At 71.6% G+C, this 55489-nt stretch carries 59 protein-coding genes and 1 pseudogene (2 of these 60 only partly in view); 31 read left to right on the forward strand and 29 right to left on the reverse strand.

Annotation, left to right across the window (positions count from 1 at the left end):
• Positions 1 to 1009, reverse strand: the 5' portion of a protein-coding gene (locus N555_RS0100290) for a thioredoxin family protein (RefSeq protein WP_051683500.1). It extends 23 nt beyond the left edge of the window; the window shows 1009 of its 1032 coding nt (coding positions 1-1009); it begins with the start codon at positions 1007 to 1009; its stop codon lies beyond the left edge, outside the window.
• A gap of 212 nt (positions 1010 to 1221) precedes the next feature.
• Here N555_RS0100290 and N555_RS28110 point away from each other — a divergent pair, with 212 nt between their 5' ends.
• A complete protein-coding gene (locus tag N555_RS28110) occupies positions 1222 to 1419 on the forward strand; it encodes a hypothetical protein (RefSeq protein ID WP_034508074.1) in 198 nt (65 codons plus the stop codon).
• On the forward strand, positions 1416 to 2720 hold the full coding sequence (locus N555_RS0100295; protein WP_034508076.1) for an NAD(P)/FAD-dependent oxidoreductase: 1305 nt from the start codon (positions 1416 to 1418) through the stop codon (positions 2718 to 2720). The genes N555_RS28110 and N555_RS0100295 overlap by 4 nt, the downstream gene beginning before the upstream one ends.
• Positions 2721 to 2745: 25 nt before the next feature.
• Here the strand turns inward: N555_RS0100295 and N555_RS0100300 are convergent, their stop codons facing one another.
• Positions 2746 to 3477, reverse strand: a complete 732-nt coding sequence (locus N555_RS0100300; RefSeq protein ID WP_051683501.1) for a DUF4386 domain-containing protein — start codon at positions 3475 to 3477, stop codon at positions 2746 to 2748.
• A 118-nt stretch (positions 3478 to 3595) separates the two neighbouring features.
• Complete coding sequence (locus N555_RS0100305; RefSeq protein WP_029429508.1) at positions 3596 to 4639, reverse strand: ABC transporter substrate-binding protein; 1044 nt, start codon at positions 4637 to 4639, stop codon at positions 3596 to 3598.
• Between the two features lie 98 nt (positions 4640 to 4737).
• Here N555_RS0100305 and N555_RS0100310 point away from each other — a divergent pair, with 98 nt between their 5' ends.
• Positions 4738 to 5238, forward strand: coding sequence for a nuclear transport factor 2 family protein (locus N555_RS0100310; protein WP_197028855.1), 501 nt, complete (start codon positions 4738 to 4740; stop codon positions 5236 to 5238).
• A gap of 43 nt (positions 5239 to 5281) precedes the next feature.
• Here N555_RS0100310 and N555_RS0100315 read toward each other — a convergent pair whose 3' ends face one another.
• On the reverse strand, positions 5282 to 6037 hold the full coding sequence (locus tag N555_RS0100315) for an SDR family NAD(P)-dependent oxidoreductase (RefSeq protein ID WP_029429510.1): 756 nt from the start codon (positions 6035 to 6037) through the stop codon (positions 5282 to 5284).
• A 108-nt stretch (positions 6038 to 6145) separates the two neighbouring features.
• On the opposite strand from N555_RS0100315, the gene N555_RS0100320 reads away from it, so the two are divergent.
• The 4 genes from N555_RS0100320 to N555_RS0100335 all read left to right on the forward strand — a co-directional run bounded on the left by N555_RS0100320 (position 6146) and on the right by N555_RS0100335 (position 8690).
• Positions 6146 to 7027 carry a VOC family protein gene (locus N555_RS0100320; protein WP_029429511.1) on the forward strand — a complete coding sequence of 294 codons (882 nt, stop codon included), beginning with the start codon at positions 6146 to 6148 and terminating at the stop codon, positions 7025 to 7027.
• Positions 7024 to 7524: a nuclear transport factor 2 family protein gene (locus tag N555_RS0100325; protein WP_029429512.1), complete on the forward strand. Its 501-nt coding sequence runs from the start codon at positions 7024 to 7026 to the stop codon at positions 7522 to 7524. The genes N555_RS0100320 and N555_RS0100325 overlap by 4 nt, the downstream gene beginning before the upstream one ends.
• Positions 7517 to 7993, forward strand: a complete 477-nt coding sequence (locus tag N555_RS0100330; RefSeq protein ID WP_029429513.1) for an SRPBCC family protein — start codon at positions 7517 to 7519, stop codon at positions 7991 to 7993. The genes N555_RS0100325 and N555_RS0100330 overlap by 8 nt, the downstream gene beginning before the upstream one ends.
• Positions 7994 to 8075: 82 nt before the next feature.
• A complete protein-coding gene (locus tag N555_RS0100335; protein WP_029429514.1) occupies positions 8076 to 8690 on the forward strand; it encodes a maleylpyruvate isomerase family mycothiol-dependent enzyme in 615 nt (204 codons plus the stop codon).
• Between the two features lie 5 nt (positions 8691 to 8695).
• Here the strand turns inward: N555_RS0100335 and N555_RS0100340 are convergent, their stop codons facing one another.
• Positions 8696 to 8992 (reverse strand): hypothetical protein, encoded by a 297-nt coding sequence (locus N555_RS0100340; protein WP_029429515.1) that lies wholly within the window; start codon positions 8990 to 8992, stop codon positions 8696 to 8698.
• Between the two features lie 41 nt (positions 8993 to 9033).
• Entirely contained in the window at positions 9034 to 9627 is a 594-nt protein-coding gene (locus N555_RS0100345; protein ID WP_029429516.1) for a TetR/AcrR family transcriptional regulator, read from the reverse strand.
• 94 nt (positions 9628 to 9721) lie between these two features.
• Between N555_RS0100345 and N555_RS0100350 the strand changes: the two genes are divergently transcribed.
• The 5 genes from N555_RS0100350 to N555_RS0100370 all read left to right on the forward strand — a co-directional run bounded on the left by N555_RS0100350 (position 9722) and on the right by N555_RS0100370 (position 14390).
• Positions 9722 to 10081 carry a cupin domain-containing protein gene (locus N555_RS0100350; RefSeq protein ID WP_029429517.1) on the forward strand — a complete coding sequence of 120 codons (360 nt, stop codon included), beginning with the start codon at positions 9722 to 9724 and terminating at the stop codon, positions 10079 to 10081.
• A gap of 109 nt (positions 10082 to 10190) precedes the next feature.
• Entirely contained in the window at positions 10191 to 10385 is a 195-nt protein-coding gene (locus tag N555_RS0100355; RefSeq protein WP_029429518.1) for a DUF1059 domain-containing protein, read from the forward strand.
• A 154-nt stretch (positions 10386 to 10539) separates the two neighbouring features.
• Positions 10540 to 12738, forward strand: coding sequence for an RNA polymerase recycling motor ATPase HelR (gene helR, locus N555_RS0100360; protein ID WP_029429519.1), 2199 nt, complete (start codon positions 10540 to 10542; stop codon positions 12736 to 12738).
• Positions 12739 to 12828: 90 nt separating this feature from the next.
• Positions 12829 to 13236, forward strand: a complete 408-nt coding sequence (locus N555_RS0100365; RefSeq protein WP_029429520.1) for a YciI family protein — start codon at positions 12829 to 12831, stop codon at positions 13234 to 13236.
• Entirely contained in the window at positions 13233 to 14390 is a 1158-nt protein-coding gene (locus N555_RS0100370; RefSeq protein ID WP_029429521.1) for an RNA polymerase sigma factor, read from the forward strand. The genes N555_RS0100365 and N555_RS0100370 overlap by 4 nt, the downstream gene beginning before the upstream one ends.
• On the opposite strand, the gene N555_RS0100375 is transcribed toward N555_RS0100370, so the two are convergent.
• From N555_RS0100375 to N555_RS0100395, 5 genes are read right to left on the reverse strand one after another with little or no spacing between them, the layout of a single operon-like run.
• The gene (locus tag N555_RS0100375; protein WP_029429522.1) at positions 14387 to 14908 is read right to left on the reverse strand and encodes a hemerythrin domain-containing protein; all 522 of its coding nucleotides are present in this window, start codon (positions 14906 to 14908) and stop codon (positions 14387 to 14389) included. The genes N555_RS0100370 and N555_RS0100375 overlap by 4 nt on opposite strands.
• 29 nt (positions 14909 to 14937) lie before the next feature.
• On the reverse strand, positions 14938 to 15498 hold the full coding sequence (locus N555_RS0100380; protein WP_029429523.1) for a hypothetical protein: 561 nt from the start codon (positions 15496 to 15498) through the stop codon (positions 14938 to 14940).
• Positions 15495 to 16178: an NRDE family protein gene (locus N555_RS0100385; protein ID WP_029429524.1), complete on the reverse strand. Its 684-nt coding sequence runs from the start codon at positions 16176 to 16178 to the stop codon at positions 15495 to 15497. The genes N555_RS0100380 and N555_RS0100385 overlap by 4 nt, the downstream gene beginning before the upstream one ends.
• A 29-nt stretch (positions 16179 to 16207) precedes the next feature.
• Positions 16208 to 17491 (reverse strand): cytochrome P450, encoded by a 1284-nt coding sequence (locus N555_RS0100390; protein WP_231502546.1) that lies wholly within the window; start codon positions 17489 to 17491, stop codon positions 16208 to 16210.
• Positions 17488 to 18318: a DMT family transporter gene (locus N555_RS0100395; RefSeq protein WP_156036002.1), complete on the reverse strand. Its 831-nt coding sequence runs from the start codon at positions 18316 to 18318 to the stop codon at positions 17488 to 17490. Before N555_RS0100395 ends, N555_RS0100390 begins: the two co-directional genes overlap by 4 nt.
• Positions 18319 to 18482: 164 nt before the next feature.
• Between N555_RS0100395 and N555_RS0100400 the strand changes: the two genes are divergently transcribed.
• Both N555_RS0100400 and N555_RS0100405 read left to right on the forward strand, forming a co-directional pair.
• Positions 18483 to 19046, forward strand: coding sequence for a gluconokinase (locus N555_RS0100400; protein ID WP_029429527.1), 564 nt, complete (start codon positions 18483 to 18485; stop codon positions 19044 to 19046).
• Complete coding sequence (locus N555_RS0100405; RefSeq protein WP_034508084.1) at positions 19043 to 20512, forward strand: GntP family permease; 1470 nt, start codon at positions 19043 to 19045, stop codon at positions 20510 to 20512. The genes N555_RS0100400 and N555_RS0100405 overlap by 4 nt, the downstream gene beginning before the upstream one ends.
• Here the strand turns inward: N555_RS0100405 and N555_RS0100410 are convergent.
• Positions 20509 to 20925: a hypothetical protein gene (locus N555_RS0100410; protein WP_029429529.1), complete on the reverse strand. Its 417-nt coding sequence runs from the start codon at positions 20923 to 20925 to the stop codon at positions 20509 to 20511. The genes N555_RS0100405 and N555_RS0100410 overlap by 4 nt on opposite strands.
• Positions 20926 to 20954: 29 nt before the next feature.
• On the reverse strand, positions 20955 to 21842 hold the full coding sequence (locus N555_RS0100415; RefSeq protein ID WP_029429530.1) for a LysR family transcriptional regulator ArgP: 888 nt from the start codon (positions 21840 to 21842) through the stop codon (positions 20955 to 20957).
• Between the two features lie 71 nt (positions 21843 to 21913).
• On the opposite strand from N555_RS0100415, the gene N555_RS0100420 reads away from it, so the two are divergent.
• Positions 21914 to 22546 carry a LysE/ArgO family amino acid transporter gene (locus N555_RS0100420; RefSeq protein WP_029429531.1) on the forward strand — a complete coding sequence of 211 codons (633 nt, stop codon included), beginning with the start codon at positions 21914 to 21916 and terminating at the stop codon, positions 22544 to 22546.
• An 8-nt stretch (positions 22547 to 22554) separates the two neighbouring features.
• Here the strand turns inward: N555_RS0100420 and N555_RS26455 are convergent, their stop codons facing one another.
• Positions 22555 to 23562 (reverse strand): hypothetical protein, encoded by a 1008-nt coding sequence (locus N555_RS26455; protein WP_051683502.1) that lies wholly within the window; start codon positions 23560 to 23562, stop codon positions 22555 to 22557.
• A gap of 5 nt (positions 23563 to 23567) precedes the next feature.
• Positions 23568 to 24656, reverse strand: a complete 1089-nt coding sequence (locus tag N555_RS0100430; protein ID WP_197028856.1) for a hypothetical protein — start codon at positions 24654 to 24656, stop codon at positions 23568 to 23570.
• Between the two features lie 154 nt (positions 24657 to 24810).
• Between N555_RS0100430 and N555_RS0100435 the strand changes: the two genes are divergently transcribed.
• Positions 24811 to 25083, forward strand: a complete 273-nt coding sequence (locus N555_RS0100435; RefSeq protein WP_029429534.1) for a GlsB/YeaQ/YmgE family stress response membrane protein — start codon at positions 24811 to 24813, stop codon at positions 25081 to 25083.
• A 70-nt stretch (positions 25084 to 25153) separates the two neighbouring features.
• Here N555_RS0100435 and N555_RS0100440 read toward each other — a convergent pair whose 3' ends face one another.
• Both N555_RS0100440 and N555_RS0100445 read right to left on the reverse strand, forming a co-directional pair.
• Positions 25154 to 25990, reverse strand: a complete 837-nt coding sequence (locus N555_RS0100440; RefSeq protein ID WP_029429535.1) for an undecaprenyl-diphosphate phosphatase — start codon at positions 25988 to 25990, stop codon at positions 25154 to 25156.
• Positions 25987 to 26781 carry a COG4705 family protein gene (locus N555_RS0100445; RefSeq protein WP_051683530.1) on the reverse strand — a complete coding sequence of 265 codons (795 nt, stop codon included), beginning with the start codon at positions 26779 to 26781 and terminating at the stop codon, positions 25987 to 25989. The genes N555_RS0100440 and N555_RS0100445 overlap by 4 nt, the downstream gene beginning before the upstream one ends.
• 387 nt (positions 26782 to 27168) lie before the next feature.
• Between N555_RS0100445 and N555_RS28520 the strand changes: the two genes are divergently transcribed.
• Entirely contained in the window at positions 27169 to 28329 is a 1161-nt protein-coding gene (locus N555_RS28520) for a phosphodiester glycosidase family protein (RefSeq protein WP_051683503.1), read from the forward strand.
• A 102-nt stretch (positions 28330 to 28431) separates the two neighbouring features.
• Here the strand turns inward: N555_RS28520 and N555_RS29200 are convergent.
• A pseudogene (locus N555_RS29200) lies at positions 28432 to 29031 on the reverse strand (phosphatase PAP2 family protein); the annotation flags it as partial.
• Between the two features lie 123 nt (positions 29032 to 29154).
• Between N555_RS29200 and N555_RS0100460 the strand changes: the two are divergent.
• The 3 genes from N555_RS0100460 to N555_RS0100470 all read left to right on the forward strand — a co-directional run bounded on the left by N555_RS0100460 (position 29155) and on the right by N555_RS0100470 (position 31877).
• Positions 29155 to 29826 (forward strand): response regulator transcription factor, encoded by a 672-nt coding sequence (locus N555_RS0100460; protein ID WP_029429538.1) that lies wholly within the window; start codon positions 29155 to 29157, stop codon positions 29824 to 29826.
• A gap of 13 nt (positions 29827 to 29839) precedes the next feature.
• Positions 29840 to 31177, forward strand: coding sequence for an ATP-binding protein (locus N555_RS0100465; RefSeq protein ID WP_029429539.1), 1338 nt, complete (start codon positions 29840 to 29842; stop codon positions 31175 to 31177).
• An 88-nt stretch (positions 31178 to 31265) separates the two neighbouring features.
• Positions 31266 to 31877, forward strand: a complete 612-nt coding sequence (locus tag N555_RS0100470) for a VTT domain-containing protein (protein ID WP_231502547.1) — start codon at positions 31266 to 31268, stop codon at positions 31875 to 31877.
• Positions 31878 to 31898: 21 nt separating this feature from the next.
• Here N555_RS0100470 and N555_RS0100475 read toward each other — a convergent pair whose 3' ends face one another.
• From N555_RS0100475 to N555_RS0100485, 3 genes are all read right to left on the reverse strand, one after another.
• Positions 31899 to 32222: a hypothetical protein gene (locus N555_RS0100475; RefSeq protein WP_029429541.1), complete on the reverse strand. Its 324-nt coding sequence runs from the start codon at positions 32220 to 32222 to the stop codon at positions 31899 to 31901.
• A 134-nt stretch (positions 32223 to 32356) separates the two neighbouring features.
• A complete protein-coding gene (locus N555_RS0100480) occupies positions 32357 to 33556 on the reverse strand; it encodes an RNA polymerase sigma factor (protein ID WP_029429542.1) in 1200 nt (399 codons plus the stop codon).
• A complete protein-coding gene (locus N555_RS0100485) occupies positions 33553 to 33918 on the reverse strand; it encodes a YciI family protein (RefSeq protein WP_029429543.1) in 366 nt (121 codons plus the stop codon). The genes N555_RS0100480 and N555_RS0100485 overlap by 4 nt, the downstream gene beginning before the upstream one ends.
• A 107-nt stretch (positions 33919 to 34025) precedes the next feature.
• Between N555_RS0100485 and N555_RS0100490 the strand changes: the two genes are divergently transcribed.
• From N555_RS0100490 to N555_RS0100500, 3 genes are read left to right on the forward strand one after another with little or no spacing between them, the layout of a single operon-like run.
• Positions 34026 to 34565 carry a DUF1697 domain-containing protein gene (locus tag N555_RS0100490; protein ID WP_029429544.1) on the forward strand — a complete coding sequence of 180 codons (540 nt, stop codon included), beginning with the start codon at positions 34026 to 34028 and terminating at the stop codon, positions 34563 to 34565.
• A complete protein-coding gene (locus N555_RS0100495; RefSeq protein ID WP_029429545.1) occupies positions 34562 to 34999 on the forward strand; it encodes an MmcQ/YjbR family DNA-binding protein in 438 nt (145 codons plus the stop codon). Before N555_RS0100490 ends, N555_RS0100495 begins: the two co-directional genes overlap by 4 nt.
• Positions 34996 to 35403 carry a VOC family protein gene (locus N555_RS0100500; RefSeq protein ID WP_029429546.1) on the forward strand — a complete coding sequence of 136 codons (408 nt, stop codon included), beginning with the start codon at positions 34996 to 34998 and terminating at the stop codon, positions 35401 to 35403. Before N555_RS0100495 ends, N555_RS0100500 begins: the two co-directional genes overlap by 4 nt.
• A gap of 5 nt (positions 35404 to 35408) precedes the next feature.
• On the opposite strand, the gene N555_RS26465 is transcribed toward N555_RS0100500, so the two are convergent.
• On the reverse strand, positions 35409 to 35816 hold the full coding sequence (locus N555_RS26465; RefSeq protein WP_051683504.1) for an ester cyclase: 408 nt from the start codon (positions 35814 to 35816) through the stop codon (positions 35409 to 35411).
• 503 nt (positions 35817 to 36319) lie between these two features.
• Here N555_RS26465 and N555_RS0100515 point away from each other — a divergent pair.
• Positions 36320 to 37717 carry an ATP-dependent 6-phosphofructokinase gene (locus N555_RS0100515; RefSeq protein WP_231502548.1) on the forward strand — a complete coding sequence of 466 codons (1398 nt, stop codon included), beginning with the start codon at positions 36320 to 36322 and terminating at the stop codon, positions 37715 to 37717.
• 86 nt (positions 37718 to 37803) lie between these two features.
• Positions 37804 to 38628 (forward strand): VOC family protein, encoded by an 825-nt coding sequence (locus tag N555_RS0100520; protein WP_029429550.1) that lies wholly within the window; start codon positions 37804 to 37806, stop codon positions 38626 to 38628.
• A 12-nt stretch (positions 38629 to 38640) separates the two neighbouring features.
• On the opposite strand, the gene N555_RS0100525 is transcribed toward N555_RS0100520, so the two are convergent.
• The 4 genes from N555_RS0100525 to N555_RS0100540 form a co-directional block, all read right to left on the reverse strand.
• A complete protein-coding gene (locus tag N555_RS0100525) occupies positions 38641 to 39423 on the reverse strand; it encodes an acyl-CoA thioesterase (protein ID WP_029429551.1) in 783 nt (260 codons plus the stop codon).
• 76 nt (positions 39424 to 39499) lie between these two features.
• A complete protein-coding gene (locus N555_RS27645) occupies positions 39500 to 39832 on the reverse strand; it encodes a hypothetical protein (RefSeq protein ID WP_029429552.1) in 333 nt (110 codons plus the stop codon).
• Positions 39833 to 39893: 61 nt separating this feature from the next.
• Complete coding sequence (locus N555_RS0100535; protein ID WP_029429553.1) at positions 39894 to 40115, reverse strand: hypothetical protein; 222 nt, start codon at positions 40113 to 40115, stop codon at positions 39894 to 39896.
• A gap of 33 nt (positions 40116 to 40148) precedes the next feature.
• Positions 40149 to 41849, reverse strand: a complete 1701-nt coding sequence (locus N555_RS0100540; RefSeq protein WP_081865874.1) for a S8 family serine peptidase — start codon at positions 41847 to 41849, stop codon at positions 40149 to 40151.
• A 1364-nt stretch (positions 41850 to 43213) separates the two neighbouring features.
• Between N555_RS0100540 and N555_RS27650 the strand changes: the two genes are divergently transcribed.
• Complete coding sequence (locus N555_RS27650; protein WP_156036008.1) at positions 43214 to 43924, forward strand: hypothetical protein; 711 nt, start codon at positions 43214 to 43216, stop codon at positions 43922 to 43924.
• Between the two features lie 638 nt (positions 43925 to 44562).
• On the forward strand, positions 44563 to 44787 hold the full coding sequence (locus tag N555_RS27655; RefSeq protein ID WP_156036012.1) for a hypothetical protein: 225 nt from the start codon (positions 44563 to 44565) through the stop codon (positions 44785 to 44787).
• 245 nt (positions 44788 to 45032) lie between these two features.
• Here N555_RS27655 and xerC read toward each other — a convergent pair whose 3' ends face one another.
• Positions 45033 to 46160 carry a site-specific integrase gene (xerC, locus tag N555_RS0100550; protein ID WP_029429556.1) on the reverse strand — a complete coding sequence of 376 codons (1128 nt, stop codon included), beginning with the start codon at positions 46158 to 46160 and terminating at the stop codon, positions 45033 to 45035.
• 39 nt (positions 46161 to 46199) lie between these two features.
• Entirely contained in the window at positions 46200 to 46418 is a 219-nt protein-coding gene (locus tag N555_RS25410; RefSeq protein ID WP_029429557.1) for an excisionase family DNA-binding protein, read from the reverse strand.
• A 211-nt stretch (positions 46419 to 46629) separates the two neighbouring features.
• Between N555_RS25410 and N555_RS0100560 the strand changes: the two genes are divergently transcribed.
• The 4 genes from N555_RS0100560 to N555_RS27195 all read left to right on the forward strand — a co-directional run bounded on the left by N555_RS0100560 (position 46630) and on the right by N555_RS27195 (position 52443).
• Positions 46630 to 47175, forward strand: a complete 546-nt coding sequence (locus N555_RS0100560) for a hypothetical protein (protein WP_029429558.1) — start codon at positions 46630 to 46632, stop codon at positions 47173 to 47175.
• Positions 47176 to 47696: 521 nt separating this feature from the next.
• On the forward strand, positions 47697 to 48689 hold the full coding sequence (locus N555_RS0100565) for a hypothetical protein (RefSeq protein ID WP_029429559.1): 993 nt from the start codon (positions 47697 to 47699) through the stop codon (positions 48687 to 48689).
• Positions 48690 to 49089: 400 nt separating this feature from the next.
• The gene (locus N555_RS0100570) at positions 49090 to 50214 is read left to right on the forward strand and encodes a DUF3644 domain-containing protein (RefSeq protein ID WP_156036015.1); all 1125 of its coding nucleotides are present in this window, start codon (positions 49090 to 49092) and stop codon (positions 50212 to 50214) included.
• Between the two features lie 132 nt (positions 50215 to 50346).
• Positions 50347 to 52443 (forward strand): KAP family NTPase, encoded by a 2097-nt coding sequence (locus N555_RS27195; protein ID WP_197028857.1) that lies wholly within the window; start codon positions 50347 to 50349, stop codon positions 52441 to 52443.
• A gap of 428 nt (positions 52444 to 52871) precedes the next feature.
• Here the strand turns inward: N555_RS27195 and N555_RS0100585 are convergent, their stop codons facing one another.
• A protein-coding gene (locus N555_RS0100585) for an NACHT domain-containing protein (protein WP_029429563.1) crosses the window boundary here: on the reverse strand, positions 52872 to 55489 show its 3' end. 3085 nt of this gene lie beyond the right edge of the window; the window shows 2618 of its 5703 coding nt (coding positions 3086-5703); the start codon falls outside the window, past its right edge; it ends in the stop codon at positions 52872 to 52874.

A 55489-nucleotide genomic window follows, 5' to 3' on the forward strand; every position in this document is an offset into this window, starting at 1 on the left:
CCTGCACGCCGGGTGCGGCGAAGGCGATCTCGAACGTCCGGTCCTCCACCGGGCCGCCCTGCCGGACGAGCTGGTGCAGCCGCGGCTCGGCGACCGTGCCGGTGCCGTCGTCGGCGACGTCGTCGCCGGCGTCGGTGCCGGGGGGCTGCCCGTCCAGCCGGACGGTGAAGGGCACGGGCGCGCCGGAGGACGGCGGGGTCAGGACCAGGTGCAGGTCGCGGGCGGCGAACCGGTAGGTGAGGTGGCCCCCGGCCTCGTCCAGTCGCACCGCGTCCGGCAGCACCGTCCACCGCCCGTCCAGCGCCCAGGTGTTCCGGCCCAGCCGCGCCGGCGTGGTGAAGCTCCCGGACCGCATGCCCTCGGGGGAGACGAAGCCGTCGGTGCGCCCGGCGCCGAGGTAGTTCTCGCCCGACCGCAGGTCGGCCCAGTCGGCGGCGGCCTCGATGCCGCTCGCGTCGACGGTGACCGGGTCGGGCAGCCGGTCGCCGGCGCCGGCCTCCCCGAGCAGGGCCCGGATCACCTGCTCGGACTCCTCGTAGCCGCCCTCGCCGAACTGGGTGTGCCGGATGGAGCCGGCGGCGTCGACCAGGTAGAGCGCCGGCCAGTACATGTTGGCGAAGGCGGTCCAGATCGCGTAGTCGCTGTCGACGGCGACCGGGTGGGTGATCCGCCGCTCGGCGACCGCCCGGCGCACGGTGGCCACGTCGTGCTCGAACCCGAACTCCGGGGTGTGGACGCCGAGCACCACCAGCCCGGCGTCCCGGTAGGCGTCGGCCCAGGCCCGGCGGTACGGCGCGGTGCGCAGCCAGTTGATGCAGGTGAGCGTCCAGAAGTCGACGGCGACCACGTGGCCGCGCAGCTCGGCGGTGGTCAGCGGCGGCGAGTTCAGCCACGCGGTGGCGCCGTCCAGGGGCGGCATGTGCCCGCCCCCCGGACGCCGGCCGGGCGCCCACCCGGGACCGCGGACGGCCTCGCGGAGGGCCTCGAGCACGGAACGCTGGGTCTCCATGGCGCGCCTCTTCCGTCCGGGTGCGGGCCTGCCGCCGGGCCGCTGCCGCCGGCGCACGATCGGCCGGCGGGGGACCTCGGCGCGATCCACGCTAGGGACGGCGCCGGGGCTCGCCTTGCGTCATTCGACTGTTTCGCCGGCCGGGGTCTGCCCCTAGCGTCGGGGCCGGCGACGTCGCCTGGTGCGGCGGACGAGGGGGAGCGGAGGCTCCGATGTTCGACATGGACGGTCGGATGGTGACGCGCGAGCACGTGCGGGACCTGCTCGCGATCCTGCAGCTGAGTCCGGCCGCGGAACGCCGGCTCCTGGACCTGCCGTACCCGGTCGAGTACCGCGTCGTGGCCGACGCGTTCGAGCGGGCGGGCCTGAGCCGCGAGCTGCTGAGCGACCGGATGGGTGGGAGCCCGTGACCAGGCCGCGGGTCGTCGTCGTCGGGAGCGGGTTCGCGGGGACGTTCGCCGCCCGGACCCTGGAGCGTGCCCTCGGACCCGAGGACGCCGACCTGCTCCTGATCAGCGCCACCGACCACCTCTGCTACAGCCCGCTGCTGCCGGAGGTGGCGGCCGGGCGCCTGGACCCCCGCCGGATCGCGGTGCCCCTCCACGCCGTCCTGCACCGCACCCGGACGATGCAGGCGGTCGTCGACGGGGTCGACCTCGAGGCCCGGACGCTGACCGTCCGGCACGGCGACGCCGGGTCGGAGCACCTGGCCTGGGACCGCCTGGTGCTCACCGTCGGCAGCGTGACCCGGACCTTCCCCACGCCCGGGGTCGCCGAGCACGCGCTGGGCCTGAAGACCCTCGCGGAGGCGCAGTACCTGCACGACCACGTGCTGCGGCAGCTGGAGCTCGCGGACGCCGCCACGGACGAGGACGAGCGCCGGGCCCGGATGACCTTCGTCGTCGTGGGTGCCGGGTACGCCGGGACGGAGACCGCCGCCCAGGTGCAGCGGATGACGGTCCGGCAGCTGGACCGGTTCCCCCGCCTCCCGGCGGCGGAGCTGCGCTGGGTCCTGGTGGACTCCGCCGAGCGGGTGCTGCCCGAGCTCGGCCCGCGGCTGGGCCGGGCGGCGCTCCGGGTGATCCGGTCCCGGGGCATGGAGGTGCGCCTGGGGACGACGATCGCGCGGATGACCGGGGACCGGGTCACGCTCACCGACGGCACGGTGCTGCCGGCGCACACCGTGCTCTGGACGGTGGGCGTGACGCCGCCGCCCCTGGTCGAGCAGCTCGGTCTGCCGGTGACCCGCGGCCGGGTCCGGGTGGACGAGCAGCTGCGGCTCGTGGAGGGGGTGTGGGTCGCCGGCGATGCCGCGGCTGCCCGGGACCCGTTCAGCTCCGCCGGCACGGACTACCCGCCGACGGCGCAGCACGCGCAGCGGCAGGGCGTGGTCATCGGCCGCAACGTCGCGGCCAGCCTCGGTCGTGGCCGGGCCCGCCGGTACCGGCACCGGGACCTCGGGCTGGTGGCCGACCTGGGCGGGACCGCCGCGGTGGCCCGGCCGGTCCGGATCCCGCTGACGGGTCTCCCGGCCAAGCTGGTGACCAAGGGCTACCACCTGATGGCGCTGCCCGCGGCCGCCAACCGGCTGCGGGTCGGCAGCGACTGGGCGGTGAACCTGGTCAGCCGGCCCATCGCGGCTCAGCTCGGTCTCGTGGATCGGCGCGCGGCGTCGCTGACGGCCGAACGACTCGGGGTGGCCGAGGGCTGAGGGGCCGGCCTCGAGCCCGCTCGGCTCAGGCGGACGGGAGCGGCTCTCGGTGGGTGGCCGGCGTGACCGGTGTGCTCGACGGTCGGAAGCCCTTCGCTGCGCAATAGATGCCCAACGAGAGCTCCCACGCGGCCTCCGGGAGCGTCAGGACGCCCGAGGGCCCCTCGCCGTTGTCGTACACGCCCGCCAGGATCAGCAGGAACGAGAGGACCAGGAGGGATCCGCCGACCAGCCCCAGCAGCGCCAGCCGCCGGGGCACGAGACCGGACGTGTACATGAGGTAGCCGAGCAGCAGCCCGTTGCCGATGGGCGCCACGAGTCCCGGCCCCCATTCGAACGCCCACTCGTAGGCGTGCGCCAGGCTGTCCCCCTGCACCTGGAGTGCGACCGCCTCGGCGCCGCTCGCCCCGTCCATCGCGCTGATCACCGACACCAGCGACAGCATGCTGATGAGGCCGATGGCCGCGAAGACGGACTCCATGGTCCGGGCGCTCACGTACGCGAGCGCGATCGTGTGGCTCCGCGTGCGAGCGATCGGATACAGGACGACGGCGGTGCCGAGTTGAGTGACGATCAGACCGAACTCGAGGAGCGCACCCCACTTCAGGCTCGCTGAGGAGGCATCCCCAGGGACGAACCGCATGTCGGTCCAACTCGCGCCCGCCCCGTCGATGAACAGCAGGCGCGCCGGGATGCTCGTCACGAACGTCCCGATGAACAGCCACCCGAAGATCCGGCCCGTTCGTCGCAGGTCCATGGTCGGTCCTCCTCCGGGTGGGACGTTCCCCGCCGCTTCAGGAGACGTCCAGGGCCCGCATCACGCTGGCCCTGCACCACCCCGGTCGCCAGGGTCCTTGGGACCTGACGGTGCCCGGTCAGAGCTCGACGGAGACGCCCTCCCGCCACTGCCGCAGCACCAGGTAGCGGCCGTGCAGGGCGCCGCGGTCGCGGTGGCCGAAGCCGAGCAGCGTGCCCTCGGCGCCCTGGGCCGCGGGCAGCCACTTGACCGCCTCGAGTCCCTCGCGGACGCCGTCCCGGGTCCGCTCGGGCGCGCGGGCCAGACCCTCGGCGACGAGCCGCCCCATGTCGTACTGGAAGGCGACGCTGAAGCCCGGCCGGTCGCGGGCACCCAGCCGCTCCCGGAGCGCGGCCAGCGTCGCGTTCCGGTCGGAGTGCATGTCCACGTAGACCCAGCCGTCGATGACCGCGGCGAACGCGGGGTCGTAGCCGCGCAGGCCGCAGGTGTTCATCACCTTCGGTCCGGCGAAGCCCGAGGCCGTCACCGCCCGGGCCACCGCGGGAGCCGCCAGCCCGAGGCCGAGGTAGACCACCGCGTCGGCACCGGCGAGCACCGCGCCGACCTCCTCGGCGGCGTCCTCGGCGGAGACGGCGATGCCGGCCGTGCCGGACAGCCGCAGGCCCAGCACGTCGGCCTCGTCCTGCAGGAACTGCAGGTGCCGGCGGCCGATGGGGGAGCGGTCGTGGACGACGCCGATCCGCCGTGCCCCGACGGCGGCGAGGTGCCGGGCGATCACGAGCGACTCGTCCTCGTGCGAACCGACCTGCAGGTGGAACATCCACTCGCCGCGGCCGCGTTCGGTACCGGCCCAGTTGATCGTCGGCAGCCGGAGGCGCTCGGCCAGCGGGGTCACGACCAGCGAGTTGTCGCCGATCGCCGGACCGACGACCAGCAGCACGTCGTCGTCGGCCAGCCGGGCGTAGGCCCGCTCGACCGCCGCCGCCGTCCCCTCGGGCAGGCCCAGGCCGTAGGCGTGGACGAACTCGACGTCGCGGTCGAGCCGGCCGGCGTCGCGCAGCTCGTCCACCGCGACCCGGAGGAGGTCGGCCGGATCTCCCCCCGGACCGCCGGGGCCGGTCGCCATGTCGTTCAGGACACCGACGCGATACGGCTCGGCCACGCAGACCTCCAGGGGGACGGGCGCGCCAGTATGGCGGCTGCCGAGGCCCCTACCGTGACCCTTGCCACATGGCCGGTGAGGCGGCAATGTCGCGAGCCGTGACCACCTACACCGCGGAGCAGCTGTCCACGTTCGAGGAGATCCGGCAGCTCAAGGCCCGGTACTCCTACTTCCTCGACACCAAGCAGTGGGACGCGTGGGCGCAGCTGTTCACCGCGGACTTCCGCTGGGCCACCGAGAACGGGTTGTCCGTCGAGGGCCGGGACGCGTTCGTGGAGATGGTCCGCTCGTCGATCGACGCCGTCGCCACGGTGCACCAGTTCCACGCCCCGGTGCTGGAGATCCTGTCCCCGACCACCGCGACGGGGCTCTGGCCGATGTTCGACTACGTGGCCTTCGGTGAGACGCCGATCCAGGGCTACGGCTACTACCACGAGACCTACCGGCGCGAGGACGACGGCTGGCGGATGTCGACCCAGTTCCTGTCCCGCATCCGCACCGACGTCATCGGCGGGCTGACCTCGGGCATCCAGACGTCGATCAGCGACCTCGCCATCGCGCGCGACGCGACCGCCGCCCTGCCGGGGCTGGCCACCTGAGGCCGGCACCGGCCCGGTCACGCGCGTCCGGGCCGGTGCTCCGTCAGCTGTGCAGCATGCTCGCGCCCTGGCTCATCAGCTCGACCACCTGCCGGCGGGGCAGGGCGCCGAAGGGCGTCCCGTCGGGCGGGAAGGTCGGCCCCTCGCCGAGGTTGGCGAGCATGTCGCGGGCGACGTCCTCGGGGTCGGCGAGCCCCTCGCGCTCGCGCCCGGCGAGGATCCGTCGGTAGGCGGGGGTGTCGGTCTCGCCGAGCACCATCCCGAGCACGTGCACCCCGCGGGGCCCGAGCTCCGCCCACAGCGACTCGGCCAGGCGGAGGTCGAAGGCCTTCGTCGCGCTGTAGACGGCCAAATGGGACCCGCCGCCCCACGCCGCGCCGGAGCTCACGAGCACCATGCCGCCCGAGCCGCGGGCGGCCAGCAGTCCGCCGAAGTGGTGGGTCAGCCCGACGACCGTCGCGCAGTTGCGGGCGAGCAGCCCCTGCCAGACCTCGACCGGGCGGTCGAGGAAGAGCGCGGCGTTCGGGTCGGCGCCGGCGTTGTAGACCAGCAGCCCCACGTCGAGGTCCGCCGTGGCCTCCGCCAGGGCGGACGCCGCGTCGGCGGTGCTGAGGTCGAGGGCGATCGTGCGGGTCCGCGAGGGGACGGTCGCGGCCACCTCGTCGAGCGTCTCCTGGCGCCGGGACACCAGGACGACGTCCACCCCGCGCTCGCCCAGCTGCCGGGCGACCGCGGCCCCGACCCCCTCCGAGGCGCCTGCCACCACGGCCCACGGCCCGTACCGTTCGGCGAAGTCCATGGCGGCACCGTAGGGCCCGTCGTGTGGCCGGGGCCACAGCCGGCGCCGGAGCAACGGTATGGCTGTCGATAGGGTCGGCGCCCCGGCGTCTCCCGATCGGAGCAGCACATGACGGACGGAGTCCAGGCGACGACGGCGGCGCCGGCCCGCGTCAAGCGGGTGGTGCACACCATCCACGCCGTCCGCGACATCGACGCCTGCCGGATGCGCTACCAGGACGTGCTGGGCGGGCTGGTCTTCGCCGAGGGCTACTTCGAGCCCGAGGACCGCGACATGGCGCTGCTCTACGTCGGCGACCACATGGTCGAGCCGATGGCGCCGCGGCAGCCCGACGACCTCGGGAAGCCCTACTCCCGCTACCTCGCCCGGTACGGCGAGGGCTGGCACTCGTTCGAGCTGCGCATCGCCGACTGCCCGGACGTGGCGGCCCGGCTGAAGGCTGACGGCTACACGCTGGCGTCGGACTACGGGATGTTCTTCTACGTCCGTCCCGAGTCGACCGGAGGCCTGCTGCTCGAGGCCTGCGACGTCTCGATCCCCAACGACCCGTACGACCGCCGCAACTGGCGCCCGGACTGGGCCGAGGGCCACGCATCCACTGTGCTGCGGCTGGACCACATCGCCTGCGTGCTGAACGACGCCGAGGCCGCCCGCCGGCTCTTCACGACCTACGTGGACGGCGAGGTGCTCGACGACCGCCGGATCTCCGCTCCCCAGCCCGCGCGGCGGGTGCTGCTCCGGCTGGGCGGCGACGACGTCGCACTGATCCAGCCCGACGACCCGGCCTCCGGGGTCCTGGCGGACTTCATCCGGCCGCCGACGTCAGGCGTGTACGCGCTGGTCTGGGCGGTCGAGGACCTCGGCCGCGCCCAGGCGTTCTTCGAGGAGAAGGGACTCCGTGTGACCCGCGAGAACTGCGTCTCCGGCGGCTTCGCCATCGACCCGGCGGACTTCCAGGGCGCCCGGCACGAGTTCGTGGCCGCGTCGTGAGCGAGGACCTCCGCGCCGAGGTGGCCGCTCTCTCCGCGCGGCTGCGCGAGCTGGAAGACCGGCAGGAGATCGCCCAGCTCGCGACCCGGTACGGCCCGGCCGTGGACGTCGGCGACCCGGAGGCGGCGGCTGCGCTCTGGGTGGAGGACGGCGTGTACGCCGCGCCGCCCTACGCGGTGTGGACCGGCCGCGAGGAGATCGCCGGCATGGTCGCCGGAGGGCACCAGGACCTGATCCGCGCCGGCGCCGGGCACGTGCTGACCCCGCTGCACGTGGAGCTCGCCGGCGACGAGGCGTACGGCTGGAACCACGCGATGAACGTGCAGTGGCGGGAGGCCGAGGGACACTTCGTCGTCTTCCGGCTGTCGGCCAACGAGTGGCGCTTCCGGCGTGGGCCGGCGGGCTGGAGGGTGGTGAGCCGGGTGAACCGGAACCTGGACGGCGCGGCCGAGGCCCGCGAGCTGTTCCGCGGCAGCGCGGAGGCCGCTCGTGGCTGAGCGCGTGTCGGTGACCCGGCGCATCCCGGCGCCGGCGGCCGCGGTGTTCGCGGTCGTCTCCGATCCCGCCGGGCAGGTGCGGATCGACGGCTCGGGGATGCTCGTCGCCGCCGACGGGGCCCGCCCGGCCGCCGTCGGGGACACCTTCGAGATGGACATGGACCGGACACCGCTGAACGACATCCCCGGCCTGACGGCGTACCGGACGCTCAACACGGTCACCGCGTACGTGCCGGACCGGCAGTTCGAGTGGAACGTGACCGCGCCCGGCCGTCCGCCGATCGGCTACGTGTGGGGGTACCTCGTCGAGCCGGCCGGGGAGTCGGCGGCCGACGTGACCTCCTACTTCGACTGGAGCGGCCTGAGCGAGGAGCGCAAGGCCCGCTCGGCCGGCCGGATGCCGCTGATCCCCGAGTCGACGATCGCCGCGACGCTGGAGCGGCTGGAGCGCGTGGTCACCGGAGACTGACCCCGGGCGATGACTTCTGCCGCCTCGGGAGGTCTGCCTGGTTGCGCCGAGGTCCCGGCGCACTGACGAGGGAGAGAACCCGATGAGCGACGACGTGGACGCCGACCAGGTCCGCGACTGGGTGGCCCGGACGTACGGGGGCCTGGCCGACGTGCTCGAGTCCGGGCCGGCCGGGGTCTGGGACGCCCCGTCGCTCTGCGCCGGCTGGCAGGTGCGGCACGTGGTCGCGCACGTGTCCATGCCGGTGCGGCTCACGCCCGAGCGGTTCGGGGCCGAGATGGCGGCCGCCGGCGGGGACTTCGGCGTGCTGTCGGACACCGTGGCGGGCCGGGACGCCTCCCTCCCGGTCGCCGAGCACCTGGCCGCGCTGCGCTCGCCGGTGCTGCACGCCTGGCAGCCGCCCGGCGGCGGCGCGGCCGGGGCGCTGAACCACGCCGTCATCCACTCGCTGGACGTCACCGTGGCGCTCGGCGGGCCGGCGGTCGCGCCGGCCGACGCCGTGGCCGAGATCCTGCGGCAGCTCGACGCCGTGGACGGCGCCTGGTTCGGGGTCGACCCGGCCGGCCGGCGGCTGGAGGCCACGGACTCGCCGTGGAGCCGGGGGGACGGCGACGTCGTCCGCGGGGACAGCGGGGAGCTGGTCGCGCTGCTGAGCGGTCGCCGGCTGCCGGACGGCCGGGAACTGCCCAAGCGCTGACCCCGTCAGGGCCGGGGGTTCGTTCGTGTCCAGCCCCGCTCGTCGCGGCGCGCGCCCATCCCGGCCGCGCAGCGACGGCAGACCGCCTGCACCTCCTCGGCGTGCCGGCCGGAGTCCGGCTGCACGTCGGCCCAGGTGACGTGCGGGAAGCGGGAGAGCCCGGACCTGCTCAGCGACAGCCCGCAGACGGTCTCGTTGCGGCCGCGCTCCCAGGCGTGCACCTCGCCGGCCGGGTAGCGGATGCCGTCGTCGGGGTCGGTCCACCGGTCCGCGGCGGCGACCGCCGCGTTGCGCACTGCCATGCCCGCCCGGATACCCGCGGCGGGCCACCCGCACCGGGAGTTCAGACCGTCGCGGGCGTCAGGCTGCCGAGCAGTTGGTCGGCCGTCGCCGTGAAGCGGGCGACGTCGCCGTCCAGAGCGGTGATGAGCAGGGCGCCCTCCAGCGTGCCGAGCACCATGGTCGCCGTCGCCTCGGCGGTGCCGGGGCACCGCAGGCTCCCGTCGGCGCAGCCCTCCTCGAGAACCGCGCGCAGCCACGTGGTGTTCGCGGCGAAGAAGTCGCAGACCGCCTGCCGGAGCGGCTCGGGCAGGGTGCGGTGCTCGGCGGCGAGCATCCCGCACAGGCACATGCGGTCGCCGTCGAGCACGCCGGTGTAGAGGCCGACGTAGCCGCGCAGCTTCTGCGCCGCATCGGGGGCGGTGGCGTCGAGGTCGGCGAGGGCGCCGGCGAACCGGCCGGCGTAGCGCTCGATGAGGGCCTGGCCGAGCTCTGCCTTGCTCGGGAAGTGGTAGTGCAACGCCGCCCGGGTCAGGCCCAGCTCCCGGGCCACGTCGCCGTAGCTGAAGCCGTTGTACCCGCGGGTCTGGAGGAGGCGCTCGGAGACGTCGAGCACCCGACTCCGCGTCGCCGGATCGGCATCGTCGCGGACGGACATGAGGACCTCCGGCCCTGGGCACTGACTTACGTGCAAGTCAGGATAGACCCTGCGGCCGCACCTCCACGGGGATCCACCGATGCGAGGAGACAGGATGCCCACCCAGAACACCGAGCACCGCACCTATGCCGAACCGGACGAGGTGCGCCAGTTCCCGCACGGCCGGGCCGAGATCCTGAAGCTCGCCGGGGCCGAGATCGGCCGGCTGGTCCTGGAGCCGGGCTGGCGCTGGTCCACCGACGTCAAACCGATCGCCGGCACCGAGCTGTGCGAGGCCCCGCACATGCAGTACCACGTCAGCGGCCGGGTGCACGTCGTCATGGCCGATGGCACCGAGTTCGAGGCCGGCCCCGGCGACCTGACCTCACTGCCCCAGGGACACGACGCCTGGGTCGTCGGCGACGAACCCGCCGTCGTCGTGGACTGGTACGGCGCGAGCAACTACGCCCGCTGACCGCACCCGCGGAGACGCCGGCAGCGGCGCGCTCCACCCCCTGTCGCCTCGCCCGGCGACGCACCACGGCCGGTGCCACCCGCCACCGGCCCGCACGGAAGGCACGCACATGGCCCGCAAGATGGTCGACTGCCGCACGATGCCCAGCGACATCAACTGCACCCTGACGATCGCCGGCGAGGAGGACGAGGTCCTCGACGCGGCAGTGGCGCACGCCGTCGCCAAGCACGGCCACGAGGACGGCCCGGAACTCCGCGAGGGCATCCGCGGCGGTCTGGTCGACGTCGAGCCGGCACTCGCCTGACCGACGTCCCGAAGCCCTGTCCGGACCGCCGGGCAGGGCCGGGGGCCGTCATGTGCGAGGGGGACGGGAGAGGCAACGCCTTCTTCCCACTTCAACGTATAGCGCACCGGGGGGCTTGCGGCAAGACCCCGGTCCGGGCTCACACTCGCCCATCGTGCAGCCTCTGACCAGCGCTTTCGCCCTCCCCGACGAGCTCTCCCGCAAGGCCGATCCGGCGCTGATCGGCGCCGACGAGCAGCACTTCGCGACCATCGCCGACAGCCTCGAGCAGTCGATCGCCGACCTCTCCGAACGCCTCGCCATCGAGCGCCGCGCCCCCGGCGGCACCGGCCAGGAGGCCCTCGACCGCGACCTCGAGGTGCACCGGCTGACCTCGCGGCTGCGCACCCTGCGCCGTTTCGGCCTGGACCTCTGCCTCGGCCGGATGGTCCGCGAGGACGGCGAGGCGGTGTACGTCGGCCGGCTCGGGCTGACCGACGCCTCGGGACGGCGGCTGCTGCTGGACTGGCGGTCGCCGGCCGCGGCGCCCTTCTTCGGCGCGACGCACGCCGACCCCACGGGGCTGGTCAGCCGCCGCCGGTACCGCTGGACCCGCGGCCGGATCACCGACTACTGGGACGAGGTGTTCACCCCCGACGGGCTGGAGGGGCACGCCGCACTCGACGACCAGTCGGCGTTCATCGCCAGCCTGGGCGCCGACCGGTCGCCCCGGATGCGCGACGTCCTCGGCACGATCCAGGCCGACCAGGACGCGATCATCCGTGCCGGTTCCGGCGGCGCGCTCGTCGTCGACGGTGGTCCGGGCACCGGCAAGACCGTCGTCGCCCTGCACCGCACCGCCTACCTGCTCTACTCCGATCCGCGGCTGGGCTCGCGCCGCGGCCGCGTGCTGTTCGTCGGCCCGCACGAGCCGTACCTGGCCTACGTCTCCGACGTCCTGCCCAGCCTGGGGGAGGACGGCGTGCTGACCTGCACGCTGCGCGACCTGGTCCCGCAGGGGCGGACGGCGGGCGCCGAGTCCGACCCGGCGGTCGCCCGGCTCAAGGCCGACGCGCGGATGGTCGCCGCCGTCGAGCCGGCGGTGGCGCTGTACGAGGTGCCCCCGACCGGGCCCACCGAGGTGGTCACGCCGTGGGGGACCGTCGTCCTCGACGCCGGCGACTGGGCCGAGGCCTTCGACGCCCGCGACCCCGGGGCGCAGCACAACGAGGCCCGCGACCAGGTGTGGAACGCGCTGCTGGGCATCGTCGTGGACCAGCTCCGGGACGCCGACGACGAGCCCGCCGACGCGGAGGGGGAGTTCGACGCCTACGGGATCGCCGCGGCCGACCCGGACGAGGTGTACCGGCGGTCGCTGGCCGGGAACCGTGACCTGCTGCGGGAGTTCGGCCGCGCCTGGCCGCTGATCGAGCCGGCCGACCTCGTCGGCGACCTGTGGTCGGTGCCCGCCTACCTGCGCCGGTGCGCGCCGTGGCTGTCCTCGGACGAGGTCGCGCTCCTCCAGCGCCCGGAACCTGGTGCCTGGACGGCGTCGGACCTGCCGCTGCTCGACGCGGCCCGGCAGCGACTCGGGGATCCGGAGGTGTCGCGGCGCCGGCGCCGGCAGGAGGCCGGAACCGCCGCCGAACGCGCCCGGATGGCCGACGTCGTGGCCGACCTCCTCACCACCGACGACTCCGACATGAAGGTGATGGCGATGCTGCGCGGGCAGGACCTGCGCGCGGCGCTCGTGGACGAGGCGGCGCTGCCGACCGCCGAGCCGGACCTGCTGGCCGGCCCGTTCGCGCACGTCGTCGTGGACGAGGCGCAGGAGCTGACCGACGCCGAGTGGCAGATGCTGCTGCTGCGGTGTCCCTCGCGGAGCTTCACGGTCGTCGGGGACCGGGCGCAGGCCCGGCACGGGTTCGCCGAGTCGTGGGAGGAGCGGCTGGCGCGGGTCGGGCTGGCGGACGTGCGGCTGGCGTCGCTGACGGTGAACTACCGGACGCCGGCGGCGGTCATGGCCGAGGCCGAGCCGGTGATCCGGGCGGCGCTGCCGGACGCGAACGTGCCGATGTCGATCCGGAGCAGCGGTCTGCCGGTGCGGCACGGGTCGGCCTCGGACCTCGACGCCGTCGTCGCCGACTGGCTGGCCACGCACACCGACGGGATCGCCTGCGTGATCGGCGCACCGGCGTCCGCCGGGTCGGCGCGGGTGCGGTCGCTGACGCCGGTCCTGGCGAAGGGGCTGGAGTTCGACCTCGTCGTCCTCGTGGACCCGGAGTCGTTCGGCACCGGCATCGAGGGGGCGGTGGACCGCTACGTGGCCATGACTCGGGCGACCCAGCAGCTCGTCGTCCTCAGAAACTCCTGAGATCGGCCGGCCGGGGATGTCGAGAACCGGCAGCCGGCTCCGTCCCAGGGGTGTGGCGCCAGGATGGGCGCCGAGACCGAGGAGAGAGACATGGCCAAGTACCTGCTGCTCAAGCACTACCGCGGCGCACCGGCTGCGGTGAACAACGTGTCGATGGACCACTGGACGCCGGAGGAGGTCACGGCGCACATCCAGTACATGAACGACTTCGCCGACCGGTTGCGGGAGAACGGCGAGTTCGTGGGGGAGAACGCGCTGGCGCCCGAGGGGATGTGGGTCCGGTACGACGGCGAGGGCCGCCCGCCGGTCACCGACGGCCCGTTCGCCGAGACGAAGGACCTGATCGCCGGCTACATGATCATCGACGTCGACACCCCCGAGCGGGCGATCGAACTGGCCGGTGAGCTGTCGGCCGCGCCGGGCAAGGACAGCAAGCCGATCCACGAGTGGCTCGAGGTCCGCCCGCTCTACGGCGAGCCCTCCCTCGTCTCGGAGTGACCGTCCCGCTCGACGAGGCCCTGCTGAGGGGCCTCGTCCCGGGCGTGCTGGGCGTCCTCGTCCGCCGCGGAGCCGACTTCGCGGCGGCCGAGGACGCCGTCCAGGAGGCGCTGGTCGAGGCGGTCCGGACCTGGCCGGCCGACCCGCCGCGGGACCCACGCGGGTGGCTGGTGACCGTGGCGTGGCGCCGGTTCCTCGACGCCACCCGCTCGGAGGCGGCGCGCCGCCGGCGCGAGGACGTCGTCGACGTCGAGCCGGAGCCCGGCCCGGTGCCCGACACCGACGACTCGCTGCACCTGTACTTCCTCTGCGCGCACCCGTCGCTGTCGCCGTCGTCGGCGGTGGCACTGACGCTGCGCGCCGTCGGCGGGCTGACGACCCGGCAGATCGCCGAGGCCTACCTGGTGCCTGAGGCGACGATGGCGCAGCGGATCAGCCGGGCGAAGCGGACCGTCGCCGACCAGCGGCTGGACCAGCCGGGCGACGTCGGCACCGTGCTGCGCACGCTCTACCTGGTGTTCAACCAGGGCTACTCCGGCGACGTCGACCTGGTCGCCGAGGCGATCCGGCTGACCCGCCAGCTCACGGAGGCCATCGACCACCCCGAGGTCGCCGGGCTGCTCGCGCTGATGCTGCTGCACGCGGCCCGGCGCGCGGCCCGGACGGCGCCCGACGGCAGTCTCGTGCCGCTGGCGGAGCAGGACCGCAGCCGCTGGGACACCGCCGCGATCGCCGAGGGGGTGCAGATCCTGCAGACGGCGCTCTCGCGCGACCGGCTGGGGGAGTACCAGGCCCAGGCGGCGATCGCGGCGCTGCACGCCGATGCGCGCACCGCCGAGGAGACCGACTGGGTGCAGATCGTCGAGTGGTACGACGAGCTCGTGCGGCTGACCGGCAGCCCGGTGGTGCGGCTCAACCGCGCGGTGGCCGTGGGGGAGGCCGACGGCCCGCACGCCGGCCTGGCCGCGCTCGCGGAGCTCGACCCCTCCCTGCCGCGGTACGCCGCGGTGGCCGCGCACCTGCAGGAGCGGGCCGGCGACCTCGCGACGGCGGCACGGCTCTACGCCGATGCCGCGACCAGGGCGACCGACACCGCCGAGCGCGACCACCTGACCCGGCAGGCCGCCCGCCTCAACACGGCACTGGGGAGCTAGGCGGCCGAGGGGTCGCCCTCCGGGACCTCGGTCGCGACCACCTCGGCCACCCGCGCGTCGTCGCCGGACAGCCCGTCGGCCTCCTCGTGCTCGTCGTGGAAGGCCAGCCACCGCATGCCGAGGGCCTCCCGCTGCTCGTCGTCGACCGCGTCCTCGAACGGCGGGAAGAAGTCCGTCTCCTCCTCGGCCATGTGGTCGGCGTTGACCTGCCGGGTGGTGCGCACCGCCTCCCACCAGGCATCGCTGCCGGCCTCCTGCTCGTCGACCGCGGCCGCCGCGTGTCGGATCGCGTTGTGGTCGTGCACGCCGTCGGCCGTCGTCTGCTCGCCGTCGGCCTCCTGGGCCAGCAGCGGGTAGAACAGCTGCTCCTCGGCGACGGCGTGCACCTCGAGCCGCGCGGCCAGGGCGGTCCAGGCCTCGGCCAGTTCCTCGCCGTCGAGGTCCTCCAGTGCGCCGAAGTCCCGGCGGAAGATCTCGTGCTCGGCCAGGACGAGAGCGGTGACCTCGAAGTCGGACATGCCGGCCTCCTACCCCGCCCCACCGCGGATCAGGCGGGCGCGACCCGATCGTCCGCCATCCACGTCACCAGGTCGCGCAGGGGAGCGGGGACCTCGTCGGGGGTCAGCTCGGCGGCCAGCGCGCCGGCCAGCAGTTCCTTGCGGCCGGCCGTCGTGCCGGCGAACCGGTGCAGCTGGTCGGTCAGCGGACGGCCGCGCCAGGCCGGCTGGTTCTGCAGGACGGCGAGCCGCACCGAGAGGCCCAGCCGGTCCAGCACACCGAGCACCCGCTCCGGGCCGAGCGCGCGGATCAGCTCCTCCTCCAGGTCGGCCCGGCAGACGGTGAAGCCGTGCCCGGCCAGGTCCGCCTCGTCGCGCACGCCCTCGTCGGACAGCGCCCGGACCACCACCGACACCTCGCCGGCGTCGCACATCCCGAGCACCCGGACCGGCCCCGCCTCGGCGCGCAGCGCAGCCAGCGAGCGGCGGATGCCCGTGACGCCGCCCATGTCGACCAGCCGGTACCCGGTCGCGGCCAGGCCGTGAGCACCCGCGACCGCGGCGACGGCCGCCACGTCGCTGCGGCCCTCGAGGAGGACGACCGTCGTCATGCGTCCAGCGTCTGCCAGGCCCCGTCCACCCACGGGGTGCGGCTGTGCTCCAGGTGCAGCGCGCCCGGTCGCGCCTCGATCAGCTCCGCGAAGACCGTGGCCCAGACCTTGCCGTCCTCCTCGTGCCGGACGAGGAGGGCGCCGGGATCGTCCCGCGGCGGGTTCGACGCGACGATCGAGCGCCAGCCGTCGGTCCAGCCGGCCGCGGCGAAGGCGGCGAGGAAGCGGTCGGCCTTGCGGTCCTCGGGCCCGCCGGAGGTGAGCATGTGGGTGCCGGGCGGGTGCTCGGTGACGGTCAGCTCGGTGCCGTCGAAGTCCCAGGTCACCGCTCGGTCCGGCGTCACGAGGAGGAGCGCGAAGCTGGCCATCCCGTGCACGTCGACGTGCTCCGGCCAGTCGGCGCCGTGCCGGGCCCCCAGGAGGGGGAGGACCCCGCGGCTGGGAGCCCCCGGCTCGGCCTCGCGCTTGGCGGGCCGGTTGACCACCAGCGCCGTCGTCCCGGTGGCGACGTCCGTCGCGCACCAGGAGCCGCCGGCGGTGCGGTCACGGCCCCCGACGACACCGGGGAAGTCGGGCCACCACGGGCCCGGGTCGTCGAACTCGCGGGCGGTGGACTCGTCGCGGATGGCCAGGATCTGCACCGGCCGTCCCTCGGACCTGCGGACGACGACGGTGCACATCGGCCCATCGTGGCAGCCGGGAGCGGTCGCTACCGCCGGTGCAGGGTGACGGGCAGCTCGGCGACCCCGAAGACGAAGGACAGCTGCCGGAAGCGGAGGTCCTGTTCGGGGACGGCGAGGGCGAGGTCGGGGAACCGGCGGAGCAGGGCGGGGAGCACGATGCGCAGCTCCATCCGCGCGAGCTCGGCGCCGATGCACCGGTGCGCACCGTGCCCGAAGGCCAGGTGGCCGCTCCGCGGGACCCGGAAGGGGTCGAACCGGTCGGCGTCCGCCCCGGCCCACGCGGGGTCGCGGTTGGCGCCGCTGATCGAGGCCATCACGGCGTCCCCCGCCGCGAGCCGCCGTCCCTGCAGGTCCATGTCCCGCTTGGCGAAGCGGGGGAAGGAGACCTGGACGACCGAGAGGTAGCGGAGCAGCTCCTCCACCGCCCGGTCGACGTCCTGACGTGACCCGTCGCGGACCAGGGCGGCGTGCTCCGGATCGCGCAGCAGGACGAGCGTGCCCAGCGAGATCATCCCCGCGGTCGTCTCGTAGCCGCCGGTGAAGATGCCGTCGGCCAGGCCGGCGAGGTCGGCGTCGGAGATGAGGTCGCCCTCGTCGCGGATGATCTGCCCCAGCAGGCCCGGTCCCGGCTCCTTGCGCTGGTGCCGTACCGCCTCGAAGAGGAACGACCGCTGCGCCGAGACCGCGCCGAAGGCCGCCGCGCCGCCGCCGGTGGCGTCGAAGCGCGCCCCGCCGAGCCGCGCGAACGCGTCCCGGTCGGCGTAGTCCAGCCCCAGCAGCTCGCTGATCGTCTCGAAGGGGACCGGGAAGGAGACCTCCCGGGCGAGGTCGGCCGTGGGCCCGGCGGCCTCCAGCGCGTCGAGCCGCCGCGCCGTGATCTCGGCGATCGCGGGCTCGAGCCGGGCCAGGCGGCGCATCGTGAACTCCGGCGCCACGATCTTGCGCAGCCGGGTGTGCAGGGGCGGGTCGGTGAAGCCCAGGCCGCCGATGTCGTCGGCGGTGGGGCCGTCGCCGGCGCCGAAGAGGTGCCGGATGTCGTTGCTGTAGCTGTGCTGGTCGGCGAGGACGGCGCGGGTCTGCTCGTAGCCGGTGACCAGGTGGCTGGCGAAGCCGAAGGGCAGGTCCAGCACGTGCAGCGGCTCGGTCGACCGGAGCTCCGCGATGCGCGGCACCGGTTCGGTGCCGGTGCGCTGCAACGCGGCCCTCGCCGAGTCCGGGAGGAAGGGGATGTTCGACAGGTCGATGCCCCGTCGCCGGATCCGCCACATCACGAGGCGACGGGTCCACCGCCGCACCAGGTCCCCGATCACGATGCCGCGGCCACCTCGTCGGTGCGGGCGAGGAGGAACACGCCGGCCAGGATGCCGATCAGGCCGAGGACCTCGGCGGTGATGGCGGCGGCGCTCCCCGACGTCGTCTCGCCGAACGCGACGACGCCGAAGACGAGCGCCACGACGGGGTTGACGGTGTTGGCCGCGGGCGCGGAGCGGGACAGCGGCGCCCGCCGGTAGGCCTGCTGGTTCAGCAGGAACCCGGCCACCCCGAGGACGGCGAGCACGTACACCGGCCACGACGTGAACATGGTCCCGAGCCCGGAGCTCGCGGTGTCCGACGTCGCCTTCAGGGTGCCGGCCACGAGCCCGTAGACGACGCCCGCGGCGGCGCCCAGGAGCAGACCGGCATGCCGGGGGACGCGCAGCGCCGCCACCCATCCCGCGGTGACCGCGGCGCCGCCGAGGACCAGGAGGACGGCGGCCCGGCTGGTGTCCAGCGAGTCGCTGCCGGACTCCGCGCGGGCCGCGAGCAGGAAGACCGTCAGGCCGGCCGCCGTCAGCAGCACCCACCGCATGGTCCGCCGCGAGGGCAGGCGACGGTCCAGCGCCGAGCGGAAGAGGAAGGCGAAGACCAGGCCGGTGACCACGAGCGGCTGCACCAGGGCGATGGTCCCGACGTGCAGCGCCAGGGCGTGCAGCGCCAGGCCGCCCAGGCTCGCGGCCATGCCCAGCCACCAGCGCCACTGGCGGACGATGTGCCGGAGGAGACCGAGCAGGCCTCCGGCGTCCTCCGGTGTGCCCGAGGCGCCGTGGTGCATGAGGGCCGTCGACCAGCCGAACGCGACTGCTGCGGCGAGCGCCACCACCACGGCCGTCCCGGTCAGCGGGCACCTCCTCCGAGCCGTCGAGCTGGACCTCGCTCCTCCGGGCAGCGTAGGAGGCACCTCCCAGGGAATTCGCAGACGGCCGCCGGGACGCGCTGGTGCTCGGGTCGCCGCTGGTCGGGAGCCGGAATAGCGTCGCGATCATGGCGGAGCAGACCGCACGACCCGGTACCACCACGATCGTCGTGATGGGGGTGTCCGGCTCCGGCAAGTCCACCGTCGCCGCCGAGCTCGTGTCACGCCTGGGCTGGCAGTTCGCCGAGGGCGACGAGTTCCACCCACCGGCGAACGTCGAGAAGATGCGCGCCGGCACCCCCCTCGACGACGACGACCGCTGGCCGTGGCTGCGCCGGCTCGCGGAGTGGATCGGCGAGCACGAGGCGGCGGGCACCTCCGTCGTCGTCACCTGCTCGGCGCTCAAGCGCTCCTACCGGGACCTGCTCCGCGACGGCCACCCGTCGGTGTGGTTCGCGCACGTCACCGCCGACCCCGACCTGATCCGCGGCCGGGTCGAGCAGCGACAGGGCCACTACATGCCGCCGTCCCTGCTGGACAGCCAGCTGGCCACGCTGGAACAGCTGGAGCCCGACGAGCCCGGCGCCGCCATCTCCGGGGCCGGCGCGGCCGCGGACGTCGCCGCCTCCGTGATCAGCGCGCTCAGCAGCGAGCGCGAGTCGCCCGTGCCCACCCAGGAGCCGCAGTCGTGACGGTCCTCGCCGACACCGTGTCGCACACCAGCAACGACACCCAGCTCATCCTCGCCGCGCTGCTCGGCATCGCGGCCGTCGTCCTGTTGATCACCGTGCTGAAGGTGCACCCGTTCGTCTCGCTGATCATCGGGTCGGCGGTGCTCGGCGTCGTCGCCGGCGTGAGCGCGGCCGACATCATCACCAGCTTCACCACGGGGCTCGGCGCGACCACCGGCAGCGTCGGGCTGCTGATCGCGCTGGGCGCCATGATCGGCGGGCTGCTCACCCACTCCGGCGGCGCCGACGGCATCGTGACCCGGGTCGTGGACCGGGTGAGCGCCGGCCGGCTGCCGTGGGCGATGGCCGGCGTGGCCGCGCTCATCGGCATCCCGTTGTTCTTCGAGATCGGCGTCGTGCTGCTCATCCCGATCGTGCTGCTCGTGGCCCGGCGCAGCAACCAGCCGGTGCTGCGCGTGGGCATCCCCGCGCTGGCCGGGCTCTCCGTGCTGCACGGCTTCGTCCCGCCGCACCCGGGCCCGCTCGTCGCCATCTCCAGCCTGGACGCCGACCTCGGCCTCGTGCTGCTCTTCGGCCTGATCGTGGCGATCCCATCGGTGATCATCGCCGGGCCGCTGTTCGGCTCCTTCATCTCCGCCCGGGTCGCGATCGACCACCCGGCTCCGCTGATCCCGGCCGCCGTCGGAGCCCGCGAGACGGGCACCACCGGCTCGGCCGGTTCCGGTCCCGACGACGACGGCCTCGACCTGGGCCAGCCGGGGGACTCCGGCGACGTCGGGGAGGAGGGCCCGGACCGGCAGCCGAGCTTCGGCGTCACCGTGGGCACGATCCTCGTGCCGATCGTGCTCATGCTGATGCGGGCCGTCGTCGAGCTCACGATCGACGACCCGGAGAACGGTCTGCAGAAGGTCACTGACGTCCTCGGCAACCCGTCCGTGGCGCTGCTCATCGGGCTCGTCCTGGCGATGTTCACGCTCGGGACGGCGGTCGGGTTCGGCCGCGAGAAGATCAACAGCATCACCGGTGGGGCGCTGCCGGCGATCGCGGGGATCCTGCTCATCGTCGCCGCGGGCGGCGGGTTCAAGCAGCTGCTGGTCGACTCCGGGATCGGCGACCTGATCGCCGACTGGGCCGACGGCGCGAACCTGTCCCCGCTCATCCTGGGCTGGTTGGTCGCGGTCGGCATCCGGCTGGCCACTGGCTCGGCCACGGTCGCCACCATCACCGCGGCCGGCATCGTCGCGCCGCTCGCCGAGGGCCTGGACAGCCCGACGGTCGCCCTCCTGGCGCTGGCCGTCGGCGCCGGCTCGCTGTTCTTCTCGCACGTCAACGACGCCGGCTTCTGGCTGGTGAAGGAGTACTTCGGGATGACGGTCGGCGAGACGATCAAGAGCTGGTCGGTGATGGAGACGGTCATCTCCGTCGTCGGGCTGCTCGGGGTGCTGCTGCTCTCGGTCGTCGTCTAGCTGCCCGGCGCGGTGCTGCTCGCGCCGGGCAGCCCGGCGTCGCCCGGGCCGTCGAGGCGGGGGTCGTCGATCGTCGAGCCGCCCAGGAGCATGCCGACGAGCACCGCCGCCAGGACGAGCAGCGCGAGCAGCACCCCGACGATCCACGGCCAGGTCGAGAAGCGGCGCTGACGGCGGGGCCGCGCGGTGACGGTCACCTTCACCGGTTCCGGGACGCCGAACTCGAATGTGCGGTGCCGGGAGTTCGACGTCGGCCGGGGGAGCCCGACGGTCGACATGTCGTCGGGGTGGCCGGGTCGGGCAGGCAGGGAAGGCGGCGGGGACGCCGGCTCGGCGGCGAGCGGCGGCGGGCGGTCCAGCCGGACGGTCGGGGAGGCGCCCTGGTCGGGGGCTCCGGGCTTCGGCGAGGACATGGGATCAGGGGTGCCCGCTCCGCGCGCGGTTACGCCCGGGCCCCGGGATCCGCCGGGTCCAGCGCGCGAGCCGCGCCGGCCAGGACCGCCTCGCGGACGCGGTCGAGCGTCGCCGAGCGGAGCTTCCACTGCTGCCAGTACAGGACGACGTCGACCGTGCCGGCCGGGTCGAGCTCGACGAGGTGGAGATCCCCGGCCTGCAGGTCCGGCACCATGCCCCAGCCCAGGCCCAGGGCGACCGCCGCGACGAAGTCCGCCGACGCCGGCACGTAGGTCGCCGGCGGGATCCCGGGGACGGCGCGGGCGGACAGATAGCGGTGCTGGAGGTCGTCCTTGCGGTCGAAGACGACGACGGGAGCTCGCGCCAGGGCCTCGGGCGTCGGGCCGTCGGGGAACCAGCGTGCGGCGAACTCGGGGGTGGCCATCGGCCGGTAGCGCATGGACCCGAGCCGGGTGGAGGTGCAGCCGGGCACCGGGTCGGCCTGGGCGGTGACCGCCGCCATGACGGTGCCGGCGCGGAGCAGGGCGCTGGTGTGCTCCTGGTCCTCGCGGTGCAGGTCGAGCGCGACCTCGCCGGCCAGGGGCGCCAGCGCCGGCAGCACCCAGGTGGCCATCGAGTCGGCGTTGACCGCGACGGGCAGCGTCGGCACGTCGACGGGTTCGTCCCCGAGTTCCCGGGTCACGTCGGCGGTGAGGACGTCGATCTGGCGGGCGAGCCGGAGCACGGCCTGACCGGACTCGGTGACCTGCACCGGCTTGGAGCGCACGAGCAGGATCCGGCCGGTGCTGACTTCGAGTGCGCGCAACCGCTGGCTGATCGCCGACGGCGTGACGTGCAGGGCGCGGGCGGCCGCCTCGAGCGTGCCCTCGCGGACGGTGGCGTCGAGTGCGCGCAACTGGCCGAGGTCGAGGTCCATGAACAGCAACGCTAACGAACCATCAATATCTTTAGCTGGACCGGTGATCAGAGTCTTCCTAGCGTCGAGACGTGTTGACCTCCGCGGCGCTGCTGGCCGCCGTCTCCGGACTCGCCCTCGGCCTCGGGCTGATCGTCGCCATCGGTGCGCAGAACGCGTTCGTGCTCCGGCAGGGGCTGCGGCTGGAGCACGTCGCGGCGGTGGTGGCGGTGTGCGCGCTGTCGGACCTCGCGCTGATCTTCGCCGGCGTGCTCGGGGCCGGGGAGGTGCTGGAGCGGGTGTCGTGGCTGGTGCCGGTGGTGTGCTTCGCCGGGGCCGCGTTCCTGCTCGGGTACGGGGCGCTGGCGGCGCGGCGGGCGCTGCGGCCCGGCGTGCTGCTCTCCGACGCGGCGGGGATCGGGGCGGGGCTCGCGGTCACGGTCGGCACGTGCCTGGCGCTGACCTGGCTGAACCCGCACGTCTACCTGGACACCGTGGTGCTGCTGGGATCGACCGCGTCGACCTACGGCGACCAGCGGTGGGCCTTCGCCGTCGGTGCCGGCATCGGCAGCATCGTGTGGTTCACCGGGCTCGGCTTCGGCGCACGGCTGCTGCGGCCGGTGTTCGCCCGGCCGGTCGCGTGGCGGGTGCTGGACGGCGTCATCGCCGCCGTCATGACGCTCCTGGCCGTGTCGCTGCTGGTGCGCGGCATCGCCGAGGCCTGAGCCGGGTCTCAGTCGGACCGCGGGCCGACCACGACGGTCAGGGCGACGACGTCCGCCGCACCGAGCGGGTCGTCGGCGGGGCCGGCCAGGTCCCGGTCGAAGACCCGCGCGACGGAGTTGCCGGCGACGTCCTCCAGGGCCGGGTCGACGGCGACGCGGACGACGCCGGTCACCCACGGGCGGTCGGGCACGAACGCCCAGCCCCGGCCGTCGGCGTCGGCGCTTCCTGCCCCCGGTAGCTCGTCGACCCGCAGGCACCGGTCGGTCAGTGCACGGTCGAGCGGCCGGTCGAAGCGGATCCGCAGCGGCTCCCGGGTGCCGGCGCGCGGCGCGGACACCGACCACGTCTCCGGTCGCACCCGGCCGCGCAGGTCCGGTCCCACCCGGAAGGTCGCGGCGGCCCCGGCGCTGAGCCCCCGGCCCTCGGCGTCCCGGAAGCCGGCGTCCACCACGAGGCGGACGTCCGCCCCCTCGGTCAGCGGGTAGCCGGCCTCGAGGTGTGGCGCCAGGCCACGCTTGATCCGGGCCGGGTCGAGCAGCACGGTCAGCCGCCGGCGCCCGGCGTCCCACAGCTCGGGCTCCATGCCCAGGAACGCCCCGGGGACGACGGCTCCGTCGTCGGCCCGCTCCAGGCGGATCGCGCGGGCGGCCCACCCCTCGCTCATCGGGGAGGAGAACCGCACGGCGAAGCGCAAGAGGTTGCGGGGGACGACGTCCAGGGCGGGCTCGATCGCGACCACGGAGGTCTGCCCGGTGCCGGGCCGCGGGATCCGGGGGAGGACCGCCGCGGGTCCGTCGTCCCCCGTCACCACGGCGTACTCGGTGCCCGGGAGGAAGGGGAAGCGCGGCACGAACACGGCATCGCCGTCCACGGTCTCCCAGCGACCGGCCATGGGCTGGCGCCGGGGAGTCCGGTCCCCGCCGAGCGCGTCGGCGGGGTAGACGCGCAGACCCACGGCCGGGCCGCGGACCATGAGGACGACGTCCCCCCGCCGTTCCCCCCAGCCGACCTCCACGCGCGCTAGAGGGAGGCGGTCTTCAGCGAGCGGAGGGACCGGACCCCCGCGTCGTCGGCCTGCACGACGAGGACGTGCTGGTCGTCGAGGGCCGCCATCAGGGAGACGCCGAGGACGTCCTCCTCGGTGCGCGGCACCCCGAGGGGCTCCTTCGGCTCGGTGAGGGCCTCCTGGCGGTCGATGTCGGCGCAGGCGATCTTCATCAGCGGGTACGCGGTGTGCGAGACGAGCAGCTGCTCGGCGCCGTCCTGCTCGAAGGCGACCATGCCGAGGGGCTGGTTGCCCCAGCCGAGCTCGGCGACGGTGCGGCCGGTGACGCGACCGCCGGCGGCGAGGTCGGCCATCGGGAAGTGGACCAGCGGGGTGCAGGTGTAACTGGCGAGGATGCCGCCGGAGTGGGGCACGAACCTGCGGATCGGCGCTGCCGTCTCCCACGCGCCGTGCGACACGTGGAAGATCTCCAGCCCGCTGGCGGCCTGCCGGCCGTCGAACGGGTAGGGGATCCGGCGCAGCGTCGAGGCGAACTCCTCGTCGGAGAGGCCCGCCACCAGCACCGCGCCGTCCACGTAGGCCAGGTCGGTGATCGCCGACAGACGGGCCGGGACGCGCGTGGCGCGGATGACCCGGCCGTTGTACTCGCGCCCCTCGCCCTCGCCCAGCCAGACGTCCTTGAGCTCGTCGTCCACGGCGGGGGCGTCGGCCAGCTCGGCGGTCGCGTGGGCGACGGCGTCGAGCGGGACGTCGCTCAGGCTGCCGTCGGCGCGGTCGAGACGGACGAGCACCGGCTGGCCGGCGGTTCCGCTGCCGCGCATCACCGAGAGGTAGACGTTGCCGGTGCGGGGGTGGACGGCCAGGTCGCGCAGCGCCACGTCCGCCCGCTCGCAGCCGAGGTAGGCGGCGAGCGCGCCGTCGAGGTCGGTCAGGTCGAGCGGGTCGGTCGCCGCGGCCGTCGACGGGTCGGCGACGTCGAGGGCGACCACGCGGGCCCCCTGGTAGTCGGCGGCGAAGAGGACGTCGTCCGGTCCGAAGGCCAGCGCCCCGATCGAGGCCATGCCGGTGTCGCCGGTCTGCAGTCCGTGGTCGGCGATCGCCATGTCGAGCTCCCTCGGTCGTCGCCCTCGATGGGCAGGCCGAGCCTAGGCGCAGGTGCCTCCCCGGGAGAGCCGCTCGGCGGGCTGTTACTCCGGTGGGTGTTCCGGGGTACAGCAGGCGCGTCCGTCCACCGGCCACCGAACGGAAGGCGCCATCGTGGAGATCATCGGAGTCATCGTCGCGGGCATCATCATCGGCCTGCTCGGCAAGTTCGTCGCTCCCGGCAACCGGGACAACATCCCGCTGTGGCTGACCGTGGTCTGCGGGATCGCCGGCGTCCTGATCGGCTACTACCTCGCTGCCGCCCTGGGCGTCGACGAGACCAAGGGCATCGACTGGATCCGCTGGATCATCAGCATCATCGTCGCGGCCGTCCTCGTGGTCATCGCGGCGACGGTGACCGGGCGGCGCAGCGGCCACCGGGTCTGACCGCTCTGCGGCCCCAGCAGCCGGCGCCGAGGCTGCTGGGGCCGTTCCCGGTCCGTGGGAGGAGCGGTGGTCAGGTGGTCGCGACGGCGCCCGTGGCCAGGGCGATGACCAGGGACACCCCCAGCGCGATCCGGTAGGGAACGAACACGGTGATGGGGTGGCCCGCGACCAGGCGCAGCAACCAGGCGATGGACGCGTAACCCACGAGCAGGCTCACCAGCGTGGCCAGCAGCGTCGGCCCCCAGCCGACACTGTCGGCGACCGCCCCGCCCTCGGAGACGGCCTCGAGGCCTCCGGCGGCGAGCAGGGCAGGGATCGACAGCAGGAACGAGATGCGGGTCGCGGCGACCCGGTCCAGTCCGCGGAACAGTCCGGCGCTGATGGTCGCCCCGGAGCGGGAGACGCCGGGGACGAGGGCGACGCACTGGACAGCGCCCATCACGACGGCGTCCCGGAGCCCGACCGAGGACTCCGGGCGGTCCTGCCGGCCGACCCGCTCGGCCAGCACCATGACCGCGCTCCAGGCGATGAGGGCGACGGCGACGACCCAGAGACTGCGCAGCGGCCCGGAGACGAGATGCCGGGTGAGCAGCCCGACCACCCCGATCGGCACGGAGCCGACGACCACCACGCAGGCCTCCCGCCAGGCCGGTCCGCGGCGGGCCGACGGGCTCCGCAGGCCGCGCACGAAGCCGGTGATCAGCCGCCCGATGTCGCGGCGGAAGTAGCCGATGACCGCGAGGATCGCGCCCACCTGCACGATCGCGGTGAACGCAGTGACCCCGTCGTCGTCCGTCGAGAGGCCCATCAACCGCTCGACGACGGTGAGGTGGCCCGTGCTGGACACGGGCAGGAACTCGGTCAGCCCCTCCACGATGCCGAGGACGACTGCCTGCAGCCAGGTCACGCAGCGACCTCGCCCCGGGCCTCGGTCCGGTCGCGCCCCGACACGGTGAGGTAGGCGACGATCGCCACGATGGCGACCAGGAAGACGAAGCTGGTCCAGGTGGTGCCGAGTCCCAGCCCGCCGTCCTCGCGGGGCTGGGAGAGGCCGTCGCCGAGGGACGCGCCCAGGGGTCGGGTGAGGACGTAGGCGATCCAGAACGTGAGCACCGCGTTGGCGCGGAAGACCAGGTGGCTGACCGCGACGGCGGCGATGAGCAGGGCGACGATCAGCGCGGTGGCCCAGTAGCCGACGCCGAACTGCTCGTCGACGAGGTCGCCGACGGCCGTGCCGAGGGCGAAGGTCATGAGGACGGCGAGCCAGTAGAAGGCCTCGCGGCGGAACGTGACGATGCTGTGGATCGACAACGTGTGCTCGAACCGGAACCAGACGGCGAACGTGACCGCGAGCGCGACGGAGAAGACGACCGTGCTGACCCCGAGCGGCACGCCGAGGGCGTCGGTGAGGTTGTCGGTGAGCAAGGTGCCGACGACGCTGATCAGCACGACGGTGAGCCAGTACACGGCCGGGATGTAGCGGCGGGTGCGGAACTGCCAGACGAGCACCGCCAGGAAGACGGCGGTCATCACGACGGTGGTGCCGCCGAGGCCGAGGCCCACGTTGTCGGCGAGGAAGTCCGCGGCCGTCTCGCCGACGGTCGTGGCCAGGACCTTGATGATCCAGAAGAAGACCGTGACCTCGGGGACCTTGTTCAGCAACGCCCGACCGGTCGGTACCTGGGGAGCTCTCGTCATGCCCGCCAGCATCGGCACCCGGTCCTGTACAGCGCCTGAACGTCGGCGAAGGCCGGTGGCACCGGCGCATCCGCCACTCGCCGTCAGGCCTGAGCGGCTTCGGGGCCTGGCAGCTTCGTGGGAGCGCCCAGCAGCCAGGTGAGGTCCCCGAGGGGAGGGACTGGGCGCGGAGGGGAGGGGCCACCGGCGTCCTCCTCGAGCTCCTCGCCGCCCAGCTGGATGCGCATCCCCGCTGGCTGGTGCCGGATCACCGGCCTCACAGCGCACGCACAGGCCGTTTCAACGTCGTCCCAGCCTCCGGAGCCGAGGCTCGGGCGCGAACCCACTCCAGGGCGCGGGCCTCCCGCGAGGTCGCCGAGCGGGAGCACGACGGCAGGGAGATGCAGCATGACCATGCTGGACCAGAGACCGGCCGACGTGCCCGCGGGATCGGACGGACCGGCGACGGGGCGGCGCGCCCGCCGGTGGCGGCGTCTCCTCGGCCTCGCGCTGGCGGCGCTCCTGCTCCTGCCGGCGATCTCGTTCGAGCGGGCCATGACGGCTCCGGGGGGTGGCAGCTGGGAGGAGCGCACCGTGGAGTGGGTGAGAGACCACGGCGGAGCGCCCGTCGTCAACTGGATGGAGAACTGGTACTACTCGCGCCACGAGCCGTCCGGGGTGGCCCCTGAAGACGCAGCACTGCCCGACACGGCGCTCGCACCCACGCAGCCGGCCGGTGTGGCCGGGCCTCCTGCGGTCGCGCCGCTGGCCGGCGCGGAGCCCGTGGCGGGAGAAGGGGACTGGTCGCCGGGCCGGACCGACTCGGGGGGCCGGCCCGCCATCTACACGACGTTCCTCCGGCCGGACGGATCTCATCCGAGCGTCGTCGTCGGCGCGGCCTGGATGCGATCCGGCGACACCGCGGCACACCTGGTCGCCGGCTCGATGCAACCCGGCGGGCCCGGCTGGCCGGGCAGCGCCCAGGTGCCCTCCTCCGACGTCCCGGCGCTCGTCGCCACCTTCAACTCCGGCTGGAAGTTCCAGGACATCACCGGCGGGTTCTACCTCGACGGACGGACGGGGGAACCGCTCGTGGACGGGCAGGCCTCGGTGGTCATCGACGACCACGGCCGCGTGACGGTGGGCGACTGGGGGCGGGACGTCACCATGACCGGCCACGTCGCCGCTGTGCGGCAGAACCTCGCCCTGGTCGTCGACGGCGGTCAGCCGGTGGACGGGCTCTCGACCAACGCGCACGGCCTGTGGGGCAGCTCGAGGAACCAGCTCCAGTACACCTGGCGCTCGGGGCTGGGCGTCGACGCCCACGGCAACCTGGTGTACGTCGCGGGTGATGGGCTCACCCTGCAGACCCTCGCAGCGGCCATGGTGGACGCCGGCATCCAGCGGGGCATGGAGCTGGACATCCACCCGGGCAAGGAGTCGTTCGCCTCGTGGGCTCCGAACGGTTCCTCGGCGACGCCCACCGCGCTCCTCCCGCACATGGGCCGCCCGGCCGACCGCTACCTGACCGTCGACCAGCGCGACTTCTTCTACGTCACGCTGCGCTGAGGACAGCGGGCGTCCACTGCACGCGGACCTCCCGGCTGCCCGGATGGGGACGCCGGCCGAGCCACCTCCGGCCCTCCGTGCTCGCGGCCGGGAGCCGAGCACGTCGCTCGGCCAGTGCACGCCCAGGTAGACACGCGTGAAGCCCACGGCGACCGCCCAACCGACGGCCAGCGCCGCGACGCCGCCGCCCGAGCCCCGTCGTCGAGCCGCCACGACGACCAGGGCGGCCACCACCGCCGCCGACGACGTGTGACCCGAGGGGAACGAGAAACCGCTCGCCGTCGTCGCCCAGTCGGCAGCCGGGGGACGGGCGCGACCGATCCAGGACGACAGGCCCAACCGGAGCAGCTGGACGCCGCCGTAGGCCGCGATCGCCAGCAGGACCCGTCGCGGCCATCCGAGGCGCCCTCCGGCGTACACCCCCGCAAGGGCGGCGAGGGGGACGGCGACGAATCCCGCGGCGGTCGCGGTGACCACCCGCGCGATGCCGGTGACCGGGGTCGTCCGGTGGTCGAGCAGCCAGCCGTGCACTGCGAGGTCGGCGGGGAACGGCCGTCCTCCGCGGGCGGTCACGAGCAGGCCGAGCGCTGCGAACAGCGCGGCGGCCGTCAGCCCGCCGAGGAAGCCCACGCGGCCGACGACGGGCTGCGTCCGGGCTCCCTCCCGGCCCGGGCCGGTGGCCCACCTGAGTCGGGTCGTCATGCCCGCCACGATGGGCCGCTCCTGCTGTACGCCGCCTGTACGGCGACCCGACCGGGACGTCGTCCTGTACGGCGCCTGCACGCTGGTGGCGGTGCGCGATGCCGACGGGGGACGATCCCGCACGTGGAGGGAGCGAGCGTCCTGGTCGTGGAGGACGACGCCGCGCTGCGGGAGGTCGTCGCCCGGGGACTGCGCGAGGCCGACCTGCGGGTGGTCACCGCCGCGGACGGCGCGAGCGCGCTCCGGGCGGTCGCCACAGGGGGGTTCGCCGCGGTGGTGCTCGACATCGGGCTGCCCGACTCCGACGGCCGGGACGTGTGCGCCGCGATGCGGGCCCGCGGGATCGCCGTCCCGGTGCTCTTCCTGACCGCCCGCGACCAGCTGCCGGACGTGCTGTCGTCCTTCGCCGCGGGCGGCGACGACCACCTGGCCAAGCCCTTCCACGTCAGCGAGCTCCTGGCGCGGCTGCGGGCGATGATCCGCCGCGGGGTGCCGCGGCCACCGGCCGCCGACGACGGCCTGCGGCTCGACCCGGCCGGCCACGACCTGCACGGACCGGCGGGCCGGCAGGCCCTCACGCCCACCGAGTACCGCCTCCTGGCTGCACTGCTCGCGGCACCGGGTCAGGTGGTGCGCCGGCGGGCGCTGGTGCTGGCCGGCTGGCCGCACGGGGAGGCGGTCGCGGAGAACACGCTGGACCAGTACGTCGCCCGGCTGCGCCGCAAGCTGGCCGCGGCGGGCGCCGAGGGTCCCGGCATCGCCACCGTCCACGGCGTCGGCTACCGGTTCTCGTGAGCCGGCCGCCCGCGTGAGCGCGACGCGGAGCCTGCGCAGCCGGCTGTCCTGGTCGGCGACGGCGGTCGTCGCGCTGTGGGTGGTCGTGCTGACGGTCGGGGCGAACGTCCTCCTCGGCGGCGTGCTGGCGCGGGAGGCCGACGGCGTCCTCCGGGCCCGGGCGGAGGCGGCCGCCGCGACGGTGACCGAGGACGGGGGAGAGGTACGGGTCGTCGACGTCCGGGACGACGCGGCGCTCGACGTCGGCACCTGGATCTTCGCCGCCGACGGATCGGCCGTGGAGACGCCACCGGGGAGCACCGCGGACCTGGACGCGCGGGCGGCGGAACTGGCCGGCGCGGACGGGGAGGCGACTGCGGAGACGGGCCTGCCGGACCGGCTGCGCCTGTTCGCGCTGCCGGTGCGGGACGGCGAGCAGCGGATCGCCACCGTCGTCACGAGCACCTCGCTGCAGCCCTACCGGAAGGTGCAGCGGCTGGCGTGGGTGGCCAGCGCCGCCCTGGGCGTGCTGCTCCTGGTCGTCGTCCACCTGGTGCTGCGGGCCAACGTCCGGCGGGCGCTGCGGCCGGTCGGCGCCATGACGGCGCAGGCCGGCCGGTGGAGCGCCGAGGACGTCGAGCGCCGCTTCGGGACGACGCCCCGCCCGGCCGAGCTCGACGAGCTGGCCCGCACCCTGGACGAGCTGCTGGACCGCCTCGGCGCGGTGCTGCGCCACGAGCGGCAGCTGTCCGACGAGCTCAGCCACGAGCTCCGCACACCGCTGGCCCGCCTGCAGGCCGAGGTGGACCTGCTGCGGGAGCGGCCGCGCAGCACCGCCGAGCAGGCCGCGGCGCTCGCCGCGATCGACGACGCGGCGGGCTCGATGCGGCGGATCGTCGAGACGCTGATGGTCGCGGCGCGCACCGGCTCCGGCGCGCTCCCCGGCCGGTGCCACCCCGCCGAGGTCCTCCCGGAGCTGGTCCGGGCCGCGGTCGGGAGCTCCGGGATCGAGGCCGTCGCGGACGTCCCCGCGGACCTGGTGGTGGGCGTCGACGCGCCGGTGCTCGAGCGGCTGGTGGCGCCGGTCCTCGCCAACGCCGCCCGGTACGCCCGCACCCGGGTGACGGTGACCGGGGAGAGCCGCCCGGGTCGGGTCCGGCTGGTGATCGCCGACGACGGACCCGGCGTCGGGCCGGCGGACGCCGACCGGGTCTTCGACGCCGGCTGGCGGGCCGACCCCGGGGACGGGCACGACGGTGCCGGGCTCGGCCTCGCCCTGGCCCGCCGACTCGCCCGGGCGGCCGGAGGCGACATCGACGTCGGCCGAGCGGGTGCCGGCGGGTGCTTCGTCCTCGACCTGCCGGCGGGATAGCGGCGCGGGTGGTGCACCTGGGGCCCGGGTGGTGTCCCGACCGGTCACGTGCAGGCGAAATTCAGGTCCGTCCCGGACGATCGGCCGGGTGAGCTCATTCCTGGACCCCACCCACCTGATCGACACCTTCGGGCTGATCGGGGTGATGGTGATCCTCTTCGCCGAGTGCGGCCTGCTGATCGGCTTCTTCCTGCCGGGTGACTCGCTGCTGTTCACCGCGGGTCTGCTGATCGCCGACGGGCTGATCGCGCCGCTGTGGGTGGCGCTGCTGCTCTTCCCGGTCGCGGCGATCGTCGGGAACCTCGTGGGCTGGTACATCGGCCGCCGCGTCGGTCCGTCGGTGTTCGACAAGCCGGACTCGCGGTTCTTCCGCGCCTCGCACGTGCAGAAGGCCCACGAGTTCTTCGAGCGCAACGGCGCCAAGGCGATCGTCCTCGCCCGCTTCGTGCCGATCGTCCGCACGTTCATCACGGTCATGGCCGGCGTCGCCGGCATGGGCTTCCGCCGTTTCGCGACCTACTCGGCCATCGGCGGGCTGCTGTGGACGACCGTGGTCACGATGCTCGGCTACTGGCTCGGCGGGGTGGCCGTCGTCCGCGAGCACGTCGAGCTGTTCATCCTCGGCGTCGTCGCGCTCTCGCTGCTCCCGGCCGTCATCGAGGTCCTGCGCAGCCGCCGGGACCGCCCGGTCGCCGGCTGACCGGGCGGCGCCGCACCGTCGTCACCCCTCGGGTGCGGCGGCTCCGTCTCCCTCGGCCGATGACGGCGCTCCCGTGCCCTCCGCGTCGAGGCGCTCGAGCCGCTGGCGGATCGCCGCGACGTTGAGCGCCACGTCCTCCAGCGCCTCGACCGCCCGCGTCGCCAGCGCGAACGTGAGGTTCTCCCGCTGCTCCTGCGGGCTGGGCTCGCGGACGGGGCGGGCTCCCGAGCGCCCGGTGAACGGGTCCGCCGGGGAGTCGTCACCACGCTGGTCGCCGAAGAACTGGCGCAGCGCCCGCTGTGCCATCTCGAGGAAGTCCGCCGGATCGGGCCGGTCGCTCGCCATCGCTGTCGCCTCTCCTCGCCGTGGGCGTCCCGGGGCCGGTGCCGGTCCGGAGGCGCTGTGCTCCCGGGTCGGTACCCACGCCGGCCCTCCTCGACCGCATCTCGGCCCACCACCTCGGGCGGCAGGCCGCCGGCTCACCGGCCGAGCCGGCGCAGCCGCTCCTGCAGGTGGCGCTGCTCGGCGACGTTGAGCGTCGCGGCGATCGCCCCGCGGTAGGCCTCGGCGGCCTCGGCGGTGCGGCCGGACCGTTCGAGCAGGTGCGCGCGGACGGCGTCGGCCCTCGGGAGACGCGGATGGTCGGTGACCAGGCGGTCGAGTGCGGTCAGCGCCTGGTCGGGGCCCTTCAGCATCGCCTCGGCGACGATCCGGTTGAGGGTGACCGTCGGGTTGTCGGTGAGCGCCTCGAGCAGCGTGTAGAGCAGGTGGATCTCGGCCCAGTCGGTCGAGGCGGTGTCCGGCGCCGACGCGTGCAGGCCGGCGATGCACGCCTGCAGCAGGTACGGGCCGGGGACGGCGCCCGGGGTGACGACGTCGAGCATCGCCAGACCTTCCGCGACGAGGGCGGCGTCCCACCGCGTGCGGTCCTGCTCGTCGAGCGGGACGAGCCGCCCACCCGGGCCGACCCGCGCCGGGTGCCGCGCCTCGGTGAGCAGCATCAGCGCGAGGAGCCCGGCGACCTCGGTGTTCGTCGGGGCGGCCCGCCGGAGCAGCCGCGCGAGGTGGATGGCCTCCGCGGCGAGGTCGGCGTCGCGGGCCGGCGCGCCGCTGGTCGTGTGGTGGGCCTCGGTGAACATCACGTAGAGGACGTCGAGCACCGGGGCGAGCCGCTCGCTGACGTCGTCCGGCCGCGGGAAGGTGCCGGTCAGCCGGCGCTTGGCCCGGGTGATCCGCTGGCCGATCGTCGCCTCGGGCAGCTGGTAGGCGTGGGCGATCTGCGCGGTGGTGAGCCCGGCGACGGCGCGCAGGGTCAGGGCCACCTGCTGCGACCGGGGCAGCTCGGGGGAGCAGCAGAGCTGGAGCAGGAGCAGGGCGTCGTCGCTCTGGGCCGCCGCGCCGTCCAGGGGCGCCGACAGCCGCGCCGTCCGCTCCTCCCGGTCGCGGCGGCGGACGTCGCTGCGCACGAGGTCGACGTACCGCCGGCGGGCGGTCGCGACCAGCCACGCCTGCGGATCGGCCGGAGGATCGGTCGCCCATTGGCGGTGGGCGTCGAGGAGTGCCTCCTGGACGGCGTCCTCGCACAGGTCGAACTGGTCGCGCCCGTAGGTGCGCACCAGGCGGGCGAGGGTCTGCGGCGCCAGCTCGCGCCACAGACCCTCGCCCAGAGCGCTGGTCATCCGTCGCCCAGGTCGGCGAACACCACCGGGCGGATCTCCAGGGCCAGGCCGGGGATCTGCGCGTCCGGGATCTGCAGGGCGAGCTCGACGGCGCGGGCCTCGTCCTCGACGTCGAGCAGGTAGAAGCCGCCCATGAACTCCTTCGACTCGACGAAGGGGCCGTCGGTCACCTCGGGCCGGTCGCCGCCGCGGACGACCTTGGACCGGCTCGGGTCGCCGAGCGCCTGGGTGGCGATGAACTCGCCGGACTCCTTGGTGGCGGCCATGAACGCGCCGTGGCCGTCGCCGATCAGCTGCTGCTGCTCCTCGGTGAGCTGCTCGAGCACGGCCGGGTCGACCTGCATCAGGATCACGTACTTCACTTCGTCCTCCTCGGTGGGCATCACTGGCGCCCTCTGGTCGGCACCGACCCGGCAGATCCGACATCCTCGGCGAGGATTTCTGATCGACGTCGCAGAGGGAGGTTCCCGTGACCCGGTACGCGGTGCTGTTGCGGGGGATCAACGTGGGCCGCGCGAAGCGGATCGCGATGGCCGATCTGCGTGCCCGGCTGGGCGAGGCGGGGTTCGAGGACGTCGCGACGCTGCTGAACAGCGGCAACGTGGTGCTGAGCTCGTCGTCGTCGGCCGCGAAGGTGGGGCCGGCCGTCGAGAAGGTGATCCAGGACGAGCTCGGCGTCGAGTCCGCCGCCGTGGTGCGGACGGCCGACGAGATCCGGGCGGTCGTCGCGCTGGACCCGCTCGGGGACGTCGCGGACGACGGGTCGCGCTACGTGGTCGCGTTCATGGCCTCGAAGCCCGGCAAGGAACTCGAGGAGCTGCTGGGCTCGGTCGACGCGGGGGAGGACCGCTACGCCGTCCACGGGCGCGAGCTGTTCGTGTGGTGCCCGAAGGGTCAGATGGACAGCCCGCTGATGACGGCCTTCGGCAAGGCCAAGGGCGGCCCGGTGACGACGGCCCGGAACTGGAACACGGTGCAGAAGCTGGCCGATCTGCTGGGCACGCCGTGACCGCTGACCGGCCGGCTCGGGTGGAGGACGTGCACGAGCTCGCCCAGGCGATGCCGCACGTGACCGTGGTGCAGGGCTCCCGCGGGAACGAGGTCTACCAGGTGGGCGGCAGGTCGTTCGTCTTCTTCCGGACGCCGCGGCCGGACGCGGTCGACCCGGCGACGGGGGAGAAGCTGCCCGACGTGATCGTGCTCTGGGTGGAGTCGGAGGAGGAGAAGCTGGCGCTGGTCCAGGACGAGACGACGCCGTTCTTCACCACCCCGCACTTCGACGGCCACCGGTCGGTGCTGGTGCGGGCGTCGCGGCTCGGGGAGATCAGCCGGCGGGAGCTGGCCGAGGTGGTGCAGGACGCCTGGCTGTCGCAGGCCTCGCTCCGCCGTCGGTCGGTGTGGCTCGCCGAGCACGGTGGCCCCGAGCCCGGGGAGTCGTCATGAGGACGCTGCACGTCGGCCTCCGGGTCGCCGATCCGGATCGGGCGCTCGCCTTCTACGAGGCCGTGGGCTACGAGGTGGTCGGACAGGTGCCGGACAGCCCGGCCGGCGATCTGACGATGCTCAAGCTGCCGGACGACGAGTTCGTGAGCATCGAGCTGGTCCACGACGCCTCGGTCGCTGTCGGGGGGAGCAGCCTCAGCCACCTCGTGATCCAGGTCGAGTCGATGGCGGCGACGGTCGCCCGCTTGCAGGAGAAGGGCCTCGAGGTCGCCGAGCCCTCGTCGCCGGACGGGTCGGCGGACTTCCTGACCAGCTGGATCACCGACCCCGACGGCAACCAGATCGAGCTGGTCCAGTGGCCGGCGGGGCACGCCGTCGGGATGAGCGCGGCCGACTGGGCGTGACGGCGTCAGGTGCGCAGCTGCTCGCGCAGGCCCATGTCGTCGCGGCAGGCCCAGTGCTCGACGATCCCGCCGTCGGCGACCCGCCAGATGTGGATGAACGCCCAGGTCACCGACTTCCCCGACGGGGCCAGGCCGGCGAGGAGTGGCATCGTCGACGCCCGGTGGGTGCCGTGCAGCGTGAGGTGCTGGGCCACGGTGTCGCCGTCGGCGATCAGGTGGTGCTGTTCGAGCGGGACCGGCCCGAGGTCGTGGTCGATGGTGCGCAGGATCTGGGCCAGCCCGTTGCGGCCCTGGGGGCCGGCGGCGTGGTTGACCATGTCCTCGGCGATCAGCTCGTCGAGGTAGGTCTCGTCACCCGCCTGCTGACGCCGGAACAGCTCCTCGACGACCTCGCGTGCTCCGCGTTCCGGCATGCCGGTCAGCGTCCCGGAGCGGGCAGGGCAGCGCCAGATGCCCGACCGGGGCGACCGCCCGGACTCCGTTGACCCTTCTCGGTCAACCGGCGAGGGAGAGGGCGACGTCCACGCCAGTGATCAACGCGCCGTCGGTCGCACACCACACGGCACCGGCCCCGACCCCCCAGCGGACCTCCGCGACGCAGGAGTCGCAGAGGAACACCCGACGGGATCCGCATGACCTGCACACGACATCAGCCGCAGTGACCGCGGTGTCGTTGCACCGCGACGGCGGCGCTCCGGTGGAGTAGGTGACCACCGCACAGCCGATGTGCGCGGGAAGCATGCTCCGGGGCCGACGGGCGAAGACCTCCGAGGAGGCCACCTCCATGGCGACGGCGCCGGTTGTCACGCATACAGGGTGCGCACGCGGGTGTGTCGCGCGGGTTACGGGATCGTGTCTTCCTGGCCGGAGGCGATGTTCACACTCCCGGAACAGCGGCAGCGCACCATCCGTAGGCGTGCACACGGGTGACCAACTCTCCCTGACCGCGGCCCACCTCGCGGTGCGCACGCTGGGCCCCGCCACCGTCCCGTCGCCACTTGCCGGCGGCCTCCTGGACCGGCGGGACACGGTCCACTACGTCGCCGAGACCGACCGGGTGCTGCTCGACGACACCCTGGACATGGCCGCGCGCCGGAGGGTGCCGACCTCCGAGCTCCCCGCGTTCGAACCCGGTGGTCCACGGTTGCGGCTGTTCTTCGAGCCGGAGAGCACTCGCGCGGGTGTGGTCACATGCGGTGGGCTCTGTCCGGGATTGAACAACGTCGTCCGCGGGCTGGTGCTGGAGCTCTACGGCCACTACGGGGTGACGTCGGTGACCGGGTTCCGCAACGGCTATCGGGGGCTGACCCGTGCGGGAGCCAAGGACAGCCTGACGTTGACGCCCGAGGGTGTGCGCGGGATCAACAGCCAGGGTGGCACCGTGCTCGGCACCTCCCGCGGCGGGCAGGACACCGTGGAGATGGTCGACACCCTGACCCAGCGGGCGATCGACGTCCTGTTCGTGGTCGGCGGCGACGGCACGTTGCGAGGTGCCCAGGAGATCGCCGACGAGGCGGATCGCCGCGGGATCCCCCTGGCCGTCGTCGGGATCCCCAAGACGATCGACAACGACATCCCGTGGATCGACCACAGTTTCGGCTTCCAGACCGCGTTCTCCCGCGCCGCGGAGTCCATCCGCGCCGCACACACCGAGGCCAGCTCGATCCCCGACGGTGTGGGGCTCATCAAGTTGATGGGCCGGCACTCCGGCTTCATCGCCGCGTATGCGAGCCTCGCCAGCGAGGACGTCGACATGGTGCTCGTTCCGGAGGTGCCGGTCACCCTCGAGGGCGAGCAGGGCCTCCTCGCGCACGTCGATCGCGTCCTGGACCGGCAGGGTCACGCGGTGGTCGTCGTCGCCGAGGGCGCCGGTCAGGACCTCTTCACCGAGCGCCCGACCGCTCGGGACGCCTCGGGCAACGTCCGGCTGCACGACATCGGCGGACTGCTGCGCGAGCGCATCACCGACCACACGGCGGCGGGCGGCCGCAGCATCAGCCTGCGCTACGTCGATCCTGGTTACGCGATCCGCAGCGTGCCGGCCAACCCGTTCGACAGCGTCTACTGCACGCGCCTGGCACAGGCTGCGGTGCATGCGGCGATGGCCGGGAGGACGGCGACCGTCGTGGGTCGCTGGCACGGACGCTTCGTCCACCTGCCGATCGCGTTGGCCACGGGAAGCCGCAACCAGGTCGATCCCAGCGGCGACCTGTGGCTCTCTGTGCTCGAATCGACCGGCCAGCCCGTTCCCGCTGGAAGGCCACCGACCAGCGATGCGCGTTCCGACCTGTCGTCGGAACCCCCAGGGCGCTGAGCAGCGCGGTCGATCCGCTCCTCCTCACGGCCCGACGCAGCCGTAAGGTCCGGTGACCGCCCTCACGCACGTCATCGGGAGACCTGTTGTCGCCGTCGATCGCCCCCGAGCACATGAACCACATCAACGCGATGGTCGAGGACTTCGACGGGGCCATCGGGCACTACCGCGACGTCCTCGGTGCGCAGTTCCTGATGGACATGCCGGGTCCGGACTGGCACGGGTGCCTGATGACGCTCGGCGGCGTGATCTTCCAGTTCTGGGTGCCGCACCAGCTGCTGCTGCACTCCCGGTACGGCGCGCACTACGTCGGCGTGGAGTTCGTCGTCCCCGACGTCGAGGAGGCCCGCGTCGCGGTGCGGGCCCGGGGGATGCGGATCGTGCGGGAGCTGGGCCCGGCCTTCCACACCTACGCCGGCGACAGCTTCGGCGTCTCTCTCGAGTGCTACGACCAGAGCTTCCACGCCGTGCCCGCGCCGGTCCCCTACGAGGAGCCGATCAGGCCGCTCGAGTACTGGCGCGACGAGCAGCCCCTCGGCACCACGGGACTCAAGCGGTGCACCGTCGCGGTCCGCGATCTGGACGCCGCGCTCGGGTACTTCGCCGGCTTCCTCAACGGCAGCAAGGTGTACGAGGCCGCGCGACCGGCTGTCTCGGCGGAGGCCGTCGGTCTCCAGATCGGCGACATCGTCGTCGAGCTGATCACGCCGACCGGAGCCGGCGTGATCCAGCAGCACCTCGACCGCTACGGCGACGGCATCCGATCGACGGTGTTCGCCGTCCGCGACCTCGGCCAGACGGAGGCCTACCTGACCGGTCGTGGCGTCCCGCTCCAGCCGGGTGACGCGCCGGGTTCCCTGGCCATCGCCGCGGCGGACAACCACGGCCTCATCTTCGAGTTCTCGGAGTAGGGCCGACCCGGTCTACACCCGGGGATGGCGGTAGACGATCTCCTGGTCGAGGTCGGCGACGACGGCCCCGTCCTGCCGGATCGTCCCCCGGTAGAGGCCGCGGCCGCTGCCGACCGACGTGGGTTCGAAGGCGACGGAGAACCAGTCGTCCAGCCGGACCGGACGCCGGAACCACATCGCGTGGTCCAGGCTCGCTCCGACGCCGGAGGCCGGCTGGCCGGGGCCGCTGCCGAAGCCGTTGTAGGAGTCCGAGACGTAGGTCAGGGCGGCCAGGTGCAGCAACGGGTCGTCCGGGAACGGGACCGCGAGCCGGTGCCAGAGGTGCATCGGCATGCCCCACTGCTCGTGGAACGCGGCGACCCGGGTCTCGACCGACGGCAGGTGATAGGTCGGGAACACCTCGAGACCCGCAGGCGACACCGGCTCGGTGGTGATCGGAGTCGGCCAGTCGGGGCCGCTCGAGGTGTCGGAACCCAGCGAGGTCAGCATCTGGAAGAGGAGCTGGCCGTCCTGACGGGCCTCGACCCGGCGGGCGGAGTAGGACCGTCCGTCGCGGTCGCGGATCACCTGGTACTCGGTCGGCACGTCGGAGCGGCCGGCCCGCAGGAAGTAGGCGTGCAGCGAGTGCGGGAGCCAGCCCGTCGGCACGGTGCTCCCCGCTGCCACCAGGGCCTGGGCGGCGACGCGGCCGCCGTACAGGTGGGTGTGCTCGACGGCGGGACCGGCCGCAGCGCGGAACTGGTCCGGACCGGTCTGCTCGAGGGTCAACAGGTCCAGGAGACTCGGATCGGACACTTCCGCACGGTAGCCGACCGCGCCGTCGTCCTCGTTTCGGTCTGAGGCGACGCCGACAGCCGCACTTCGGGATCGGTCACGCGTCGGGAGGTGGCGGAACGCTCTCGTCGCCGGCGCTCTGCTCGGCGTCCAGGGTGGGTGGCGGGGGGATGTCCTGCCCGGAGGACTCGTTCGGCACCGACGGAACGGACGGTGGGGCGACCGACTCGTCGGAGGGTGCGGCCGGGGGCGGGGGAATCGCCTCGACGGCTGCCGGCCCGTCCGTCGGGTCGGCGGTCGGTGGCGGGGGGATGTCGATGTCGGGCGGGGACCCGGGAGCGCCGTGCGCCACAACTGCCTGGGGTGCGCCGGACACGGCCGCGGTGCCGTCCTTGTTCAGGTAGATGTTGATCACGATGACGGGATCCATGACTGCCTTCTCGAGGTCTGCGGCCTGGTGAATTCCGGAAAGCGCCCGTGGGATGCGCCGGTCAGCGCAGGGTGGCCTCGGTGATCTCGTTGTCGACGATCAGCACGTCCACCTTGCGGTTGTTCGCCAGGGCGGTCGTGAGGAGAAGGAACACATTTGTCACACCGTCGGGGCTGTTCGGCCTTATGCGGAGCCAGCCGGAAAAGCCCTGGATGATGGCCCACGCCTGCTGGGCGGGGTTCTTGCAGTGGGTGCTGATGACGGTGAGGTTGTTCTGCCACATGATGCGCCTTCTCGTTCGTCGGGATCGGCGGCTCTACCGGATGGTCGCTTCGGCGATCGAGCCCTGCTGGAGGAGGACGTCGACCGTTCGGCCGTTGGCCAATGCCTCGGTCAGGACTGCGAGGTTGTTGGTGACGCCGTCTGTGGCGCGGGGTGCCACGCGAATCCAGCCGGTGCCGTTCAAAATGGCCCAGGCCATCTGAGTGCTGTTCTTCGCATGGGTTCTGACCACCGTGCGGTTGTTGCTCCAACCGTCGGCCACCCGGGCGATGAGTTGGCGCAGATCCGGTCGGTTCCCGATGCGCTGGGTGGCAGGCCGGCCGGGCTCGTCCTGCTGCGGTGAACCGCTGGACCGGAGTGCGCCGATCGCTGCGCTGGAGGTCAGCAGCGTGCCGCCTTGGGCGCGGATGACGCCCTGCGCGCAGGCCAGCGCACCGACCACGATGGGGGAGGCGCTGGACGTGCCGGAGAAGCGGTCCGTGTACCAGAGATCGGTGGCCGAGCCGCCCTGCAGGTCGCCGTACCCGGTGGACGTCACCTCACGGCCCCATCCCTGGCAGTCGACCCGGCGGCCGTAGTTGGAGAACCCGAGCCGGGACCGATCCGCTCCGTGGTTGCCGCCGTGGGTTCCCGGTGGCGGCGCCCCAGCGCCGACGAGCACCGCCTGTGAGCTGGTGTTCGCCGGGTTGAACGGATTGCGCCAACTCGCGGGAAAGGTCGCGGGACGTGTGTCGTAGAGGCCGTCGTCCAGATTCTCGGCGCCGTTGCCGGCGGCCTCCACGACGATGATTCCTCTGCTCACCGCGTACTGGATGGCGGCATAGTCGTCCGGCCACCACTCGATGCCGATGTACCCCAATTGGTCGTCGCGGGACTGGAAGTTGTGGCGCGGGCCAGGTCGATGGATCTCCAACAGGATGATGTCGCCGGCCCCGAGCTTGTCAGCGGCGCGCGTGATGGCGCCCGCGGACGAGAAGGACGCGAATGAGGCGGCTCCGACGGCCGCATCGGGGGCAATCCCTGTTATGCCCACGGCATTGGTGTCGCCACCGATCTCACCGATCACGGCGGTGCCGTGGTTGACCGATCGGTTGTTGCTCGTGCCAGCCGTCGGGTCGGCGTCGTAGCTCAGCGACGACCCGACCAGGACGCCGGAGGAGTTCTGGGCGAGGTCCTCGTGAGTGAACCGCCACCCCCACTCGCAGTCGATCACCCGTACGCCGACGCCTCGACCGCCCGCGACGGTCCAGGCGTAGCGGGCATCGATGCCGCCGGGGGCTGCGTCGAGGTACCCCTGTCGCCCCTCGAAGCTCGGAGTGGCCGGAGGTGCCTCGCCCGCACTCGGGGACATGTCGTTGATCGGCGCCGTAGCCGGCTCTGCCGGCGGCTTGACGTAGGCCGCCTCCACGCCGTCGAGCTGCCCGAGGGACTCGGCGAGGGAGTCCAACCGGTCGTCGGGCGCTTGGACCAGGTAGAAGGTCGCCAGATCCGGGGCGTCCGGCGCGCCGACGCTCGCCGCGCGCACTCGGTCCTCGCTGGGTCCGAACAGGGGCAGCAGCGTCGCCCCGGCCTGGTCCAGGGCGGCCGTGACGTCGCCGGCAAAGGCGTCCGATGCCGCGGTCACGCCCGCCGGCGTCGCGCGGACGTCGGCGTCGGTCGCCATGACCGCGATGAGCTCGGGACGGCCTGGGCCGGGAAGGGTTCTGTCCCCGCCGCGATTCTTCTCTTTCGCCATCGATGCAGTCCCCTCGTGCACTTTCCTGTGGACCTCGGCGCGGAACTATCGAGGCGGTTCTCCACCCGGCTTCACGAATGCGGACCGGACGCCCGCCATCCCGCCCGCTCGGCGCGCGAACTCCTCCGCCCTGTCCCGGTCGTCCATCCGGGCAGTGAGGTACCAGCTCTCGGTTCCCTCGTCGGACGACGCCGGGGTCTGCTCGAAGGAGACCTCGGGCAGGGCACTGGCCAGCCGCGACGCCTCATCGGTCGAGCCGGAGAGCAACACCACGAGTTCGCACGCCTCGCCCAATGACCTGCCTCGGCTTCCTTCCCGCGATCTCCGCCGTTCGGAAACGATCAACGAACAGGAAGCTAGGGACGTCGCGTCACGGCGCCGTCACCGAACCGTCTTGCTGAGCCGGGAACGACCGCCTCACGCATGAGCGTTGGTGCCGCCATCGATCCGGGGGCGGTTCAGCCACCGGTGATCGGTGACGCCGGGACGAAGCAGCGCTGCGCGTACACCGGTGACTCTCAGCTGGCATGCGCAGGAGGCCCTCAGTAGTTCTGACCTGCGGTTTTGCGTGGAGCGGGTGACCGGGATCGAACCGGCATGGCCAGCTTGGAAGGCGGGAACCTCCCGGCGGATATGTGCAGGTCAGTCGCCCTATTGGCCCTCCCCTGAGGGGCTCGTGACCCAGGCATGACCCAGGGTCCCGGCGTGACCCACGCGTGACCCACGGCGGCTGATGACCTGTCAGTCGTCCCGCTTCGGATCGTCGTCCGATCGGTTGTGTACTGCGCTCAGCAAGGCGTCGAGTGAACGGGCGACCTCGCCGTCGCGGTCATCCGGGTGGCTTGTCGAAGGCGGCCCCGGACCAAGCATGCGTGCAGGGCGCAGCCTGTACGGCACGTTGGCACCCCACGCTGGCAGCAGCGTCCGTGATGTTCGGGTTCGTCTCCCCGAACCCCCTGGCTCGTTCGGCGTCACCTCCAGCCCAGACACCGACGTCGGCTTGGTGCTGATCTTCGGACCATCTTTGGCGATCCCGACGGGGTTCACTTCCGCGCGGGCGGTTATCGCCCACTGAGTCGCCGGGGCGTCAAGCGGTCAGTGTGTTGCCGGATTGTCGGCCGCCGCTGATCGTCTCCTGGGCGCTAAGAGTGCGATCTTAGGAAGCCGATCGGTTACGAGCGGCCAATCCAAGGTATCAACTGAACGTTAGTGTGAGACTCGATGAAACACTCGCAACTTGTGTGTGGGAGGTTGAGTGTCGAGCAAATCTCATTAGTCGGCCGTCCAAGGGCGGGCGCTTGGTCTGACCTGTTATCTCATATGGGTTCAATATAGTACTATTGCACGAGCGGAAGGAGTGCCTAATGACAGACGAACGGCCAGCCGAGGACTTGCCTCGAAACGAAACAACCAGCGAGCTTCCTCAGCTCACAGTCGAGGCTCGAGACCTCGCCATCGAAGAGTTGAAGTTTCACCACGACCGACAAGCCGCTGGCTCCGACGTTGTCACGACGATCGGCCAAAACATTTTCATTCTTGTAGGTGCCGGTCTCGTCGCGGCGACGCAAGTACAAGAAGCGCTCGTGTTCGTACCGCTATTCTGGTCCGCCTGGCTCCTCCACTCACTCCAGCGAGCCAGGGACACCATCAAGCATCAAGTCTATGCTCGCACGCTTGAATCACTCCTGAATGAAGCGGTCAAAACCCCGATTCTCGTATGGAGTCGAACTTTGACGAGCGGGCGACTTTCATCGACGCCCGCGAGTATGGCCAATTTCGCATACTGGGGGCTATTGAACCTCGCCTCGTGGATCATCGGAATCGTGGTCCTCTTCGACCATAAACACACGTTGCTGGCTTATCTTCTAATTGCGGCGTGTGTGTCGGTGTATGGCATAGCAGGGTACACGTTCCTGACGAATTCTAATTTCGAAGAAGAGTGCCAACGTGCCATCCTTAGCGACCTCCGGACGGTCGCCAACTGGACGCCTAGGTATGGGAAGAAGAGTAGAACTCTTTGGGCGCCCGCGCAGGGTTCCGTGCCTCCGCGGCAGGACGGGGGCGTGGCGCCGTGACCCCTCAAGCAACTATGTTTCGCAGCGGGCCGTCCCCGAGTGAAACGCTAGTCATCTCGTACTATCCCGTCGGCGGCAATGACAGGAACACAGGGCCCCGCTATCAGGCCGAGGCTCTGCTTACAGGATTCGACGTGCTCGGTGTTCCGCGAGTGGGGACAAACACCTTGATCCCACGTCCGAGCCTTCGTCGCCGCTTATCTAGCGACGCGTTTGAAGAGATGTGCGCCAACGATGCGGCAGCCCTCGCGCCCATGTGCACAGATTACGATCGAGTCATCTTGCGCGGTCAGTCGACCGGAGCCTTCCCAACCTTGGGTGTAGTCAAGGCGAACGTCCTGCCAGTCACCCATCTCCTGATCGAAGACGGAATAAACACTCGGGTATCGTCGGGCGGGCGGATGCGCGGGCCACTTACTGCGAGGATCGACTGGATGCGGCACACTCTGCTGGAGCGTCGCGCGCTGGGTGGGTCGCCATTTGAGGGCTGGTCTCTCCCAGGTCGGGTGCCACCGACCCTTGGAACCTTCTGTAAATTCTTGGTAGAGCAATACCATTGGGCACCCATGTGGCGCAGTGAGTACACGCGAAAAGCCACTTTGGAAATCGTTAGGCGGCATGCCACTCTTGTAGTTCTCATGAAGTTCCTCGGCAACACTGCCACCACCACGCGCGCGGAGGTTGAGGCGTTCGAGAGAGACGTTTCGCAGATTCTTCAATGTCGCGATGCGTCACGAAGCGGACCTCGCGGGGTTCGGGTGGATTACGACCCGGATGGATGGCACGGCTATCTCGTCTATCCTCAGTATGGAGCGGCGAACCTGCGTGAGGTGTGCGAAATGCGGCGCGCCTCGGCGGCATGATCCAAGTTTGGACGGGTGGCGCTGCCTTGGTGAATGGGTTGCTCTAGGCGAAGGGGCAGCATTGTTCATGGTGCTGACGACTCATCGGCTAGTCGCGAGCCGATGGCGAATGACCTGCCCGGGCGGGGATCCGCGGGGCACGTTCGCCGATGGTCAAGGGGCGGATGTCTCAAAGGACGGGCATTCGTAAACCACAGGCCCCGGTGTTGGCTGACCCACGTGCGACCCAACGTGGGAGGTCGTTGCTATTCGTCCTTCGGGTCATCGTCCGATGGGCGTCGTACTGCCCCCAGCATGGCGTCGAGGGCGCGGGCGATCTCGACGTCGCGGTCGTCCGCCGCGTGCTGGTACAGCAGGGCGGCAGCGGGGGAGGAGTGCCCGAGCCGGCGCATCAGTTCCTTGGTCGTAGCGCCGGTGGCCGCGGCGAGGGTGGCGCCGGTGTGGCGAAGTTCGTGCGGCCGGACCGCCGGCAGTCCGATGGCGTTCGCGGCGCGGCGGAAGGTCGAGTTCCAGTTGCTGCGGGCCAGGTAGCTGCCCGTACTGGTGGAGAACAGGAGAGCGCCCGGAGCAGCGGCGACGTGCTTCTCCAGGTGCTCCTCCAGTACCGCCGTGACAGCGGCGGGGAGCGTCACGGTGCGGTGCCCGGCATCGGTCTTGGGCTCGCCGACCACCCACCGACCTTCGACGCGCCGCACGGATCGTTCGATGCGGATGCGGCCCCCGGGGAGGATGTCGGACCGGCGGAGGGCGGTGGCCTCACCGAACCGGAGGCCACCGAAGGCGAGGACCAGTAGGAGTGCCCGGTAGCGCTCGGTCCTCCGGTCCCGCCCCAGCTGCTCCGCCAGCTGCAGGGCTTCGGCCGCGGTGAGCGCGCGGGAGGGACGGGAGGCCTTGGGCGTGCCGGCGCCTCGGAGACGGCACGGGTTGGACGCGATGGCCTCGTCGGCGACGGCCACGTTGAGGATCGCCCGCAGGAGCCGGTAGGACTGGGCGCCGGCCGTCGGGCCCGTCGTTCGGCCGGCTTTGGCGTGCCAGGAGCGGATGGCCGCGGGTGTCACCTCGTCGACGGGGACGTCCGCCCACGGCTTGGCAAGGTGGTGCTGCCATAGGCCGGCGTAGAGAACGCGGGTGCTCGAGCGGAGGTCGTTGCGGGCGAGGTAGTCCTCGGCGTAGTCGCCGACGGTCCGGGAACGGGCGCTCGGAGCTCGCCAGCTCTTGCAGAGGAGATCGGTCTGCTGGGTGGCGAGCCAGGCCCACGCGTCGGCCCTGGTGCTGAAGACTTTGGCGTGCCGCCGCCCGTCAGGGCCGCGATACCGGGCGCGGAAGGAACCGCTGGGCAGCTCGTCGACCGTCCCGAACGTTCGCTTCTCCACGCCGCGACCCTGGCCGGATTCAGCGAGCGGCTGTCCAAATCACCGCTGGCTGGGGACGCGGCCGGCATCCACAAAGGCGTCTAGCGTCGCCCGCTCAAGGCGCACATACTTGCCGACTTTGACGTAGCTGATCCGGCGCTCCGTGATGAGCCGGCGGATGAACCGCTCGCCGGTTCCGAGGAACTCGCCAGCCTGCGCGACGGTCAGCAGCGGATCGCCGGAAGAGTGTCGTCGTTCCGTCGTCCGGTGCGCCGTCATGGTTTGGAGCCTTCTCAGAGGCCTCCAGTTGTCCTCCAGCAAGGGCTGGCCCCGGCGACGGAGGGAGTCCAGTGGCAAGCCTTGGCCTCGGCTTGTGTCCCTTAGCGGCCCACCCCGGAACAGGGTTGAAGGTGGGCGGCGTGGCCTCATACGGGCGCTGCAAACAGCCCGCGGGTCGGGGGCGACAGCGTCCGCGGCGCAGACTGGCCGGGTGAAGCATGAGGAGCTGCGGCAGATCGCGGACCTGCTCGGGAAGCGCAACCGACTTGACGGCGAGATCGCGGCGCGCATCGGCCGACCGATGACCTCAGGCCACCTCGGGGAGTGGATCGCTGCTGAGATCTTCGATGTCGAACTCGAGCAGTCAGCGTCGGCGGCCGCCTGGGACGGCCACTTCCGCTCCGGTCCACTCCAGGGTCGTTCGGTCAACGTGAAGTGGTACTTGCGACGGGAAGGCATCCTCGACCTGACGTCACCCCTGATGCCGCACGAGTATTTGGTGATGACCGGCCCGGCTGGCGCGGCGGCGACCTCACATGGCGGAACGCGGCCTTGGCGGATCGACAGCGTCTACCTTTTCGATGCCATCGGATTACGGGACAACCTGCTCGTGCGCGGCGGGAAGGTTGGAACGGCCTCAAGCGTCCGGGCGGAACTGTGGGCGCAGGCTGAGATCTATCCACAGCCGGTCAACCCTCGGCTGCGTGTCGATGAGCACCAGGTGGAAGCACTGAAGCTGTTCGCGCCGGCTATGTGACCACAGTCTGTCCCGTCGCGGGCCACCAAGGATCGCGTCGCTGGCTCACAACGGTGCTGCCTCCATGCCACACAGAAGGGGCGGCCAAGTCAGTCTGGGTCTAGATCGAAGATCGCTCTCAGCCCTACTGTCGCCGGGTGCCGTACTGGACCGGAGTCCAGCGTCGAGTGATGCCCGCCGCCCTGGTAGGGCTGGTCGTCGGCATCGCCTTCGGGCTCCTGTGGGGCTGGACCTCCGGGCTGATCATGGGCGGTGCCACCTTCTTGGGGGCCCTGTTGCTTCCAACGAAGCAGCCAGGACGGTCCCGCCCTGCGTATCCCCATCGAGATGTCCCATAGGCCGCCCTTCGAGCAAGCCGGCATCGCCTGTCCCTCAGCGGCCCACTATGGGCCACCGTTGGTGTGCGTCGACGTAGCGGGAGGACCAAAGCTCGCCTGAGGCGGCTGGGCCGCTGTGCAGGAAGGCGCGCCGTCCCCGCCGAGGTCGTCCATGTCGACGGACGGCGGTGACAGGGTCGCCGGATGACGTTCAGCGGCACGATCCGTTACGACCGACGCGTCAGCAACCACTTCCTAGCGCACTTCCTGCATGGCGGCGTGGCTCACTCCCTAACCGAGTACGCCAGGAATGCGCGCTTTCCGGTGGACCTGCAGATGCGACACAACCCCAAGACTGGCGCCGAGCACGCCTCGTTGTACGTGGGGCTTACAAGCGTGCTCAACGTCGAGTCGAAGCCCCGGCCGCATCCCCGTCTTGCGCTGACCGCTAACGCGAGGTGGGCGAGCACTGAGCACGGATTCGATCCCGACTGGTCGACGCCGGCCGACGTGACGCAGTGGACGTCCCGCTGGTCGCAGGTGGAGGGCTATCTGGAGCAAGTCATCCCAGTCGTCGCCGTCACGCGGCACGCGCACACCGAGGGTGCAGTCCAGGCTGCGGTCAGCGCCTTCTCCGACGAGAGCCGGGTGATGCTCGACCGGGAGGTGACGCCCCACTTCCTCGACACCGCTGCCAAGGAAGCCGTGCTGAGACCACTGAGCAACGCGCTGGTGGCCGCCCTCGAGCAGAGGCGACCGGTTCAGGCGGCGGTGCCGAAGAACTTTGGTGCCGAGTGTGATCTGCTCGCTGTCGACCGCTTGGGGCGATTGCTCGCTGTCGAGGTCAAGCCGAAAGCGCCGTCCCTGGTGTGGACTCCCGCTCAGGCGACCATGTACGCGCGGGTCCTTCAGGCATGGGTGGCGGATGACTGCGACGCGCAACCCGGATGGACCGCCGTCGTCACCGGCATGCTCGAGCAGCGACGTGCTCTGGGGCTAGCTCCGCGATTCGAGGTTGCCCTTCCGAGGATCCCTGAGGTCGTGCCTGTGATCGCGTTCCAGCGGGGAGTGCCGCAGCAGTACGTCGACGGTCTCTGGGCGGTTCAACAAGCCTTGCTCGAGCAGGGGGTTGGTGACCCGACCCTCGAGGTCTACGAGGTGTCCCTGTCCGGGCGACTCGACAGGGTGTTCGCCTGACCAGGCTGACCGGACCAGGGAGCGCGTCTTTGAGTCCGCCATCAGGGACACCTCTAGGACGCACGACAGGCCCAGTGCACCCAACGCTCGGCGACCAGTGACGCCACTGCGGGCCCCGGTTCTGCACCGGAGATCAGCAAGATGACGAGGCGACACACCTCTTGCATCTTCGGTAAGGGCGACTCGTTGTGACGACTTCGACGGACGCACCGCGCGCTGAACATCCTCAACGCCAGCCCCTGGTGCCTGGGGGCAAGAGGTGTGATGCCTTGTGATCTTGAGGTAGGCATGGAAGGGGCGCTCGATGAAGCCGTATCCCAAGGTTGCCTTGCTAGGGGGTCGGCTTGTGTCTGGAGCCTTCAGGTGTCCCTGAAGGCGGCTTACGGGCCAGGATGACTCGGTGAAGCGAGACGCCCAGGTTCTGCACACCAAGGCCATTGCCTCGATGCGGGTCGCCACGGCGGCGTTCAACTCACCGGATGACGTCGGCCGGGTGACACAGGTGCTCCTTTCCCTCCAGCACTCGTTCGAGATGTTGCTCAAGGCCGCGCTGGTGCAACAACGAGTGCGGGTCTTCGACAAGGAGTCGGGCCGGTCCATCGGGATGGACAAGTGCATCAACCAGGCGCAGAACAACACCGTCATCAAGCTGACCGACGACGAGGCGGGCACCCTTCGCACCATCGACGCGATGCGGGACGACGAGCAGCACTGGTTCGCCGAGGTGTCGGAGCAGATCCTCTACCTGCACGCCCGAGCTGGGATCACCCTCTTCGACGAGTTGCTGGACCGTGTGTTCGGGCAGCGACTGGCCACCCACCTGCCCCTCCGGGTCTTACCCCTCTCGACGGACCCACCACGCGACCTCCATCTCCTCCTCGACGAGGAGTACAGCGCCATCGCCGACCTACTCAGGCCGAAGCGCCGGATGACCGAGCCCGCGAAGGCCAGAATCCGCACTCTGCTCGCGATGGAGGCTCACGAGGAGCCGGACACCCGCGTCTCCGACAAGGACGTCAAACGAGTCGTCAAGGGGATCCGAGCGGGCAAGACCCGAGCCGAGGTCTTTCCCCGGCTGGAAAACCTGGCCTCGGAGGTGATCGGTGATGGGCCGAACGTGACGGTGCACTTCAGCAAGAAGGGCGAGGGCGCTGCCGTGCACTTCGTCGCCGAGGACGCCGACGTTGAGTCGGCCGCGATCCGCGAGGTCGACCTCAACGCTCGGTTCCACCGCTCGAAGGCTGAGCTAGCCGACGCGCTCGGGGTGAAGCAGCACATCGCCACCGCACTGAGGGACCACCTCGCGGTCGACCAGGATCCCCGTTGCTACCGGGATACCAAGTACAACAACTCCGTCCTCCGCAAGTACTCGGACCGGGCCTTCGCCTCGATGCGCGAGGTCATCAAGGCCGGCAATGCCGAGGCGGTGAGGTCGGCGCACAACCCGAACAAGGGCACGCGCCACGAGCGTTGCTCGATCGAGGGCTGCAAGGCCTGCACGAACCCCGCCCCGACACACAGGTGACTCGGCGAACTAGTACCCCGGCCAACTGCGTTCGCCCCGCCTATGCAGCGTGGGCGCGGGGCTGCGTGTCCCCAAGCGGCCCACCTAAGAGACGGTCCACCGCTCAGACTGAAACTTGGAGAGGATGTGCCAATGAGTGAAGCCGCCTGGACCGACGACCCGTTGGACTCTTCCAGAGGCGACACGTTAGGGCGACGGCCGTACGCTCACCGGGCTGCCGAACTCATCCGCGGCACCCACTCCTTTGACTCCAGCATTGTCTTTGGGTTGAGCGGACCGTGGGGAAGCGGCAAGACGTCTCTCATCAATATGATCGTCGAGCATCTGACTGCTCAATCGAACTGGGCGATCGCTCGCTTCACGCCCTGGGCCACGAGCGACATCACTGGGCTGCTGGAAGAATTTTACTCCTCGCTCTCGCAGTCGCTCCCAAAGAAGAAGGGGCGCCAAGTTAGACGAGCCCTCGGCGTGGCTGCGCGAGTCGCTGCCCCAGCAGCTAACCTGATCCCGATCGCTGGCGCTTCCGCGGCCGAAGCCGGAAGGATTGTCGCTGACAGGCTGACCAAGACGCCACCGTGGGATCTTGCCTTCTCTGAGGCGTCACAGGAACTGCGCAAGCTGGAGACCCCGATACTCGTCGTAGTCGACGACATTGACCGTTTACACGTCGACGAGTTGATGACCCTCCTCAAAGTTGTTCGACTCCTTGGACGATTCCCGGGCGTTCAGTACCTCTTAGCATACGATGATGAAACTCTCTTTCGTACTTTATCATCCACCTCCACGGTTAGTGCCAACGATGGGTCCGCAGAACGATATATGGAGAAGATTGTTCAATATCCTCTCCTGGTTCCGCCTCTGCTCCATCACCAGCAGCTATCTCGCTTGAATGACGGAATCGCACAAGTCGCTCGGCGCACGGACTCCGGAGAGGATCGCTTGAGTGCCCTCGTCGACTGCTTCGTCGCACTTCTGCGAACACCTCGAGCCATCGATCGGTACGTCGCTCAGCTGCGGCATCACCTCCCGATGGTCCCTCCGGATGAAGTCGACGACGCTGACGTCCAACTGCTGACCTTGCTTCGCGTCAGTTTTCCGAGCCTCTTCACTGCGCTACCTCGGTATCGACGCCAGCTCCTTGATGGGCACACAGGCGAGATGGAGCGGGGTGGCCCGTCCGTCAACTTCGTTCGCTTCCAACTGGACCCACTCCTGTCCCTAGTCCCAGACATGCACCGAGACGTCGTTGAGCAGCTCCTGGTCTCTCTTTTTCCGAAGACAAAGGACGAACGAAAGTTTGCCGTCTACGGGAGCCACACTGGGCGCGGCGTGGCTAATGAGAAATACTTCGATCGGTACTTCGCAATGGGGATTCCCGCGCATGACGTCAGCGATGCAGCGGTGCGAGCGGCCACGCGTGCAGCATCTCAGGGCGACGGCGCAGCGTTGAGCACACTTCTCCAAGACGAAGATCGAGAGCGTCAACTCCTAGTCTTGAGCAAAGCGACTAACGATGACAATCAACCTGCCATCGACTCCGAGCGACTCCAACTCGCCCTTGTCGTTGCCGACCTGGTGAACCAGGCGCCGGACGAGGACGGAAGCCCATTCGGAACCCGAGAGGAACTGCTTGGATGGCTATCGCGCCAAATAGCAGACCTCGATCCCGATACGCCGGCACAACGGATCGTTGACCTTCTCCAGACCCTTTCGTCGGGCGCGCTCAGGACGCGCGCTTGGCGCAGGGTCGAGTATGCCCTCGAAAGACGCCCGTCCGACCGTTTACCTAAATGGTCGACCGAAGTGGCGGAGAGCCTTGCCAGTGAAGCTGTGTCCCACTTTGTGGAGCACTTGCTGCAGGCGGATTCGGCGCCAACGGGGTCTCAAGTGGGATATGAACTTCACTTCGCCCTGCGCCATGGTCGAGCAAGTGAACTCCGTGCCAAAGTGCAGGAACTGCTGACAAGTGAAAAGATTGACCTTTCGGTTCTGGCTTCGCGGCTCGTTTCTGCGCACACGATCGTTGGGATCAGGCCAAACTGGGAACTGTCGACTGACTTCGATCAAGAGACATATGACCTTATTGCACCGCCTGGTGACAACCCTTGGTACTCGGAGTCGCGGGAAGAAGTTGACACTCACGACCTGAGCTGGGCCAACCGCAGGCGATTCGTCGTCGGCCGAGTCTCCCCGCCATCAGCAACGGAAGGGACCCCGCAAGAGGAGTGACCGCCCACGAGCGGCGTTACGGCAGTGGGCGGCACCAACTGGGAACGAAAAACGAATGTCCTTGAGGCCGCCTTCAGGGCGGTTGAACGACTCACTATGAGTGGCAGCACGACCGCTCGCGTATTCGTCACAACGAGTCCTGACGCCGCAGATGAAAGACGTGTGACGGCGATGATCTCGTGGAGGTTCAGTGGTGAATGGGGGCGCCTGTGTCAGGTGCCGAGCATCGGGGGAATCTGTTCGTGGCATACGTCTTCGAGTTGCCCTCTGAGGCTGCCTCGCGAGGGTCTTGCGGTTGCTGACTCGAGCCCAGGCAAACCGACGGCCGTCATCTCGATGGAGGTCGCTTGGAGTTGCCGCCAGCGGTTGTCGGCCCTCTCCCTGGTCGGGCTCTCGGCGTCCAGGGCCACCGCTCACCGCTTGCCTCCTCAGCTTCCTCCGAGCCCCATCCCGAGAGTCCATAAGGGTCCGGTCTGCTCGATGAACGGGTTGCTGGCCACCGCTCGCGGGTCTACTCGGCGAAGCGACTCGATGGCGTCGGTCAGGCTCTCCGCCGGCAGTTGCCCGATGGCCTGCAGGGCGAAAGATGCGACGAGAACGTTGCGTCCAACACTGTCGCGTTCCCCCGCGGTCAGTTGGGAGAGGCGGCCCGCTGCGGCGGGGAGGTCGTCGGGGTCGAAGAACCAGGGGGATGGTCGAGTTGGTTGGCTGCCGGCGATCGTGGCGAGCATTGCCCGTCGAGCCGCCGGGTCGCGGCGGAGGCGATACAGCAGGGGAAGGGTGAGCTGCCACAGGGAGTCCCGGAGATGCTCGGTTCGTCGGGGATGGAACAGGCCACCGACGAGAGCTGGGAGCTCGGCTGCGGGACCGGCGCCGAAGCAGAGCGCCGCAACTTCGACCCAGTTGGCCGGCGGAGGCATCTCGGGAGGCCTCTCTCGGAACCAGTCGGACAAAGTGGCGCGCCAGTACCGCGTCTGGGCATCTTCAGGGAAGAGCAGCGTGAACGCCGTCCGGCGGACCGACCGGTGCGCGTGGGACCAGGCGCTCGCATCGATCCAGGCGTCGCTGTCCTGGTCGGGGATGAGTGCCCGACGAATGTCGTTCATGCTTGCGGGGCGCCGACCCTGCTCGTCCAGAAGGCGCTGCAGCGCCCACCGGTTGACGCGTTGATGTCGGTCCCCGTCGCTGGCGGAGCCGTCTTCGGTCGCGCGAAGGACCCACTGCACCGTGGCGGTCACCGGGCTGGCGTCTTGCTGCCGCCAATCGATCACGGTGGGCGCCAGTGACAGTTGCTGTCGGGTCTGCGCGTCGGCGAGTAGGTGTGGCCCTGCGGCGCTGCCGGCGTCAGATTCCGCGGTGCCGTTGAGGTGGGCGCTGAGAAGTTCTTGGATGTCTGGGCTCTGGTCGGCCGCCAGGGCCAGGGATTCGAGCGCCCGGAGCAGGCGAGGTTGCACAGGCTCCCTATCGATGCGCCCGCCGGTGAGTCGCGTCAACAGCGTCGACCCGAAGTGCTGCGTCAGTCGGGCCCAACTGTCGGCGATCAGCCGGACCAGCATCTCGTCCGGATTGCCGAAGATGTCGTGTAGCCGTACGCCGGGTTCGGTCGGCTCGCCGATCGCTTCTCGAAGCCCGTCGATCAGGTCCAGCCGTTCCAGCAACAGCATGCTGATCCAGGCGTTCTGCCGGTCCTCTTCGAACGTCGGCCCGTAGCAGCACAGATCGTCCCGGACCTCCTGCTGCCACCGGGCGAGTTCCGGAAGGAGCTCGGCCGAAGTCCCGAAGTTGGCGGCTTGATGCCGCAAGAGGTGCAGGGTCATTCCCACGGTAACGGTGCGGCGGACACCGTTATCGGGGTCGGTCTTCCATGCGGCGAGGACGTCGCCGAGTTCGGTGGGAGTCAGACTGCTGCGGCACAGCTCGTGAGCGAGGACCTCGCGGAGTTCGGCGTCCAGAAAGCCCATCAGGTTCATAGCTTCGTCGACGACCTGCGGCGATCGCGCGCAGGGGCGCTCGATGTGGGCGCGCAGCGCCGCAGAGTGGATGGTGTCCGGAATGCCGTCGGTGACGTGCCGGTTGCTGCGCAGCGCGTCCAGCGCGTAGTCGACGGTCAGGTCAGGCCACGTGTAGATGATGTCCGCGATGTGCCAGCCCAGCCCGGAGGTAGGCACCCGCGTGCAAGAGGCGCACACATCTGTCGGGCGGTATGCCGCCAGGATTTCGCGGGCATGGCTGCGCCGCTCGTCAGCCGATAGCCCGACGTCGACCTGCGCCGAATGGGTGGCGGTGGGAGAGGTGCTTGCGGCCTCGCTGATGAGATGCCAGGCGCTGGCCACCGATTGGGCCAAGACGACTTGGTCCTGCCCGCGAATGGGGCTGTCGGCCTGGTGCGAGGACAAGAGCAACCCGAGAATGCGTTCGAAGCCGGCTCGGAGGCCAAGGACGTCGAGGGCGATCGGAGACAGCGCAGCAGCCTTGCTGTCGTCGGTGAGTCGGGCGATGAGCTCGGCTCGGACGGCCTCGTCGTGCCCGAACTGATCGTTCAGCTGTGCCGCGATGCCCCACGGACGCCAGGCGTTGAGGCCCTGCAGCAGGACAGCGCGGCGCCTGTCCGGCGGCAAGACGGCGGCCGCGGACAGCCAATCAGTCAGGGCCAGACCGGCGGCTTCTGCCTCTAGCCGCTGGCCGAGGGCGTCCTGCAAAGGGACGTGATCACGCCACTGCTGCGGAAGAGCGCTGAGGTTGCTTAGCTGCAGCAAGCCGCCGTGTTCGCGGCCAAGCTCGGACACGAACCAATCGCGGACGCGGTCGTCGTCGGCGAGCGGGCCGCAGGCCAGCGCCAACGCCAGCGGGCGATTCCCTCCCCGGCGCCCGTTGGTGCGCAGCGTGTTCAGCACGTCGTCGGTGATCGCAGCACGCGTTGGGGGCTCGGCGTCCTGCACGACGCGGGCGACCGCCTCGTGAAGCAAGCTTGTCGCCGTTTGCTCGGGCCACCAGTACTCCTGCTGCAGGTGATCGAGCAGCCAACGGGTCTCCTCGGGGGTCAGAA

The organism is Blastococcus sp. URHD0036 (assembly GCF_000701365.1).
Lineage (GTDB): Bacteria > Actinomycetota > Actinomycetes > Mycobacteriales > Geodermatophilaceae > Trujillonella.

Coding starts and splice junctions, on each gene's coding strand:
- N555_RS0100410 (WP_029429529.1), bottom strand. CDS start 20,925: ATGTCCTCGCCGAAGCCCGGAGCCCCCGACCAGGGCGCCTCCCCGACC.
- N555_RS0100315 (WP_029429510.1), bottom strand. CDS start 6,037: ATGGACTTCGCCGAACGGTACGGGCCGTGGGCCGTGGTGGCAGGCGCC.
- N555_RS0100535 (WP_029429553.1), bottom strand. CDS start 40,115: ATGTGGCAGAACAACCTCACCGTCATCAGCACCCACTGCAAGAACCCC.
- N555_RS0100350 (WP_029429517.1), top strand. CDS start 9,722: ATGCCCACCCAGAACACCGAGCACCGCACCTATGCCGAACCGGACGAG.
- N555_RS0100375 (WP_029429522.1), bottom strand. CDS start 14,908: ATGTCCGACTTCGAGGTCACCGCTCTCGTCCTGGCCGAGCACGAGATC.
- N555_RS27655 (WP_156036012.1), top strand. CDS start 44,563: ATGAAGTTCCTCGGCAACACTGCCACCACCACGCGCGCGGAGGTTGAG.
- N555_RS0100540 (WP_081865874.1), bottom strand. CDS start 41,849: ATGGCGAAAGAGAAGAATCGCGGCGGGGACAGAACCCTTCCCGGCCCA.
- N555_RS0100385 (WP_029429524.1), bottom strand. CDS start 16,178: ATGTGCACCGTCGTCGTCCGCAGGTCCGAGGGACGGCCGGTGCAGATC.
- N555_RS0100335 (WP_029429514.1), top strand. CDS start 8,076: ATGAGCGACGACGTGGACGCCGACCAGGTCCGCGACTGGGTGGCCCGG.
- N555_RS0100565 (WP_029429559.1), top strand. CDS start 47,697: ATGACGTTCAGCGGCACGATCCGTTACGACCGACGCGTCAGCAACCAC.
- N555_RS0100415 (WP_029429530.1), bottom strand. CDS start 21,842: ATGGACCTCGACCTCGGCCAGTTGCGCGCACTCGACGCCACCGTCCGC.
- N555_RS28110 (WP_034508074.1), top strand. CDS start 1,222: ATGTTCGACATGGACGGTCGGATGGTGACGCGCGAGCACGTGCGGGAC.
- N555_RS0100365 (WP_029429520.1), top strand. CDS start 12,829: ATGGCCAAGTACCTGCTGCTCAAGCACTACCGCGGCGCACCGGCTGCG.
- N555_RS0100320 (WP_029429511.1), top strand. CDS start 6,146: ATGACGGACGGAGTCCAGGCGACGACGGCGGCGCCGGCCCGCGTCAAG.
- N555_RS0100355 (WP_029429518.1), top strand. CDS start 10,191: ATGGCCCGCAAGATGGTCGACTGCCGCACGATGCCCAGCGACATCAAC.
- N555_RS28520 (WP_051683503.1), top strand. CDS start 27,169: ATGACCATGCTGGACCAGAGACCGGCCGACGTGCCCGCGGGATCGGAC.
- N555_RS0100300 (WP_051683501.1), bottom strand. CDS start 3,477: ATGGACCTGCGACGAACGGGCCGGATCTTCGGGTGGCTGTTCATCGGG.
- N555_RS0100475 (WP_029429541.1), bottom strand. CDS start 32,222: ATGGCGAGCGACCGGCCCGATCCGGCGGACTTCCTCGAGATGGCACAG.
- N555_RS0100500 (WP_029429546.1), top strand. CDS start 34,996: ATGAGGACGCTGCACGTCGGCCTCCGGGTCGCCGATCCGGATCGGGCG.
- N555_RS25410 (WP_029429557.1), bottom strand. CDS start 46,418: ATGACGGCGCACCGGACGACGGAACGACGACACTCTTCCGGCGATCCG.
- N555_RS0100445 (WP_051683530.1), bottom strand. CDS start 26,781: ATGACGAGAGCTCCCCAGGTACCGACCGGTCGGGCGTTGCTGAACAAG.
- N555_RS27650 (WP_156036008.1), top strand. CDS start 43,214: ATGACAGACGAACGGCCAGCCGAGGACTTGCCTCGAAACGAAACAACC.
- N555_RS0100430 (WP_197028856.1), bottom strand. CDS start 24,656: ATGGCGATCGCCGACCACGGACTGCAGACCGGCGACACCGGCATGGCC.
- N555_RS0100345 (WP_029429516.1), bottom strand. CDS start 9,627: ATGTCCGTCCGCGACGATGCCGATCCGGCGACGCGGAGTCGGGTGCTC.
- N555_RS27195 (WP_197028857.1), top strand. CDS start 50,347: ATGAGTGAAGCCGCCTGGACCGACGACCCGTTGGACTCTTCCAGAGGC.
- N555_RS0100380 (WP_029429523.1), bottom strand. CDS start 15,498: ATGACGACGGTCGTCCTCCTCGAGGGCCGCAGCGACGTGGCGGCCGTC.
- N555_RS0100340 (WP_029429515.1), bottom strand. CDS start 8,992: ATGGCAGTGCGCAACGCGGCGGTCGCCGCCGCGGACCGGTGGACCGAC.
- N555_RS27645 (WP_029429552.1), bottom strand. CDS start 39,832: ATGGATCCCGTCATCGTGATCAACATCTACCTGAACAAGGACGGCACC.
- N555_RS0100400 (WP_029429527.1), top strand. CDS start 18,483: ATGGCGGAGCAGACCGCACGACCCGGTACCACCACGATCGTCGTGATG.
- N555_RS0100480 (WP_029429542.1), bottom strand. CDS start 33,556: ATGACCAGCGCTCTGGGCGAGGGTCTGTGGCGCGAGCTGGCGCCGCAG.
- N555_RS26465 (WP_051683504.1), bottom strand. CDS start 35,816: ATGCCGGAACGCGGAGCACGCGAGGTCGTCGAGGAGCTGTTCCGGCGT.